The 57,036-nt window shown below is 28.8% G+C and carries 48 protein-coding genes, 1 CRISPR repeat array and 1 other annotated feature (1 of these 50 cut by a window edge); of the genes, 33 read left to right on the top strand and 15 right to left on the bottom strand.

The features are described 5' to 3' along the window. Window positions 1-97: 97 nt before the first annotated feature. Complete coding sequence (locus BHW04_RS04440; RefSeq protein WP_022212884.1) at window positions 98-430, bottom strand: HesB-like protein; 333 nt, start codon at window positions 428-430, stop codon at window positions 98-100. A gap of 204 nt (window positions 431-634) precedes the next feature. On the opposite strand from BHW04_RS04440, the gene BHW04_RS04435 reads away from it, so the two are divergent. Then, on the top strand, window positions 635-1,384 hold the full coding sequence (locus BHW04_RS04435; protein ID WP_302699028.1) for a hypothetical protein: 750 nt from the start codon (window positions 635-637) through the stop codon (window positions 1,382-1,384). A gap of 95 nt (window positions 1,385-1,479) precedes the next feature. Here BHW04_RS04435 and leuS read toward each other — a convergent pair whose 3' ends face one another. Then, window positions 1,480-3,930, bottom strand: coding sequence for a leucine--tRNA ligase (gene leuS, locus BHW04_RS04430; RefSeq protein WP_302699027.1), 2,451 nt, complete (start codon window positions 3,928-3,930; stop codon window positions 1,480-1,482). Between the two features lie 141 nt (window positions 3,931-4,071). Continuing rightward, window positions 4,072-4,283 (bottom strand) — a binding site (T-box leader). A 343-nt stretch (window positions 4,284-4,626) separates the two neighbouring features. On the opposite strand from leuS, the gene BHW04_RS04425 reads away from it, so the two are divergent. The 11 genes from BHW04_RS04425 to BHW04_RS04375 all read left to right on the top strand — a co-directional run bounded on the left by BHW04_RS04425 (window position 4,627) and on the right by BHW04_RS04375 (window position 17,600). Continuing rightward, window positions 4,627-5,835: a NupC/NupG family nucleoside CNT transporter gene (locus tag BHW04_RS04425; protein WP_022212887.1), complete on the top strand. Its 1,209-nt coding sequence runs from the start codon at window positions 4,627-4,629 to the stop codon at window positions 5,833-5,835. Between the two features lie 173 nt (window positions 5,836-6,008). Beyond that, the gene (locus BHW04_RS04420) at window positions 6,009-6,713 is read left to right on the top strand and encodes a response regulator transcription factor (protein WP_022212888.1); all 705 of its coding nucleotides are present in this window, start codon (window positions 6,009-6,011) and stop codon (window positions 6,711-6,713) included. A gap of 73 nt (window positions 6,714-6,786) precedes the next feature. After that, window positions 6,787-8,961, top strand: a complete 2,175-nt coding sequence (locus BHW04_RS04415; RefSeq protein WP_302632151.1) for a HAMP domain-containing sensor histidine kinase — start codon at window positions 6,787-6,789, stop codon at window positions 8,959-8,961. A gap of 334 nt (window positions 8,962-9,295) precedes the next feature. Next, the gene (locus BHW04_RS04410; protein WP_022212890.1) at window positions 9,296-9,838 is read left to right on the top strand and encodes an NADH peroxidase; all 543 of its coding nucleotides are present in this window, start codon (window positions 9,296-9,298) and stop codon (window positions 9,836-9,838) included. A gap of 188 nt (window positions 9,839-10,026) precedes the next feature. Then, window positions 10,027-11,457 carry a cardiolipin synthase gene (cls, locus tag BHW04_RS04405; RefSeq protein WP_022212891.1) on the top strand — a complete coding sequence of 477 codons (1,431 nt, stop codon included), beginning with the start codon at window positions 10,027-10,029 and terminating at the stop codon, window positions 11,455-11,457. Between the two features lie 201 nt (window positions 11,458-11,658). Beyond that, a complete protein-coding gene (gene aroB / locus BHW04_RS04400) occupies window positions 11,659-12,708 on the top strand; it encodes a 3-dehydroquinate synthase (RefSeq protein ID WP_022212892.1) in 1,050 nt (349 codons plus the stop codon). A 25-nt stretch (window positions 12,709-12,733) separates the two neighbouring features. Beyond that, window positions 12,734-14,032 carry a 3-phosphoshikimate 1-carboxyvinyltransferase gene (gene aroA, locus BHW04_RS04395; RefSeq protein ID WP_441294415.1) on the top strand — a complete coding sequence of 433 codons (1,299 nt, stop codon included), beginning with the start codon at window positions 12,734-12,736 and terminating at the stop codon, window positions 14,030-14,032. Further along, window positions 14,010-15,086, top strand: coding sequence for a chorismate synthase (aroC, locus tag BHW04_RS04390; protein ID WP_186834462.1), 1,077 nt, complete (start codon window positions 14,010-14,012; stop codon window positions 15,084-15,086). Before aroA ends, aroC begins: the two co-directional genes overlap by 23 nt. A gap of 63 nt (window positions 15,087-15,149) precedes the next feature. Further along, window positions 15,150-16,235, top strand: a complete 1,086-nt coding sequence (locus tag BHW04_RS04385) for a chorismate mutase (RefSeq protein ID WP_302652735.1) — start codon at window positions 15,150-15,152, stop codon at window positions 16,233-16,235. A 33-nt stretch (window positions 16,236-16,268) separates the two neighbouring features. Beyond that, complete coding sequence (locus tag BHW04_RS04380) at window positions 16,269-17,081, top strand: shikimate dehydrogenase family protein (protein ID WP_302699024.1); 813 nt, start codon at window positions 16,269-16,271, stop codon at window positions 17,079-17,081. A 12-nt stretch (window positions 17,082-17,093) separates the two neighbouring features. Further along, window positions 17,094-17,600, top strand: a complete 507-nt coding sequence (locus BHW04_RS04375) for a shikimate kinase (protein WP_022212897.1) — start codon at window positions 17,094-17,096, stop codon at window positions 17,598-17,600. A gap of 40 nt (window positions 17,601-17,640) precedes the next feature. Here BHW04_RS04375 and BHW04_RS04370 read toward each other — a convergent pair whose 3' ends face one another. After that, window positions 17,641-18,654, bottom strand: a complete 1,014-nt coding sequence (locus tag BHW04_RS04370; RefSeq protein ID WP_302699022.1) for an AraC family transcriptional regulator — start codon at window positions 18,652-18,654, stop codon at window positions 17,641-17,643. Between the two features lie 285 nt (window positions 18,655-18,939). Here BHW04_RS04370 and BHW04_RS04365 point away from each other — a divergent pair, with 285 nt between their 5' ends. From BHW04_RS04365 to BHW04_RS04320, 10 genes are all read left to right on the top strand, one after another. Further along, complete coding sequence (locus BHW04_RS04365) at window positions 18,940-20,133, top strand: MFS transporter (protein WP_302632250.1); 1,194 nt, start codon at window positions 18,940-18,942, stop codon at window positions 20,131-20,133. 97 nt (window positions 20,134-20,230) lie between these two features. Next, a complete protein-coding gene (aroQ, locus tag BHW04_RS04360) occupies window positions 20,231-20,680 on the top strand; it encodes a type II 3-dehydroquinate dehydratase (RefSeq protein ID WP_022168655.1) in 450 nt (149 codons plus the stop codon). Window positions 20,681-20,721: 41 nt separating this feature from the next. Continuing rightward, window positions 20,722-21,591 (top strand): shikimate dehydrogenase, encoded by an 870-nt coding sequence (locus tag BHW04_RS04355; protein WP_022168656.1) that lies wholly within the window; start codon window positions 20,722-20,724, stop codon window positions 21,589-21,591. Window positions 21,592-21,713: 122 nt separating this feature from the next. After that, a complete protein-coding gene (locus BHW04_RS04350) occupies window positions 21,714-22,193 on the top strand; it encodes a TRAP transporter small permease (protein WP_302699020.1) in 480 nt (159 codons plus the stop codon). 3 nt (window positions 22,194-22,196) lie between these two features. Continuing rightward, complete coding sequence (locus tag BHW04_RS04345; RefSeq protein ID WP_302632246.1) at window positions 22,197-23,486, top strand: TRAP transporter large permease; 1,290 nt, start codon at window positions 22,197-22,199, stop codon at window positions 23,484-23,486. Between the two features lie 15 nt (window positions 23,487-23,501). Next, on the top strand, window positions 23,502-24,515 hold the full coding sequence (locus tag BHW04_RS04340) for a TRAP transporter substrate-binding protein (protein ID WP_302632245.1): 1,014 nt from the start codon (window positions 23,502-23,504) through the stop codon (window positions 24,513-24,515). Window positions 24,516-24,996: 481 nt separating this feature from the next. Beyond that, the gene (locus BHW04_RS04335) at window positions 24,997-27,000 is read left to right on the top strand and encodes an oxidoreductase (RefSeq protein ID WP_302699019.1); all 2,004 of its coding nucleotides are present in this window, start codon (window positions 24,997-24,999) and stop codon (window positions 26,998-27,000) included. Between the two features lie 131 nt (window positions 27,001-27,131). After that, window positions 27,132-28,028 carry a LysR family transcriptional regulator gene (locus BHW04_RS04330; RefSeq protein ID WP_022212905.1) on the top strand — a complete coding sequence of 299 codons (897 nt, stop codon included), beginning with the start codon at window positions 27,132-27,134 and terminating at the stop codon, window positions 28,026-28,028. A gap of 191 nt (window positions 28,029-28,219) precedes the next feature. Beyond that, a complete protein-coding gene (gene aroF / locus BHW04_RS04325; RefSeq protein WP_022212906.1) occupies window positions 28,220-29,242 on the top strand; it encodes a 3-deoxy-7-phosphoheptulonate synthase in 1,023 nt (340 codons plus the stop codon). Window positions 29,243-29,253: 11 nt separating this feature from the next. Continuing rightward, window positions 29,254-30,087: a prephenate dehydrogenase gene (locus tag BHW04_RS04320; RefSeq protein ID WP_302699016.1), complete on the top strand. Its 834-nt coding sequence runs from the start codon at window positions 29,254-29,256 to the stop codon at window positions 30,085-30,087. A 104-nt stretch (window positions 30,088-30,191) separates the two neighbouring features. Here the strand turns inward: BHW04_RS04320 and BHW04_RS04315 are convergent, their stop codons facing one another. Together BHW04_RS04315 and BHW04_RS04310 are read right to left on the bottom strand one after the other, a co-directional pair. After that, the gene (locus BHW04_RS04315) at window positions 30,192-30,749 is read right to left on the bottom strand and encodes a class IV adenylate cyclase (protein WP_302623442.1); all 558 of its coding nucleotides are present in this window, start codon (window positions 30,747-30,749) and stop codon (window positions 30,192-30,194) included. A 14-nt stretch (window positions 30,750-30,763) separates the two neighbouring features. After that, window positions 30,764-31,978: a 5'-3' exonuclease gene (locus BHW04_RS04310; protein WP_302699014.1), complete on the bottom strand. Its 1,215-nt coding sequence runs from the start codon at window positions 31,976-31,978 to the stop codon at window positions 30,764-30,766. 306 nt (window positions 31,979-32,284) lie between these two features. Between BHW04_RS04310 and cas6 the strand changes: the two genes are divergently transcribed. The 11 genes from cas6 to BHW04_RS04255 all read left to right on the top strand — a co-directional run bounded on the left by cas6 (window position 32,285) and on the right by BHW04_RS04255 (window position 47,311). Further along, entirely contained in the window at window positions 32,285-33,013 is a 729-nt protein-coding gene (gene cas6, locus BHW04_RS04305) for a CRISPR-associated endoribonuclease Cas6 (RefSeq protein WP_302699013.1), read from the top strand. A 12-nt stretch (window positions 33,014-33,025) separates the two neighbouring features. Further along, window positions 33,026-34,378, top strand: coding sequence for a type I CRISPR-associated protein Cas8a1/Csx8 (gene cas8a1 / locus BHW04_RS04300; protein ID WP_302699011.1), 1,353 nt, complete (start codon window positions 33,026-33,028; stop codon window positions 34,376-34,378). After that, complete coding sequence (gene cas7i, locus BHW04_RS04295) at window positions 34,378-35,256, top strand: type I-B CRISPR-associated protein Cas7/Cst2/DevR (RefSeq protein ID WP_368072953.1); 879 nt, start codon at window positions 34,378-34,380, stop codon at window positions 35,254-35,256. Before cas8a1 ends, cas7i begins: the two co-directional genes overlap by 1 nt. Before the next feature lie 24 nt (window positions 35,257-35,280). Then, entirely contained in the window at window positions 35,281-36,369 is a 1,089-nt protein-coding gene (gene cas5 / locus BHW04_RS04290; protein ID WP_302699009.1) for a CRISPR-associated protein Cas5, read from the top strand. Window positions 36,370-36,417: 48 nt separating this feature from the next. After that, entirely contained in the window at window positions 36,418-38,688 is a 2,271-nt protein-coding gene (gene cas3, locus BHW04_RS04285; RefSeq protein WP_302652678.1) for a CRISPR-associated helicase Cas3', read from the top strand. Window positions 38,689-38,696: 8 nt separating this feature from the next. Further along, the gene (locus tag BHW04_RS04280; protein WP_302699008.1) at window positions 38,697-39,191 is read left to right on the top strand and encodes a CRISPR-associated protein Cas4; all 495 of its coding nucleotides are present in this window, start codon (window positions 38,697-38,699) and stop codon (window positions 39,189-39,191) included. An 11-nt stretch (window positions 39,192-39,202) separates the two neighbouring features. Then, entirely contained in the window at window positions 39,203-40,195 is a 993-nt protein-coding gene (gene cas1b / locus BHW04_RS04275) for a type I-B CRISPR-associated endonuclease Cas1b (RefSeq protein ID WP_302659900.1), read from the top strand. Window positions 40,196-40,205: 10 nt separating this feature from the next. Then, a complete protein-coding gene (gene cas2 / locus BHW04_RS04270) occupies window positions 40,206-40,484 on the top strand; it encodes a CRISPR-associated endonuclease Cas2 (protein WP_302652681.1) in 279 nt (92 codons plus the stop codon). A 177-nt stretch (window positions 40,485-40,661) separates the two neighbouring features. Further along, window positions 40,662-43,266: direct repeats of the CRISPR family, unit length 30 nt; unit sequence ATTTTAATAGAACCATAGTGGAATGTAGAT. Between the two features lie 698 nt (window positions 43,267-43,964). Further along, window positions 43,965-45,005, top strand: coding sequence for a nucleoid-associated protein (locus BHW04_RS04265; protein WP_022168902.1), 1,041 nt, complete (start codon window positions 43,965-43,967; stop codon window positions 45,003-45,005). 65 nt (window positions 45,006-45,070) lie between these two features. Then, entirely contained in the window at window positions 45,071-46,027 is a 957-nt protein-coding gene (locus BHW04_RS04260; RefSeq protein ID WP_302632240.1) for an Rpn family recombination-promoting nuclease/putative transposase, read from the top strand. 120 nt (window positions 46,028-46,147) lie between these two features. Continuing rightward, a complete protein-coding gene (locus BHW04_RS04255) occupies window positions 46,148-47,311 on the top strand; it encodes a DUF1002 domain-containing protein (RefSeq protein ID WP_302699006.1) in 1,164 nt (387 codons plus the stop codon). A gap of 56 nt (window positions 47,312-47,367) precedes the next feature. On the opposite strand, the gene argF is transcribed toward BHW04_RS04255, so the two are convergent. The 10 genes from argF to BHW04_RS04205 form a co-directional block, all read right to left on the bottom strand. After that, window positions 47,368-48,288 carry an ornithine carbamoyltransferase gene (argF, locus tag BHW04_RS04250; RefSeq protein ID WP_186834476.1) on the bottom strand — a complete coding sequence of 307 codons (921 nt, stop codon included), beginning with the start codon at window positions 48,286-48,288 and terminating at the stop codon, window positions 47,368-47,370. A gap of 19 nt (window positions 48,289-48,307) precedes the next feature. Beyond that, window positions 48,308-49,477 carry an aspartate aminotransferase family protein gene (locus BHW04_RS04245; RefSeq protein ID WP_302699004.1) on the bottom strand — a complete coding sequence of 390 codons (1,170 nt, stop codon included), beginning with the start codon at window positions 49,475-49,477 and terminating at the stop codon, window positions 48,308-48,310. 28 nt (window positions 49,478-49,505) lie between these two features. Continuing rightward, the gene (argB, locus tag BHW04_RS04240; protein WP_302699003.1) at window positions 49,506-50,360 is read right to left on the bottom strand and encodes an acetylglutamate kinase; all 855 of its coding nucleotides are present in this window, start codon (window positions 50,358-50,360) and stop codon (window positions 49,506-49,508) included. Between the two features lie 13 nt (window positions 50,361-50,373). Next, complete coding sequence (gene argJ, locus BHW04_RS04235; protein WP_302699029.1) at window positions 50,374-51,594, bottom strand: bifunctional ornithine acetyltransferase/N-acetylglutamate synthase; 1,221 nt, start codon at window positions 51,592-51,594, stop codon at window positions 50,374-50,376. Between the two features lie 20 nt (window positions 51,595-51,614). Next, window positions 51,615-52,649 (bottom strand): N-acetyl-gamma-glutamyl-phosphate reductase, encoded by a 1,035-nt coding sequence (argC, locus tag BHW04_RS04230; RefSeq protein WP_302699002.1) that lies wholly within the window; start codon window positions 52,647-52,649, stop codon window positions 51,615-51,617. Next, window positions 52,637-54,037, bottom strand: coding sequence for an argininosuccinate lyase (argH, locus tag BHW04_RS04225; protein ID WP_302699001.1), 1,401 nt, complete (start codon window positions 54,035-54,037; stop codon window positions 52,637-52,639). Before argH ends, argC begins: the two co-directional genes overlap by 13 nt. 2 nt (window positions 54,038-54,039) lie before the next feature. Next, on the bottom strand, window positions 54,040-55,263 hold the full coding sequence (locus BHW04_RS04220) for an argininosuccinate synthase (RefSeq protein WP_302699000.1): 1,224 nt from the start codon (window positions 55,261-55,263) through the stop codon (window positions 54,040-54,042). A gap of 253 nt (window positions 55,264-55,516) precedes the next feature. Next, entirely contained in the window at window positions 55,517-56,341 is an 825-nt protein-coding gene (locus BHW04_RS04215; protein ID WP_302698999.1) for a hypothetical protein, read from the bottom strand. 92 nt (window positions 56,342-56,433) lie between these two features. Beyond that, window positions 56,434-56,814, bottom strand: a complete 381-nt coding sequence (locus BHW04_RS04210) for a DUF4363 family protein (protein WP_302698997.1) — start codon at window positions 56,812-56,814, stop codon at window positions 56,434-56,436. Further along, on the bottom strand, window positions 56,811-57,036 hold the 3' end of the coding sequence (locus tag BHW04_RS04205) for a YetF domain-containing protein (protein WP_302698995.1). The gene runs 578 nt beyond the window's last position; 226 of the gene's 804 nt are visible here — the last part of the coding sequence; its start codon lies beyond the right edge, outside the window; its stop codon occupies window positions 56,811-56,813. The genes BHW04_RS04210 and BHW04_RS04205 overlap by 4 nt, the downstream gene beginning before the upstream one ends.

Genomic DNA, 57,036 nt, shown 5'->3' with positions numbered 1-57,036 from the left:
ACCACTAATTACATAATATAAACTGAATAATTTTTCTAAAAAACAAAAAAGAGGTCGTCTACATAAATGATTTAAAAATCATTTATGAGACGTCCCCTTAATGACCGCAGCCACCTCCGCAAGAACCGCATCCACCTGCAACTTCGATAACTGGTTTAAGAGATAATCCTCTTCCATCATTTTCTTCAGAAGAAAGTAATTTAAATCCACCAAATTCATCAACTAATTTGCTTTCAGCTATGAAAGTTATATCATTCATTGTTTCAACAACATCATTTTCATTTGCTTCGTCAACAGTTATATTAAAAGCTGGACCACTGCATCCAAAACCTGCTAAGTTTATTCTAATACTATATTTTTCCACTTCATTTTCATCTAAGAAAGCTTTAAATTCTTTATATGCTTCTTCGCTTACTAAAAACTTATTCATATTATCACCTCAAAAATATTTTTCCAAATTATATTCATAGTATACCATATTACTCGGAAATAGCAAGGAATTTTTAAAAGGAGTATATGAGAGTAAAGGACATTTTTACAAAATTATAAATTATATTGAAAATTAAACAAATTAACAATATAATAAACCTATGTATATTGGCTAAAAATGTTGCTAAGAAAGGAATTGTTTGATTTGAAGCCCTTTAATGATAGTTATGTTTTAGAAAAAATAGATGAATATAGCAAAATAATTTCACCAGCTAAGGTTGGTAGCTATGAAATAAAAGCAATTGATGGATTAAAAGGAATAATACAAGGCTATTTATATGCTAAAGAAGGAGAAGTTAATAAGCCTATATTAGAACTTCATGGACCAGAGCATATATGGATGAGACTTACTCCTTTAGAAGTAGAAGGTGCGTATTTTTCAATAAAGAGAGCTCATGGAAAAGTGGGTGTAGTTGGCTTAGGGTTAGGCTATACTGTTTGGGAAATGGCTAAGAAAGAAAATGTTAGTGAAGTAACTGTTTATGAAATAAGCCAGGAAGTAATTGATTTGTATAATAAGAATTTTGCTGACAATCCTAAAATAAAAATAATTCAAGGCGATGCCTATACTGCAGAAAAAGATAAATTTGATTTCTTTTATGCAGATATATATGAATACAAATTAACTTCACAAGTAGTAGATGATTATGAGAAGTTTAATAGGCTTCATGAAATAGAGGAATATGCTTTCTTTGGTATGGAACATTTCTTATTAAGCTGTAAATATGAAGAAATCGTATGGGTTTACATACCTGAAAGTTGGATGGAAATGAGTAAGGATGCTTACAGAGCATTAGGTGAAGCAGGATACCTTTCTTATTATACTGCATTAGATGAAGAATTAGTAAGTCAAGTACTTGCTAAATTTAAACCAGTGCTAGAAGAGCTTAGTTAATGATGGATTATGAATTAAGGAAAAAACTCAGTTTAGGCTGAGTTTTTTTTATTTCTTAATAATCAAATAAAAAAAGAGTGATTAGGCACTCTTTTTTATTTTACTACTATATTAACAAGTCTTCCTTTGATTACTATGACTTTAACAATATTTTTACCTTCTGTAGCAGCAAGTATATTTTCATCAGTTAAAGCAGCTGCTTTAATTCCTTCTTCATCTAAATCAGTAGATACATTAATCTTAGATTTAATTTTTCCGTTTACTTGGATAGCTATTTCTACTTCATCTTTAACAAGAGCATTTGGGTCAAATATTGGCCAAGCTTCGTTAAATACTGAGTATTCACCAGTTAATAGATTCCATTGTTCTTCAGCAAAGTGAGGAGCAAATGGTGCTAAAGTCTTGATGAAGTCTTTGCATACAGTCTTTAAGAAGTCTAAGTTCTTAGTTTCTTCTTGAAGATATTTAGAAAATGCATTAACAAATTCCATCATTCTTGCTATAGCAGTATTGAATTGCATCTTATCAGCATCTTCAGTAACACCTTTAATTGCGTTGTTTAACCAGAAGTTTAATTCTTTTTCAGTTTTATCAATAGTGATTTTATTGTTTTCTCCATTAGCAATAGCTTCTCTAGCTAAATCTAAGTATCTTTCAATTCTATCTACGAATCTAGCAACAGATTTAATTCCATCATCACTCCAAGCTCCACCTTCTGTGTAAGCAAAACCAAACATTAAGTACATTCTAAATACGTCAGCACCGTATTCTTTAATGTAGTCATCTGGAGAAATAGTATTTCCTTTAGATTTTGACATCTTTAATCCATCTGGTCCTAAAATTAAACCTTGGTGAGTTAAGCTCTTAAATGGTTCGTCAAAGCTTAAGTATCCCATATCTCTTAAAGCTTTAGTGATAAATCTAGCATATAGTAAGTGCATGCAAGCATGTTCAGGTCCACCAACATATTTGTCAACTGGTAGCATTTTGTCTACTAAGTCCTTATCGAAAGCTTTTTCTGAGTTTTTGTTATCTACATATCTCATTTGGTACCATGAAGAACATACGAAAGTATCTAATGTATCGCATTCTCTTTTAGCTGGTTTACCACAGCATGGGCAAGTAGTATTGATGAATGATTCACATTTAGCCAGTGGAGATTTTCCATCAGGTGCAAATTGAACATCATATGGTAATTGTACTGGAAGATCTTTTTCTGGAACTGGTACAGTACCACAGTCTTCACAGTAAATCATAGGGATTGGGGCTCCCCAGTATCTTTGTCTAGAAACTAGCCAGTCTCTTAATCTATAATTAACTTTTGATTCACCTAATTTATTTTCTGCTAATTTAGCAACGATTTTTTCTTTAGCTTCTTCAGTAGTTAAACCATCAAATTGTCCAGAGTTAACAAGTACTCCGTATTCACAGTATGGAAGTTCAACTTCTTCACCTTTTTTGTTAGTGATAACTCTTTCTATTGGTAAGTTAAATTTAGTTGCAAAAGCAAAGTCTCTTTCATCGTGAGCTGGAACAGCCATAACAGCACCAGTACCATAAGTAGCAAGTACGTAATCACCAACCCATACAGGTACTTCTTTACCGTTTATAGGGTTTATTGCATATGAACCAGTGAATACACCAGTTTTTTCTCTTGAAAGAGATTGTCTTTCTATATCAGATTGCTTTTTAGCAGCTTCTTTGTATTCTTCAACGGCAGTTTTGTTTTCTGCAGTAGTTAGTTCATCTACTAATGGATTTTCAGGTGCTAAAACAACATAAGTTACACCATTTAATGTATCAACTCTTGTTGTAAATACATCAAAGCTAGTTGCTGAATTTTTAACTTTGAAAGTAACTTGTGCACCAGTAGATTTTCCTATCCAGTGTTTTTGCATAGCAACAGTTTTTTCTGGCCAATCTAAAGTATCTAATTTTTCTAATAACTCATCAGCATATTCAGTTATTTTAAAGAACCATTGAGTTAAGTCTTTTTTAGTTACTTCAGTAGAACATCTTTCACAATATCCTTCATGAACTTGTTCATTAGCTAAAACTGTATTACATGATGGACACCAATTTACAGGGGCTTTCTTTCTGTAGGCTAATCCCTTTTCGTAAAGCTTTAAGAATATCCATTGAGTCCATTTGTAGTATTCAGGAGTACATGTGATAACTTCATTTTCCCAGTTAAACATAGCTCCCATAGCTTTTAATTGATCTTCCATAGTCTTGATATTTTTTTCGGTAGAATCCCATGGATGAATTCCTGTTTTAATAGCAAAGTTTTCAGCTGGTAGACCAAAGGCATCAAATCCCATTGGTTGGAATACATTGTATCCTTGCATCTTCTTTAATCTTGCCCATGAATCAACTGGACCATAATTGAACCAGTGACCAGCATGTAATTGACTTCCAGATGGGTAAGAGAACATTTCTAAAACATATAATTTTTCTCCTTCTTTATTAGGATTAAATTTATAAAGTTCAGTTTCTTCCCATTTCTTTTGCCATTTTTTATCAATAGCAGTTCCATAGTTACTCATTTTAAAATCCTCCCTAGGTTAATTGATAATTGAAAATTGATTATGGATAATTGAGGTAAAAATTCCTCAGGAGTTTCATACATAATTCTAACTTTTCAATTATCTGCTTTTAATTAAATAAAAAAGCTTCCATCTCTATATTTAAGAGACGAAAGCTATTATTTCGCGGTACCACTCTTATTAGAAAATCAAAAAAAGATTTTCTCACTCGAAATCGTTAACGGGAATCCCGTACTTGCTTTTGACAAGTAAGTTCCAAGACAAGTTCCTATAATGTAAACACTGTTTTACACCTTCCAACAGTTCTCTTAAGATTACAAGGTTATAGTACTACTTCTTTTCAACACTTTATACTATATTATTTGTTTTTTATTATATAGTAATTAAGAAAGTTAGTCAATAATAGTGATAAAGCCTTTTTATAGGAATTTCAATATATGATATAATATGTTTATTACATACCAATATAGTATATAATTTAAGAAAAATTTAAAAAAAGAATATACTATATTATATATTTTTTAATATATGGTAAATATTGTTTTGTAGAAGGGGTTAAATAAGGGTATAATCGTAAATAGTTTATGAACATTAATATTTTGTAAAAATAATGCTCTTGTATAAGTGAAAAATTCTTGTAAATACTAAATTAGAGAGATAAGAATAAACTAACTGATGAAAGAAAAGGAGATTTTTATGGCAATTTTAAATAGCATTATAGGTATTTTATTTATATTTGCAGTGGCATACTTATTATCAAATAATAAGAAGCGTATAAAATGGAGAACCATAATAATTGGATTTTTAATTCAATTTGGATTTGCATTAGCCGTTTTAAAGTGGAGTGTAGGTAAGTATGTTTTAAGCAAGGTTGCTCTTGGAGTACAATCAGTTATCGATTATGCTCAAGAAGGTATTAGTTTTGTATTTGGTTCACTAGCTAATGATGGAAGTATATTTTTTGTTAATGTATTATGTGTAATAATATTTATATCCGCAGTTGTTTCTATACTTTACTATTTAGGAATAATGCAGTTTGTTATTAGAGTTATAGGGGGAGCTTTATCTAGGCTTTTAGGAACTTCCCAATTAGAAACAATATCTTCATCAGCAAATATTTTCTTAGGTCAAACAGAGGCGCCACTTTTAATTAAACCTTATGTTTCAAAGCTTACAGAATCTGAATTGTTTGCAGTAATGGTTGGTGGATTAGCATCAGTTTCAGGTTCAATATTAGTAGGATATTCAATGCTTGGAATTCCAATAGAATACTTAATTTCAGCAGCATTTATGGCAGCACCAGCTGGTCTTATAATAGCAAAAATTCTTTGTCCAGAAACAGAGCATGATAAGGTTCAAAATGAAGTTGAAATGATTAAAGATAATTCAGCAAATGTTGTTGATGCAGCATCAAAGGGTGCAATTGATGGGTTAGGTCTAGTTCTTAACATAGCAGCTATCATTTTAGCATTCGTTGCAGTTATAGCATTAATTAACGGTTTAATTGGTTGGATTGGAGGCTGGTTCGGTGTATCTGACTTAAGCTTACAAGGAATATTAGGATGGATATTCTCACCAGTAGCAGCGATAATAGGTGTTCCGTGGGGAGAAGCTGTAACAGCAGGATCATTAATAGGTCAAAAATTAATATTAAATGAATTTGTTGCATTTAGTAATATGGCACCTTTATTACCAGAATTATCAGCAAAGACTACAGCAATAGTAACATTTGCTTTATGTGGATTTGCTAATATTTCTTCTATTGCTATTTTAATAGGTGGTATAGGTGGAATGGCTCCAAATAGAAAAGCTGACATAGCAAGATTGGGATGGAAAGCTGTTTTAGGTGGAACATTAGCAAACCTTCTAAGTGCTACAATTGCAGGACTTCTTTTAACTATATAGTATAAAAAATCACATGGCAAAAGATCAATGTCATTAAGTTAATAAAATTACGTTAGTAATTGCTAAAGAGTATGATATAAAAAAAGTATCATGCTCTTTTTTTCTAAAAGTTTTGATTTTTGTATTTTTAATTTTATAGGCTATAATATTATGGAGAGGAGTTGAAAAGTTATATGAATACTGTTTTAGTAGTAGATGATGATAAGGAAATAGTTGATGCAATTGAAATATATTTAAAAAATGAGGGAATTGGTGTTATTAAAGCATATGATGGTATACAAGCTATTCAGGCATTGATGGAAAATGAAATACATTTAATATTGATGGATATTATGATGCCTAAGATGGATGGATTACGAACTACTATGAGGATTAGGGAGGAAAAAAATATTCCAATAATATTAATATCAGCAAAATCAGAAGATACTGATAAGGTATTAGGTTTAAATATGGGAGCTGATGATTATATTACTAAACCTTTTAATCCTTTAGAATTAATTGCTAGAGTAAAATCACAATTAAGAAGATATATGACTTTAGGAAATTACGTTAATGTTTCTAAAGAAGATGAAAAGGTAATAAAGTCCAGTGGATTAGAAATCAATTTGGAAAGTAAAGAAGTATTCGTTGAAGGTGAGTCTATAAGGGTTACAGCAACAGAGTTTGGTATATTAGAGCTATTATTAAAAAATAAGGGAAGAGTATTTTCTATTGATGAAATATATGAAAATGTATGGAAAGAACCAAGCTATAATGCTGAAAATACAGTTGCAGTACATATACGAAGGATTAGAGAAAAGATAGAAATCAATCCTAAAGAACCCAAATATTTAAAGGTGGTGTGGGGAATTGGTTACAAAATTGAAAAGTATGAATAAGAAATTTTTTAACTATTTCTTATATATTCTTATATTCATCTTTTTATCAATGTCGATTTTGTCAGGAGTTGAAGTGATTAACAACTATGATTTAACACTGCCAGAGAGGATTTATGTTGATTCATATCTAGCACAGGAAATAGATGATTATATAGGAATGGCGCTAGATTATGCTATTTATTATAAAAATGATGAATATGTTAATGATATAAACAATATAAACCAATATGAAATTGATAGTTATAAACAAAAAATAGAAAAAAAGATTGAAAGCCAATATCAAAATATCAAAAGTATAAGAGAAAGTTCGCAAGGTTTTCATGATTATAGTTATGATGAGCAACAGGCTATATTAAATGAAGAAAGAAAGAAGATAGAAGAGAAATATGCATATGATGAAGCCAGTTTACTTGAAGAAATTTTAGAAAGTAAAAAGACGGCATATGAAAATCTAAAAGTTCAGCTAAGTGCTTATAATAATATTGATTTTGCAGCTTTTGATATACTTAGTAATAGCTGGATTACTAAAAAAAAAGCAGATGAAGATTTGATAAAAGATACAAAATACTATTCTATAAGAAAGATTACCACTAATGATGGTGTTACTGAAAATGTATATATATCAGGAAAAAAATCTACTAATTCTCATATAGTAAATAGAATTAAAAGAAATTCTTCAGGATATTATACCAGTGGAAATTACGTATCATCATATATACAAAATCAATCATCCAAATATTATTATTTAAATAATTATAGTATAGAACTATATGTATGGATACCAAAAGTTTTGCAGAAGGGAGATTCTATATATAGTGCTTATAAATCTATTGAAGAGATAGGACATGTTATAGGTATTAAGATAATAGTATGTTTGGTATCAGTAGCTATATTAGCATTACTATTATATTTAAAAAAGAAAGAAAATAGCAGGATGCATGAAGTTGATATATTAATAGATAAATTAAAGAAATATCCACTTGAATATAAGTTGGGAGGCTTATTGTTAGCATACATAGCATATAAGCTAATATTTAATAGTTATTATAATAAAATACTTGGTGAAGGAAGATATTTAATTAGCTTTACTTATAGGAATATACTTATATTATCTATTATTTTAATTTTATTATATGTAACAGTAGAGACGTTAATAGTAAGCTATTCTGAGGGAGCAATTTTTGAAAATACTATTAGTAAAACCATATATTATACAACAAAAGATATAATTAAAAGAGGATCGTTCATAAAGAATATCTTTATAATTGGAATTATGTATATATCTACAGTAGTTATATTATTGTTGGTAGGTATATTTAATAATGGAAGGTTATTATGGCCATGTTTTATAGTAGGCTTTTTAATAAGTTTTGCTCTGCTTATCAAATTAATAAAAAGCATGGTATATTTAGATAAAATAATGCTTGGGGCAAAGGATGCAGCCAGCGGAGAATTAACCTATAAGATTGAGGAAAGAGGAAAAGGATACTTATCTAACTTGGCACATGATATCAATAATATTAAAGAGGGCTTAAGAAAGTCTTTAAAGAATGAAATGAAGAGTGAAAAGATGAAAAGTGAGCTTATAACTAATGTCTCTCATGATTTAAAGACTCCGTTGACCTCAATTATAAATTACATTGATTTATTAAAGCGAGAACCTATAGAACCAGAAAGTGCAAGAGATTATATTGCTGTTCTAGACAGTAAATCTCAAAGGCTAAAAGCGCTAATAGAAGATTTGTTTGAAGCTTCTAAAGCTGCAAGTGGTGAAATGGAGCTTCATTTGGCTAAAATAGATATAGTGCAGCTTCTAAGACAGACTTTAGGTGAGTTCGATGAAAAACTCATTGAGAGTTTATTAGAGATTAGAACTAATTTCCCAGAAGAAAAAGTTTATGTTAATGGAGATGGAAGAAGATTATTTAGAGTCTTTGAAAATTTAATTTCCAACATAACCAAATATTCTTTAAGAGGGACAAGGGTATATATTGATATTATTAAGGATGAAAAAAATGCCATTATTGTAATGAAGAATATCTCATCTTATGAACTAAACTTTGATGCTGGGGAAATAACAAATAGATTTAAACGTGGAGATGAAGCAAGGACTACAGAAGGATCTGGTCTTGGGCTTGCTATTGCTAAAAGTATAGTAGAGCTTCATGGCGGAGAACTGAATATAGAAATTGATGGAGACTTGTTTAAATCAATTATAAAAATGGAATTATATCAAGAGAATAATTAATAGAAAGAATCAAATAGCATTGTTATTTGGTGCTTTTAATTTATTTAAAGGAGTTAATAGAAGAAAGAAGTAACTAATGATTAAAAATATAACTATTCTTATCTAATTGATAATTAATATCATATAGAGAGGCTATAAAGCTTTTAGTAGTGCTAGTTGAAAGGTATTCTCAATTAGAAAAAAATTTAAAAAATTTTTAAAAAAGGGCTTGTAATTAATAATAATTATTATATAATAATAAGTGTAAGGTTACTTACAAGAAACAGAAGAGTAATTATTCAAAGTAGATATATAAATTTAAAAATATATAAAAGATTTTAGGAGGAATAAAATTATGAAGAAATTTGTATGTATAGTATGTGGATATATTCATGAAGGAGAAGCTGCACCAGCAGAATGTCCAGTTTGTCACGTAGGAGCTGATAAGTTCAAAGAACAAACAGGAGAAATGACTTGGGCTGCAGAACACGAAGTAGGAGCTGCACAAGGAGCTTCAGAAGACATAATGGCTGATTTAAGAGCAAACTTTGAAGGAGAATGCTGTGAAGTTGGTATGTACTTAGCTATGGCAAGAGTTGCTCATAGAGAAGGATATCCAGAAATAGGATTATACTGGGAAAAAGCTGCTTACGAAGAAGCAGAACATGCTGCTAAGTTTGCTGAATTATTAGGAGAAGTTGTTACTAATTCAACTAAGAAAAACTTAGAAATGAGAATTGAAGCTGAAAATGGAGCAACTGAAGGTAAGTTCGATTTAGCTAAGAGAGCTAAAGCTGCTAACTTAGATGCAATTCATGATACAGTTCACGAAATGGCTAGAGACGAAGCTAGACACGGAAAAGCATTCCAAGGATTATTAAACAGATACTTTAAATAAAAAAATAAATGAATATAGAGTTATATCAAATTAATTTGATATAAGATGATGAAAAAGGAATTCTAATTTGAATTCCTTTTTTAATATTAATAAATTTGAGGTTTTATATTCCTTATTAGTATAATATAAATTAATTAAAGTATATAATAAAAATATTATATAAAACCAAATGCTAAGGGGGAATAAAAGTGCAATTTTATATTGCTGTAGCTATATTACTAATGTTAGTTAATATGATATCTGTATTTTCTTTGATTTTTATTGAAAGAAAAGATCCAACTACTACATGGGCTTGGTTATTAATTTTGCTGCTTATTCCTGGAGTAGGATTTATTGTTTATTTACTTTTAGGACAGAATTTAAGTAGACAGAAAATATTTAGAGAAAAGAAAATAATTGATAAGACTAGAGCTGCTGGATTAGAAGAAATGCAGGAGATTCATGGAATAAAGATGGAACTTCAAGATGAATACAGTGATTTAATCTTAATGAATTATAATCAATGTGGATCAATTTACACTACAGGTAATGAAGTGAAAACATATATAAGTGGTGAAAAGAAATTTCAGGATTTAATTAAGGATATTAGGTCAGCTAAAAGCTTTATACATATTGAATACTATATTTTTAGATTTGATGACTTAGGAAAAGCTATTATAGATGAGTTAAAATCAAAGGTGGATGAGGATGTTGAAGTAAGGCTTTTAGTAGATGGAATGGGCTCTAAAAATTTAAAGCAAAAAGAAATAAGATATATTAAGAGTTTAGGAATAAAATTTAGTATCTTTTTTCCAGGGGCATTTCCAAGAATAAATACAAGAATCAACTATAGGAATCATAGAAAAATTGTAATTATTGATGGTGAAATAGGATATGTAGGTGGATTTAATGTAGGAAATGAATATGTTAATAGAGGACATCAATTTAAATTCTGGCGAGATACTCATTTAAAAGTGAAAGGGCAAGCTGTAAATGAGTTAAATAAAAGATTTATTTTAGATTGGGATTATGCTTCTAATGAAAATTTTGATAATATAATAAAATATTTTCCTAAGCCTAAGGAGTATGGACGTGTAGGTATGCAGATAGTATCTTCTGGACCAGATCATATGGATGAATATATAAAAATTGCTTATATGAAAATAATAAATAATGCTAGAAAGTATGTATATATTCAGACACCATATTTAGTTCCTGATGAACCGATTTTGGAAGCTCTAAGAATATCGGCATTATCAGGTGTTGATGTGAGAATTATTGTTCCTGATAAGCCAGATCATTTCTTTATGGAGTGGGTATTAAGTGCTAATATAGCTAACTTAATAGATTATGGGGTGAAAATATATAGATATAATAATGGTTTTATTCATTCCAAAACAATAGTGTCAGATGATATTGTTAGTAGTATAGGAACAGCCAATATGGATAATAGAAGCTTTAGATTGAATTTTGAAGTTAATGCTTTTATATATGATGGAGTAGTGGCTAAGGAACAATCGAAAATATTTTTAAATGATCAAAAATTCTCAACATTTGTAACAAAAGAAGCATATGAAAAAAGAAGTAGGGTATTAAGAATAAAAGAATCTTTAATTAAGCTAGTATCACCTATTCTATAATTTGAAAAGTATTTATAAGAGGTGCCTATAGGTGGTGAAATATAGGAGTAATCTCAGAACATTAGATTATTTTATGTATTTTACTATTTATGATAATATAAAATTATATTTATGTGTATAGATAAATGAATAATTAAGAATGGATAGTTAAAAATTCATTTTTAATTCTTCATTTTAATTTTTATTGAGGTGGCGTTTTTATTGGAATTAAAAATTGATTTAATTAAAAGAAGTTATCCTATCATTATTGAAAAGGGATTAATTAATAATATTCAATATAAAATAAAAGAACTATATAAAGGAAAGAAAATTTTTATCTTAACAGATGATAATGTAAATAATTATTACGGAAATAAAATAGTAAATAGCTTGAAAGCAGAAGGATATGATGTAAGATTAATGGCTCTTGAAGCGGGAGAACATAGTAAGTCCTTTAGTACATTACCTAAAATATACAATGAAATGTTAGATTTTAAATTAACAAGAAGTGATATAGTTATTACTCTAGGTGGTGGAGTAATAGGTGATATTGGAGGATTTGCAGCCTCAACTTACTTGAGAGGAATTAAATTTATTCAAGTGCCTACTTCTCTTTTAGCACAAGTAGATAGTAGTGTTGGTGGAAAGGTAGCTGTTGATTTAGCAAGAGGTAAAAATCTTGTAGGAAGCTTTTATCATCCAATAGCAGTTTTTATTGATCCAGAAGTATTAAATACTCTAAGTGATGAATTCTTTACTGATGGAATGGCTGAAGTAATTAAATATGGATGCATTAAAGATAAGAAGTTTTTTGATTTTTTAAATAGCTTAGATAGTAAAGGAAAGCTTATGGATAATATTGAAGAGATAATTTATACTTGTTGCAACATTAAAAAGCTTACAGTAGAAAGAGATGAAAAAGATAAGGGTGAAAGAATGTTATTAAACTTTGGTCATACACTAGGTCATGCCATAGAACAGTATTATAACTATTCAAAATATACCCATGGAGTAGCTGTAGCTATTGGTATGTATGAAATAACAAAAATAAGCGAAGAAAAGGGTTTTACGAAAAAAGGTTCGGCAGAGAAGATTAAAGAAATACTTAAAAAGAATAAGCTTCCTTATGAAATGGATATCAATATGGGAGAGGTTATTCACAGCATTGAACTAGATAAGAAGAACTTAGGCAATGACCTTAATTTAATTTTACTTAAAGAAATAGGAAATGCAGAAATAGTAAAAAGTAACAAAGGCTATTTTGAAAATTGATAATTTAAATAATGGAGGAATTTTTGTGGCTGATTTAAAAGTAGGAAATATGAGGCTTATGGGGAATGTAAAAGTACCTCCTTCAAAAAGTATGGCTCATAGGGCAATCATTTGTGCAAGTCTTTCTGAGGGAGTCTCTAAAATAGAAAATATTGATTTTTCAGATGATATTATTGCCACTATGGAAGCAATGAAAGCATTGGGAGCTAAGATTTATCAGAATAAAAATTATATAGAGATTCAGGGAATAAATCATAATGAAGATAATAAAGAGTTAAAGATTATTGATTGCAATGAATCAGGTTCAACTTTAAGATTTTTAGTACCAATTTCTTTATTGATTCCAGGAAAAAAGAAGTTTATAGGCCGAGGTAATTTAGGAAAAAGACCATTAAATACATTTTACGAAATATTTGAGCAGGATAATATAGAGTATTCTTTTGAGGAAGGTATTTTAAATCTGCAATTAGAAGGTACCTTAAAAGGAGGAGAATATTATTTAGCTGGAAATATCAGTTCTCAATTTATAACTGGATTATTATTTACCTTACCTTTAATTAATAGGGATTCAAAAATAATAATAACAACAGAAATGGAATCAAAAGGTTATATAGATTTAACATTATCTGCATTAAGGGATTTTGGTATAGAAATAATAAATAATGATTATAAAGAATTTATTATTAAAGGTAATCAGCAATATAAAGCAAGAAATTATAGGATAGAAGGTGATTATTCTCAAGCTACATTTTTCTTAGCGGCAAATTCCATAGGTAATAAAGTGGAAATAGATGATGTGTTGGCAAACTCAGCACAAGGTGATAAGGAAGCTCTTGATATTTTAGCAAGGATGGGAATGTCAATAGAATGGAATAAAAGTAAAAATAGAATTGTTCCAGTAAAAAATATAGGTTTAAAAGCCACTGTAATAGATGGTTCTCAGTGCCCAGATATTATTCCTGTATTATCGGTGGTAGCGGCTTTAGCACAAGGGACTACTAAGATTATAAAGGCTGGTAGGCTTAGAATTAAGGAATGTGATAGATTAAAGGCTGTAGCATCGGAACTTACTAAGCTAGGTGCTAAAATAGAAGAAAAAGAAGATGGGCTTATTATTGAAGGTGTAGAAAGTTTAAAAGGTGGAGTAGAGGTGTGGAGTTGGAAAGATCACAGAATAGCAATGACTTTAGCAATTGCAGCTACAAGATGTGAGGAGCCTATTATATTAAAGGATTATGAATGTATAAGTAAATCATATCCATCATTTTTTGATGATTACAGAAGATTAGGAGGTATAGCAAGTGAGTGGAATGTGGGGAAATAAAATCAAGATATCTATTTTTGGAGAATCTCATGGTAATGCCATAGGAATTAATATAGATGGACTTGAACCAGGTTTTGAAATAAATTTAGATAAAGTATCATCTGAGATGAAAAGAAGAGCTCCTGGTAGGAATAATTTATCAACGCCAAGAAAAGAAGCTGATGAACCAGAGATATTAAGTGGATTTTTTCAGGGAAAGACTACAGGAACTCCTCTTTGTGCCATCATAAGAAATAATAATACTAAGTCTAAGGATTATGGAAAGCTTAAAGATATAATGAGGCCTGGTCATGCTGATTATACAGGGAAGATTAGATATAATGGTTTTAATGATTATCGAGGTGGTGGTCATTTTTCAGGAAGAATAACAGCATCTATTGTTTTTGCAGGAGCAATATGTAAGCAGATATTAGAAGCAAAGGGAATTAAGATAGTGTCTCATATAAAATCTATTGGTACAATTGAAGATAAAAGCTTTTTAGATGAAAAAATTACGGAAGGTTTTATTAATTCATATATGTCAAAAGAGTTACCATTAATAGATGAATTGAAAGAAGAAGCTATGAGAAAAGAGATACTGCTAGCTAAGGAAGAGTTAGATTCAATTGGTGGTACTGTTGAGTGTGCAGTTCTTGGGATAGAGCCTGGAATAGGTAATCCATTTTTTGATTCAGTGGAATCTACTTTAGCACACTTAATGTTTTCTATACCAGCAGTAAAAGGCATTGAATTTGGTAGAGGGTTTGAGCTTACTCAAATGAGAGGAAGTCAGGCTAATGATTCTATGTATTTTTCAGGAGAAAAGGTTTTGACTAAGACCAATAATAATGGTGGTATATTAGGCGGAATAACTAATGGCATGCCAGTTATATTTAAGGTTGCAATAAAGCCTACATCGTCCATATTAAAATCACAAAATACTGTAAATATCAATACAGGGGAAGAAACAGTTTTAGAGGTAAATGGTAGACATGATCCATGTATAGTTCAAAGAGCACTTCCTGTAATAGAAGCAGCAACAGCAATAGGAATTTTAGATTTAATTGAAAATTAAATCTAAGTTAATCATTTCATGGATGTTAGCGGTGGCGTTTAATTGATAGGAAGGGGTATTTCAGTGTTAGATATAGATAAGTTAAGAGATGAAATAGATGATATAGATAAACAGATTATTGAGCTTTTTGAAAAAAGAATGGATGTTGTGTTAAATGTGGCAAAATACAAGATGGAAAGAAATCTTCCAATTTTTAATGGAGCTAGAGAAAATGCTGTTATTGAGAAGAATTTAAAAAGACTTAAAAATAAAGATTATAGTGACTATGCTGAAAAATTTTTAAATGATATGATGACAACCAGTAGAGAACTTCAGCAAAGTATAATGGGGCAATTAAAGATAGGAGTACAAGGTGTAGAAGGATCTTTCAGTGAAGAGGCAAAAATAAGCTATTTTGGTGAAGAAAAAGGTATGGTATTTTATGATGAATTTGAAGATGTATTTGATGCTTTAAAAAATGGTGAGATAGATTATGGTGTATTACCAGTGGAAAACTCATCAACAGGTGCCATTACAGTGGTATATGATTTAATGAAGGATTATGGCTTTTATATTGTAGGAGAACAATGTGTAAAAGTAAGACAAAATTTAATTGGATTAAAGGGTACAAAGATATCAGATATAAAGGAAGTATATTCTCATCCGCAAGGGTTTGCTCAAAGTAGTGAGTTTTTAAAGGAGCATAAAGAATGGATTCAAATACCATATCATAACACAGCTTTAAGTGTAAAGTATGTCTGGGAAACAGGGGAAAAATCAAAAGTAGCTATTGCCAGTGAAAGAGCAGCTAAGAGATATGGACTTGAAGTTGTTAAAGGTAATATCAATGATGAATCAGAAAATACCACTAAGTTTATTGTTATTGGCAAAAATTTAGAATATGATAAATTTTCTAATAGGGTAAGTATAGTATTCTCACTAGAGGATGAAGCTGGAACATTATATAAACTTTTAAGGCATTTTTCAGAAAATAATATAAATCTTAAAAAGATAGAATCAAGACCAATAAGCAACTTGCCATGGAAATATGTATTATATATAGACTTTGAAGGAAATCTTAATAATGCAGAAGTAAAAAATGCAATATCATTAATTCAAGAAAAAAGCAGATACTTTAAATTATTAGGAAATTATAAAAGCAAAGAATAGAAAAAATAAAAAATTAAAAAAGGGGGCATTGTAATGGAATTTTTAGGTGTGTTAGGAGAAAAGCTCCCACATACTTATTCTCCTATAATAAATAAAAGAATAATGGAGCTAATTAATGTGGAAGGAGCTTATAAAAAGTTTGAACTGCCAAGAGGAAATATGCAGAAATTCATTGATGGAGTGAAAACTTTAGATATAAGAGGATTTAATGTAACCATTCCATATAAGGAAGAAGTTATGTCTTTCTTAGATTATATTTCTGATGAAGCAAAGAATATTGGGGCAGTAAATACTGTAGTTAATAAAGATGGAAAGCTTTGGGGTTATAATACTGATTATTTTGGCTTTCATAGTACTTTAAAAATAGCAAATATAGATGTAAAAGGCAAAAGAACGGTTATTTTAGGTAGTGGTGGTGCTAGTAAAGCTATTAGGGAGGTACTTTTAGATGATGGGGCTGAAGAAGTATATATAGTAAGTAGATATCCACAATATAGTTCAGAGAATAGCAAGGATAAAAGAGTTAAGCTTATTAATTATGATGAGTTGGTAAAGCTTAATGGATATTTATTGGTAAATTCTACGCCGGTAGGTATGTATCCAAAAGTAGGTGTATCTGCTGTGGGAGATGAAATTATAGAAAAATTTCAAGCGGTAGTTGATATAGTATATAATCCTACAGAAACAGAAATATTAAGAAGAGCAAGAAGTTTAGGAAAGATTTCAATTGGTGGATTATATATGTTAGTAGGGCAGGCTGTAAAAGCAGAAGAAATCTTTAACCAAATTGAAATAGATAAAGAAATCATAAATATTATTTATAATGAATTGAAGAAAGACTTTTAGTGGGGTAAGTAAATGAATAATAAAGAAAAGAATATAGTCTTAATAGGATTAACAGGCTGTGGAAAGACCACTGTAGGAAAGATGCTTGCACAGAAGATTAATTATGATTTTATAGATATGGATGATTTTATAATTGAGTCCACAGGTAAGACAGTACCTGAACTTTTTGCTGTAAGTGAAGAATATTTTAGAAGTTGTGAAACAAAGGCTTGCAAAGCTTTAAGTAATAAAAGAAAAACAGTAATAGCTTCTGGTGGTGGTGCTGTTAAAAAGCAAGAAAATATGAAAGCATTTCATGATAATTCTATAATAATATTTTTAGATAGACCTGTAGATAATATTGTAGGTGATGTTGAGATAAAAAATAGACCACTTTTGGTAAATGGCCCAAATATTCTTTATAGATTACATGATGAAAGATATGATTTATATAAAAATCAATGTCATTATAGAGTTGAAAATGATAAAACATTAGATGAATTGGTTAATACTATAATTACTATAATTAATAATGAATAAAATAAAAAAAATGAAATGGAAGCTAATTTGTGAGCTTCCATTAATTTTTTCTTGCTAATATGGACATTGCTTTTTGCAAAATTTCATTTTCTTCTTTGATTTTTTCAAAATCTTTCTTTAATTCATGAACTTCTTTTAAGGAATTATCAATATTTATATTAATACAACTAGTACTAGAATCATCAACAAAATTATAATTATTCTTTTTATTATGAAATTCTCTATATTCAGTAGGGGAACAGTTTACTCTGTTAGTAAAAATATTGGTGAAGTGCGTTGGATTATCATATCCAACTTTTCTTGCAATAGATACTAAAGATTCAGTGCTATTTATAAGCATAAGCTTGGCATCGCAAATTCTTAAATCAATGGCATAGTTTATTGGAGAAACACCATATTCTTTAGTAAAAGAATGACTTATATGACCAGTGCTTATATGAAAAACCTCAGAAAGTTTCTTTAAGGTTATTTTTTCAGTATAATGCTCACTTATATATACAAGTACATCTCTTATAAATGAAGAGTGATTATTTTCAGATGATTCTTCTTCATGAGGAATTAAATGATAAAGAGTTGAAGTTAATGAAGTGGCTAAAATATCACAAACACCATGAGAAATAGAATTATTATTTAAGCAAAGATTATATATTTCCTTAAATGTATTTTTTATAAAATCCTCATGAATTCCAGCATTCATTATATGAAATGTTTTATTAGGTAAAAGCATAACATCTTCAGTATTATAAGTAATTTTGTAATTACCTATAATACATGTCCAAGCATCAGCAGGATAATCTTTATCAGAAGTTATGGAATGAAGAACACCTTTTTCCATAATAAGAATTTGACCTTTTTCCAATGTGAATGTATTCATATCTACGGTATACTCAGCTTTTCCATTGGCAATATACACTATTTCAGTAGCATTTTTATGTAAGTGATAATTATATACCCAACCAGGATTATTAAAATTATGACAAAGTCTTAAAAGTTTTGGTTGTTTATTGTCTTCAAATATATTGTTATCTTTTGGTGTAAAGTCATAAGAAAACATAAAAAATACTCTCCTAAATTATTAATTTTCAAGACAATTATATAATTAAACTTCTATATATTACAATAAAATTATAGAAAAAAGCAAGATAATATAGCTTAAAATCATAAAAACCCCTTGAAATCGTAGTTAAATCATTAACAAATAGCAAGATAATTTTTTAACAATATAATATAATTAGTGTTCAAAATTTTAAATTAATAATATAATAACTACATAAGATGACAGAAGAATTATAAAGTAAATTGTTAAAAAATATACATTCAATTGAGAAGGGGAATAAAAATGAAAGAGCAAAATAAATCAATGAAAAGTTTGTATCCAACAGCTTTTGTACTATATTTAAGTTTCTTTGTACATGGTTTTGGTGCAGCAATATTATCACAAAATACTAAATCATTTCAAGCTTTATGGAATACTGATGCAGCAGGAGTACTTTATGTAATATCTGCATTAGGTATAGGAAGATTAATTACATATCCTTTTTCAGGAGCAATTTCAGATAAGTTTGGTAGAAGACTTACTGTTATTATAGGGTGTTTAGTGTATATAGGATTCTTTGGGGGAATATTATTGGCACCAAATACAACAGTAGCTTTCTTTGTGGCAATTCTAGCTGGTGTAGCTAATGGATTCTTAGATTCAGGAGTACTTCCTGCAGTTATGGAAATATTGGTGCAATCATCAGGGCTTGCAAGTATTTTATCAAAGTTATGTATAGCAATAGCACAATATATTTTACCAGTAATGGTTACTTTCTGGGCATCTAATGGATTATGGTTTGGATGGACATTTGTAATTTGTATAGTATTATTAGCAATTATATCATTATTATTAACTAAGCTTCCTTTTGCAACTGTAGGAGAAGCTAAAGCAGAAACAGCAGCAGATGTTGTACAAGTTAAATCTAATTTTTGGATTGAAGGAGTAGCTTTAATTATAATGGGATATACAGCTACAGCAACTTTCCAAGTATTTTTAAATATAAATAAAGATTATGGAATGACATTCTTAAATATGACAGAAGCAGCAGCAGGTAAGATTGGATCAAACTATGCATTAGGTTCAATATTTGCAGTATTACTAAATGTTGTTTTAGTTAAATGGATTAAACCAGTTAGAATGATAGTAGTATATCCAGCATTATCATTAGCAACATTATTATGGATGTATTTTGTACCAAGTCCAATAGTAGCACAAATAGGAGGTTTCCTAATTGGTGCAACATGTGCTGGTGGAGTGTTACAATTTTTAGTTTCTGTAATGTCTGACCTTTTCCCAGCTTCAAAAGCTAAAGCTGTAAGTATGATTATGATAGCAGGTGCATTATGTGCATTCAGTATAACTGCTATAGCAGGAACAGTAACTAGCAAATTTGGTGTTCAATACACATTATTAGTATCAGCAGTATTAGCTGTAGTTAGTATAATAGCATCAATAGTAGTTAATATAAGGTATAATATGTTAATGAATAAATAAAAAAGATTGAAATTTCACTTCCTTATGATAATCTTAAGGAAGTTGAATTTTTAGATAAAACACAAAGTATATATAGACAAAGAGAGGATGAATTATAATGAAAAAAGTAATGTTATTACATGGTGTTAATCATAATATGTTTGGTAAAAGAGATCCAAAGCAATATGGAACAATAACTTTAGATGGAATTAATAAAAAAGTTGATGATTTAGCAAAGGAATTAGATATAGAAGTTACAAACTTCCAAACTAATAATGAAGGTGAATTTGTTGATAAAATTCATGAAGCATATTTAGAAGGATATGATGGAGTTATGTTAAATGCTGGTGCATGGACTCATTACAGCCATGCTATAGGAGATGCACTTAGAATGTTAGAGTGCCCAGTTATTGAATTACACATGTCAAATGTACATGCTAGAGAAGAATTCAGACATCACTCAGTTATATCACCAATAGCTTCAGGAATAATAGTTGGTCTTGGTTCATCAGTTTACACTTTAGGACTAAGAGCTTTTGATGATATATTTAGAGGAAATAATGACTAATTAAATTTATTTAATACTTTTATATTAAGGAGATTAAAGTAATGGAAAAGAGAATTACAGGACATACTGAGTTAATAGGGCTTATGGCTTATCCAATACGTCATTCAAGTTCACCAGCAATGCATAATGCAGCATTTGCTAAATTAGGATTAGATTATGCATACTTAGCATTTGAAGTAGATAATGATTCTTTAGAAGGGGCTGTTCAAGGAATAAGATCTTTAAAATTAGTTGGATCTAATGTTTCTATGCCAAATAAGACAGTTGTACACAAATATTTAGATAAATTATCTCCAGCAGCTGAAATGTGTGGTGCTGTTAATACAATAGTAAATGAAGATGGTGTATTAACTGGTCATATAACAGATGGTACAGGATATATGATGTCTTTAAAAGATAATGGTGTAGATGTTATTGGTAAGAAAATGACAATAGTAGGAGCAGGGGGAGCTGCTACTGCAATAGAAATACAAGCAGCTTTAGATGGAGTTGCAGAAATTTCTATATTTAATAGAAAAGATGAATTTTGGGCAAACGCAGAAGAAACTGTAAGAAAAATCAATGAAAAAACTAATTGTAAAGCACAATTATTTGATTTAGCAGATTTAGATAAGTTAAAAGAAGAAATAGCAAGCAGCTATCTTTTCACTAATGCTACAGGGATGGGAATGAAGCCGTTAGAAGGACAAACTTATATTCCAGATAAATCATTCTTAAGACCAGATCTTATTGTTTCAGATGTTGTTTACTATCCAAGAGAAACTGAATTGTTAAGAATGGCTAAAGAAGTTGGATGTAAAACTATGAATGGTCTTGGTATGATGTTATTCCAAGGAGCTGCAGCATTTAAGATGTGGACAGGAGAAGACATGCCAATAGAATATATGAAAGAAAAACTAGATATTAAATAATAATGTTTAGAAGGGTTGTTATTAAACTGACTTTTTTAGGAAGTTTTTTTTAACAACTCTTTTGTCAATGAATGAAATAATATGGTAATATTACAAAAGAAAAGTAAAGGAGAATAACAGTTATGAAGATAATTAAATGGTTAGATGATAACTTTGAAGAGTTTATTCTAGTTATTCTTTTATTAGCCATGACTTTAATAATGGGTATACAGGTATTTACTAGATATTTATTAGGTAATTCATTAGCTTGGTCGGAAGAAATAACTAGATATTTATTTATATGGTCAGGGTTCATTAGTGTAAGTTATTGCACAAAAAAATGTATATCTATAAAAATAGAACAATTTATATCTATCTTTCCTAAGAGAGGAAAAGCAATGATTAAGTTAGTAAATCATACAATAGAAATAATATTTTTCTTATTTTTAATTCCATATGCTTATATTTATTTAAAATCAGCCGTAGTTAGTGGACAAACAAGTCCTGCTTGTGGTATTCCAATGTATTATATACAGGCTGCACCATTATTTAGTTTTATACTAGTCTCTATAAGGATTATACAAAGATGGATAGAAGAATTAAAATTTATTAGGGAGGTTTAGTATATGATGACAGGGGTTATATTTTTAATATTCTTTATATGTTTGATGATAGCAATACCAATATCAATATCTTTAGGAATTGTATCAATATTACCAGGTATACTAGATTCTTCATTTACAGTAAGTGCTAAGTATATAGTTAGATCTATGTTTGGAGGTTTGGATAGCTTTCCTCTTTTAGCAGTGCCAATGTTTATATTCTCTGGAATATTGATGGCTAGAGGAGGAATATCAAAAAGGCTTTTTAATGTTTTTTCTTATTTTTTAGGAAAATTTACGGCAGGTATTCCATGTGCAGTAATTGTAACCTGCTTATTTTATGGTGCCATATCAGGCTCAGCACCTGCAACAGTAGCAGCTGTTGGAAGTATGACTATTCCGTTTTTGTGTGAACTTGGGTATGATAAAAAATTTGCTACAGCTATTGTTGCAGTGGCAGGAGGGTTAGGGGTTATTATTCCACCTAGTATACCATTTATAATGTATGGGACAACAACAGGAGAATCTGTAAGTGATTTATTTATGGCAGGAATAATTCCAGGAGTAATTATTGCAGCTTTATTAATGATATATTCAATTGTATATTGTAAGAAGTATGGAGAAGATAGAGAAAAAATTAATAAAGTAACAGGTGAATTAAGAAAAAATGGTTTGTTTAAGTTATTAAAGGAAAGCTTTTTTGCTTTATTATCACCTATAATTATTTTAGGATGTATTTATTCAGGAGTGGCTTCACCAACAGAAGCAGCTGTTATATCTGTATTTTATGCATTAATTCTTAGTGTTTTTATATATAAAAGTATTGAGATTAAAGAGATATTTGATGTTTGTGTTGAAACCATAAGGACTTTTGCGCCAATATTATTTATTTTAGCAACATCAGTTGCTTTTTCAAGAGTTTTAACATTAATGCAGGTGCCACAGATTGTAAGTGAATGGATATTAACTAATTTTAGTAATAAAATAATTATATTATTAGTTATAAATTTAGTGTTATTGGCAGTTGGAATGGTTATGGACACCACTCCAGCAATTCTTATATTAACACCTATATTATTACCAATAGTTACCGCTATAGGTGTAAATACAATTCAATTTGGAGTAATTATGATTGTAAATTTAGCTATAGGTTTTATTACACCACCAATAGGAATTAATCTTTTTGTGGCAAGCTCCTTAACTGATGTGCCAGTTATGGATATAGCTAAAAAATCTATTCCTATGATTATTTGTTTCTTAATTGCATTATTATTATTTACATTTATACCATCAATAAGTTTAATGCTGTTATAAAAATGGAGGTATGTCATGAGGAAAAGAAGCAAAAGAAAAATATTATGTTTTTTACTTGGAATGATACTAACTGTATGTTTAACAGGATGCAGTACAGCATCAAAAAATGAACAGGTACAAACATATGCATGGCCAATTGCTACAGCAAGCCCAGAAGACACTGTAACGCAGATATTAGCAGAAAAATTTGCAGAAGAAGTAGATAGGCTTAGTGAAGGAAAAATGCGTATAGAAGTATATTCTAATAGTATATTAGGTGGAGATAGAGAACTTTTAGAAAGTTGCAAGGATGGAGATATCCCCTTTGTAGTTCAAAATACAGCACCACAGGTTTCTTTTATTAAAGAAGCAGCAATATTTGATTTACCTTGTGCATTTTCAGATATCAGTGAAGTTAGAAGCGTAGTTGATAATAAGGAGTTTTTATCAATTATGAAGAAGGCTTATAGAAATTCAGGATATGAACTTATGGGATATGCTGATCAAGGTTTTAGAGTTATGTCTACTAATAAGCTCATAGAAGATATAAGTGATTTTAAGGGCCAAAAGATTAGAACAATGGAAAATACTAATCATATAGAGTTTTGGAAGGCTATAAGAGCAAGTGCTACACCAATGACTTTCAGTGAAGTTTATATAGGACTTCAACAAAATACTATAGATGCACAAGAAAATCCTTATGAAGTAATTGTATCTAATAAATTGTATGAGCAACAGAAATATATTGTTGAAACCAATCATTTAGCACATTTAATATCATTAATAGTTAGTGAAGAGTTTTATAAAGAATTAACTAAAGAGCAAAGGGAAATAATAGATGCTGCATCGGAAGCAGCTATTAAATATGCAAGAGAATCTTCTGATGTAAGAGTATCTGAAAAAATAGATGTTATTAAAGAGAGTGGAACAGAGATAATAAAAGTTTCTGATGAGCTAAGAAATAAAATGCTAAATGCCAGTGAAGAAATTTATAATAGTATTAGAAATATAGTTGGTGGTGAATTAGTGGATTTATATATTGAGAAATAGTTTTTATAAATATTAAAAATATTTATAAAAAGAGAAGATTGAAAAAAGAAAAATTAAATTTTTAACATATAAATTAATAATAAATGCATTAAATTCTAAATGATTAAAAAAATGTAAGAAGAATAATGATAGTAATATCATATAGAAAATATTTATTAAAATATATAAAAAAAATATATTTTAACTTGAAAAAGGGGAGTGGTAAGTTTTAGCTACTCCTATTTTTATTGTTATTATAAGAATAAAATGAAATTGGTAATTTATAGATAAAAATTAGGTGTTAATAAATAATCTATAGAATATATCTATAAATAATGTGCTTAATATCAATTGGAATAGTGATGAAAGGTACAATATAATAAATATAACGTTAAATAATTAACGTGATTAAAATAACAATTATTTCAATGAAGAAATTAATGATTTAGCAATATTTATAAGCAAAGATAATGATAAATAAATTTATAGTTAGGAGATATATATGAATAATTACAAAAACCTTTTAAGTCCTATAACAATTAAACATATGACAGTAAGAAATAGAGTAGCAATGCCTCCTATGGGAACAAATTATGGTGGAGCTATGGGAGATTTTACTGATGAGCATATAACATATTATGAAAAAAGAGCAGAAGGTGGAACAGGTCTTATTATAGTTGAAAATGCTTGTGTAGACTTTCCTTTAGGATCAAACGGTACAACTCAAATAAGATTAGATCATGATAGATATATTCCAAATTTATTTAAATTAACAGAAAGGTTACATAGACAGGGTGCGTCTGTAGCTATTCAAATTAATCATTCAGGTGCTTCAGCAGTTCCAGGTAGAATAGAGGGAAATACTCCAGTATCATCTTCTAATATACCATCAAAAACTGGAGGGGCAGTGCCAAGACCTTTAGAAATAGAAGAAATACATGCAATAGTACATAAATATGCAGAAGCTGCTAAGAGAGCTCAAATTGCAGGTTTTGATGCTGTTGAAATTCATGGTGGACATTCATATTTACTATGTCAATTCTTATCACTTGTGTATAATAAAAGAACTGATGAATTTGGTGGAAGTGTTGAAAATAGAACTAGATTTGCAAGATTAGTTTTAAAAGCTGTAAGAGAAGCTGTAGGACCAATGTTTCCAATAAGTTTTAGATTTAGTGCGGAAGAGTTAGTTGAAGGTGGAAATACATTAGAAGATTCTTTAGAAATGCTAGAATATTTACAAGAAGATGCAGATATTTTAAATGTATCAGCAGCTTTAAATGATTCACTTCAATATCAAATAGATGCTAACTATTTAGAAGATGGATGGCGTTCATACATGGCTAAGGCTGTAAAAGAAAAGTATCCAGAAAAAGTAGTTATAACATCAGGAAATATAAGAAATCCTAAGATTGCTGAAAGAATAATTGAAGAAGGACATGCAGATATGGTGGCTATAGGACGTGGACTTATAGCAGAACCACAATGGGTTAATAAGGTTAAAAGTGGAAGAGAAGATGAATTAAGAAAATGTATATCTTGTAATATTGCTTGTTCAGGACATAGAATTGGATTAAATAGACCTGTAAGATGTACAGTTAATCCAAGTGTAATATTTGGAGATACTCATAAAGAATTAAAAGTAAACAAGGCTACTAATGTGGTAGTTATAGGTGGAGGAACAGCTGGACTTGAAGCAGCTTGTACTGCTGCAGAAGTAGGATGTACTACATTCTTATTTGAAGCTAAGCCATACTTAGGAGGATTAGCAAGAGAAATAGCAAAACTTCCAGCTAAAGATAGAATAAATGATTTCCCAGATTATTTAATAAACAGAGCTAAAAAATTAAAGAATTTATATATATTCACTAATACTACTGCAACGATAGAAGCAATAGAAAATTTAAAACCAGATGTAGTGGTAAATGCTACAGGTTCAAACCCTCTATTACCTCCAATTACTGGATTACACAACGTAGTTGATAAAGAAAATGAAAAAGTAATGTCTATCTTTGGATTTATAAAAAATATTAAAGAATTCGAAGCAATGAAATTAGAAGGTAAGAAGATTGGTGTAATTGGTGGAGGAGCTGTTGGGCTTGATGTTGTTGAATATTTTGCTAATAAAGGTGCTCGTGTAACAATTGTTGAAAGAATGCCAGCAGTAGGAAATGGATTAGATTTTATAAGTAAGATAGATTTCTTATCTATGTTAAAGAAAAAAGAAGTTGACGTAAGAGTTGACACTTCATTATTAGAAGTTAAGCCAAATAGTTTTATTATTAATAAAGATGGTGTAGATGAGGAATTAGAATTTGATTTTGGATTTGTATGTTTAGGAATGAGAGCTTATTCACCATTAATGAATGAATTAGAAGAAAAATTTGCTTCTAATGGAGTAGAAGTTGTTAATATTGGTGATAGTGTAAGAGCTAGAAGAATTATTGAAGGTGTTGATGAAGGTAGAAATATAACAGATACACTAAAGAGAATAGGAAGATTATAAGATATAGTTATAAGCTGATGTAAAATTAATATTTTACATTGGCTTATTTTTATTAATATATAATGGATTAAAAAGTGCTATAATTTCAGATATAATAAATATTTATTTATATTTTATAGGTGGAGAAAAAGATGAATTTAAATTATTTAAGATATTTTAGAGTATTAGCCAAAATGGAGCATTATACTAAAGCTGCAGAAGAGCTAGCAATAACTCAACCCAGTTTAAGTCATGCAATGTCAACTTTAGAAAAAGAACTTGGCACATATCTTTTTGAAAAAGATGGAAGGAATATTAAACTTACTAAATATGGAAAAATATATTATGAATATGTAGAGAGAGCATTAGGAGAATTAGAAGAAGGCGAAAAAAGAATTAAAGAGCTAATAGGTATAGGAACTGGTAGCGTAGAATTGGGATATATATTTACTTTAGGACCTGAATTTGTACCTAAGTTGGTAAATGGCTTTATAAATGAAGAAGGAAATTCAAAAGTTAAATTTACTTTTGGACAAGGAACTACATCCTGTTTATTAAAGGATTTAAAAAGTGAAAAATATGATATAGTATTTTCATCTATAGCTAAAGATGAAGAAGAAATAGAGTTTGCACCTATAATGGAAGAGGAGTTAGTAGTGATAGTAGATAAAGACCATGTTTTGGCCAGTAAGAGTTCGGTAGATTTAGCAGAGATAAGTGAATATCCATTTATTGCTTTTGGTAATAAAAGTGGAATAAGACAGATAATCGATGGATTATTTAAAGCTGTTGATAATAAGCCTAATATCATTTGTGAAGTGGAAGAAAATAATGCCATTGCTGGATTGGTGGAAGTTAAATATGGTATATCAATAGTTCCTAAAATTACAGCACTAAAATACTTTAATGTGAAGATATTGCCAATATCTAATCCACAGCATAAAAGGTATATTTATATGGCTACTTTAAAAAATAAATATCAAAGTCCAACAATGAAGATGTTTAAAAAGTATGTTGAAGAGTTTTGTAGAAAAAATAGTCTTGGATAAAAATATAACTTAAAAAAATTCCTATGCTAAAAAATACATTATATTATGGAAAAATAGGTATTTACTAATGTGAAAATATATAATTAGCATATTTTTTATGCTAAAATATATACAATAATGGTAGAAGAATTTTAGTATGAGACGAAAAATTTAGCTGAAATTATAAAATAGATGTAGTTGGAGGTAAGTATATGATCGTAGTAATGAGGCCCACAGTAAGAGAAGATACTATTAATTTTGTAAAAAGTAATTTAGAGAAATATGGCGTAGAAGTCAATGTATCTAAGGGAGGTACATATTGTATTTTAGGATTAGTAGGAGATTCTTCTAAAATAGATTCAGATAAGATTTTAACTTTTGAAGGCGTAGAAAAAGTATTAAAAGTACAAGATCCATTTAAAAAGGCTAATAGATTATTTAAGCCTGATGACAGTATAATAAATGTAAATGGCACTTTAATTGGTGGAGGAAATCTTGGCGTAATGGCAGGTCCTTGTTCAGTGGAAAGTGAAGAACAAATTTTAGAGATAGCTAGAGCAGTTAAGAACTCAGGGGCTAATTTCTTAAGAGGAGGGGCTTTTAAGCCAAGAACATCACCTTATAGTTTCCAAGGCCTTGAACTTGAAGGGTTAAAACTTTTAGAAATTGCTAAAAAAGAAACAGGGTTAAATATAGTAACAGAAATAATGTCTACAGATTATATTGATGAATTTGTTGATAGAGTTGATGTGATTCAAGTTGGAGCAAGAAATATGCAAAACTTCGATTTATTAAAGCAATTAGGTAAGACTAATAAGCCAATACTTCTTAAGAGAGGAATTGCTGCAACTATTGAAGAATGGTTAATGTCTGCTGAGTATATCATGGCTGGTGGAAATGAGAATGTAATTCTTTGTGAAAGAGGAATAAGAACTTATGAAAATTACACAAGAAATACTTTAGATTTAAGTGCAATTCCTGTAGTGAAAAGATTATCACATTTACCAATAATAGTTGACCCAAGTCATGCTGCTGGATACTGGTATTTAGTTGAGCCTCTTGCTAAGGCTGCCATAGCTGTTGGAGCAGATGGACTTATGATAGAAGTTCATAATAATCCACAATGTGCATTAAGTGACGGACAACAATCAATTAAGCCAGCTGCTTTTGATGAACTTATGAAGAAGGTAAAAGTAATAGCAGAAATGGAAGGGAAAAAACTTGTTTTTTTATGAAGAGAGAGTTTATGAAAATAGTAATAGTAGGGTTAGGGGTTATTGGTGGTAGCTATGCCATGGCATTGAAAAATGCTGGGTATGAAGAGGTTTATGGTATAGATACTAATATTGAAACATTAAAAAAAGCTAAAGAAATAGGCATAATTAAAGAAGGATATGTTGAAGGAAAAGAAGTAATTAAGGAAGCAGATATTATTATTTTAGGCATATATCCTAATTTAATCAAAAGATTTATAGAAGATAATAAGCATAATTTTAAAGATGGAGCTATAATAAATGATGTTACAGGTATTAAGGAATTGTTTATTGATGAAGTATTAAGTATATTGCCAGAAAATATTGATTTTGTCTTTGGTCATCCCATGGCTGGAAGAGAAAAAAAGGGTATAGAATATGCTAGTGATGAGGTTTTTAAAGGAGCTAATTATTTAATTACCATAACTGAAAAGAATAAAGAATCTAACATTGAGATAATAGAAAAGATTGTTTATGATTTAGGATTTAGTCATATTAAGGTGATAACGCCTAAATACCATGATGAAATGATAAGTTTTACCAGTCAGCTTCCTCATGCATTGGCTGTTGCTCTTATTAATAGCGATGAAGAAGGAAGAGATACAGGAAGTTTTATTGGTGATAGCTATAGAGACTTAACGAGAATTGCCAATATTAATGAAGGATTATGGAGTCAATTATTTTTAGGAAATAAGAATAATTTATTAAAATCTATGAAAGCTTTTGAGGTAGAATTCAATAAGATACTTAAATGTATAGAAGATGAAGATAAGGAAGCGTTGGAGAAATTATTTATTAAGTCATCTAAAAGAAGAGAAAAATTATAAAATAAAAAAACTATGGTCTTTCCATAGTTTTTTATATTTTTAGGAGGATATTTGCTTACACTATAGAATATTCAAAGAATCATATAAATATGAAAAAATTTATTTTATCTGCCTGGTGTTGAACTGGTGATTCCTCTTTCTGCTAGAATATCATAAATTGTTTGTGAAGTAGTATCAGCTAGTGTATATCCAAGAGCAGTAACTACTTTTTCTAAGTTTTCAATAGAATCAGTTTCTATTTCAATATAGGGGAAAGGACAAAAGTTCTTATCATTAATATCTATTTCTACAAGAGAATTTTCTAATTTATAACTTTCTCTATATTTTTTTATAGATTCTTTAAGTTCTAAACCTAGGGATAAGAAGATTCTTCTAGACATTTCAGCATCCATAACTATGGTTTCATTTTCCTCCATAACTTTAAATGTATCTTGGCTTAGCATTTTTTTTGTTGTCATAAAGATTGTTTCTTTATTAGTAAGTCTATCAGTTATAGTTCTTATTCTTGCATATCCTTTAGCTTGCAGTAATCTTCCATCAGAAAAATCATAAATCTCATTTACTTGATCTTCTGACTTTACTTTTACACCACCTAGAGCTAATAATTTTGATCTTATATCTTCTACATCAATATCAACAATTCTTGTTTCTAATTCTTTCATAAATTTCTCCTATACTATATAAGTGTTTTAATTTCTAAATCTAATAATCTATTTTTAAGCTCAGTATAATCTATATTTAGCTTAATATCATCAAGATTAACTTGGGCTATTGATTCAATATCAGTTTTTATAGTAGCTAGCTCTTTACTCATGAAAGCAGATTCTTTAGCACATAATTGTATACCAAATACTTCTTCATTTTTTAGCTTTTCTATATCTTCAGCATTAGAAAGTCTTATAGGGAATTTTAATTTTCCTAGCTTTTCTTCAAATAAAGGTTGTAAAGTAGTATCTTCTTCAGTAACTTCATCAAAAATAGCATTATAATTAATTTTATCACCATTTCCTAAGGCAATTACACCATCAGCTAGCATATAAGAAATTGGAGAACGACCAATACCTAAGCTTTCCTTGAAGAATTTCTTAAGTTCTTTTTCTTCTTTAGCACTTAAATTTTCAATTGTTTCATAGATAGCTTCAATAGTTCCATATTCTTGTAGTAGTGGAATAACAGCTTTCTCACCAACGCCTTTTACACCAGGGATATTATCAGAAGTATCTCCACAAAGAGCTTTATATTCAACTATTTGATATGGCTCTAATCCTTTTATATCTTTTAAGGTTGAAAGAGTAAATTCAAAGAAGCCATCAGGTACGTTAAATTCTTGTCTGTTTAAATTTAAATCTTCAAACATCTTATCAGCTTTGCTGCTACCTAGCCATACTCTAGTGTTGCTGTCGACTAATTGAAGATAATCTTCGTCTTTTGTGTGAAGAAAGACAGGAATTTCAGTTTGAAATCTTTTTGCCAGTGAGCCAGCAAAGTCATCAGCTTCATAAACTTCTTCATCATCTCTTCCACTTAAGAATTGAGGTATTATTCCTTGAAGAAGGTTTTGTGTACTAATAAACTGTTCTTTTAATGGATGAGGAGTTGCTTTTCTTGTACCTTTATATGTACCACCAGCAATTTCTTGTCTGAAAGTTTGTCTTGAAACATCCCATACTACAGCTAAGTGAGTAGGTTGGTTTTTCTTAATTAAAGATAAAAGCGTTCTCATGAAAGGAAATACACCGTTAGTATATCTTCCATCAGAAGTTTTCATAAGCCTTTCTAAGGCCTTTTCTTTATCTTCATCAGTCTTGGCCATTAAGTAAGCAGTAGCAGTGGCATAAAAGCTAGTGCTTAGCAAACTGCTACCATCTATAATAAGTAATTTTTCAGTCATAATATACTCCTTATACAATAGTTTTTTTATTATAAGTATAACCTCTATTATAACAAAAAACTATAGTTTAAAAATACTATAGTTTTGTTCCATGTTCCAATATGGACTATTAATTTTAATAATGTTTTAAAAGAATAATATAGATTCTTAATTAATCTACATTCCAATATGGTTCTATATAACTATAATATCAAAAAGCTCTTAAAAATCAAAAAATATAATAAAGAAAATTTATATATATAAATTCTAAATTATGGATTGACAATATAAAATTTTAAATATATCCTTAAAAGAGGAGGTTTAAATATGAAAAGTTGTATGATTTTTGAAATAAAGTTTAATAAATTAAATATTGATTTTCGGAGATACTTTATAAGTTGGATAAAAATGATGCTAACAATATGTAATGAAGGAAAATATTTTGAAGAATATTACAAAAATACTAAATCAAAACCGTTTACATTCGCTATAGCATTTGAGAATCCAAAGTTTAGTAGGGACTATGTTACATTTGATAATAATATAGTGAAAATGTATTTTTCTGTATCTGATGAAAATAGAGCAGGTCTAATATTACAAAATGGATTTTTAAAGATGAAGGGAATTAATTTTAAATTATCAGAAAATAATGAAATGAAACTTGTAAGTGTAAGGAGATTAAATGAAAAATTAATAATGTCAGATAGAGCTTTGTTTAAAACATTATCTGGAAGTTCTGTTGTTGTGCGTGATCATAATAGAAAAACTAATAAAGATAAGTATTTTACTGTGGAAGATGAAAATTATATAAATGAACTAGAAAAAAATATAAAAGTTCAATGTGAAAAAGCGGGCTATACCTTAGAAGATATAAAAAAAATAAAAGTAAATGAAGTTAATGGTCGTAAAATAGTAAGCAAAAATTATGATGTATATATTGATAGTGTATCAGGTGTATTTGATATATCAGCCACGTCGGAAATTTTACAGTATTTATATACTGTAGGTTTAGGTTCCAAACGTTCTGCTGGATATGGAACCATTGATTTAGTATAGAGGGGGAAGAATGTGAAGATAAAGTTAGAGAATCAAAAATTTAATACTTGCTTAGAAACTTCTGACTGGAGATATTCGGCAGCTATTAATGGTTTGGTTGAATACTTTCAGTATTATGAAAAAGATAATGTAGAATATGAAATAAAAAACGATTGTCTTTTTTATAATGAAGAAGATATAAATGAAGAAAGATATTTAGAATTTGCTGAAGATTTTTATAAAGATGATATGCATCATAAAATAATTGAAAATATGCTTCAAAAGGAGGAGTTTTCAGATGCAGATATTAAGGACATAAATGACAAACTTAAAGCAAATACAATATTAAAAAAAGTATTTGGGAAAGTAAAATTTGATGGTAAAAATTCAGATGAAATATTAAATATTATATTAAAAAATAAGAGTGTACTGATTAAAGAAACATTTAAAAATAAAAATAATCTCTATGCAAATTATTGCAATACAAATAGCTTATTTTCTAATGAAGGACAATGTTGTAGGCTTGTAGGATATTATATAGATACAGGGAAAAAAGGAAAATCTATTTCTTATAATTTTAATAAAAATAACTATGTTTATGAAGATGATATAGTCTTTGATTTTATTTTATTTGGTTTTAATGGTAAAAGAGAAAAGTTTTTCATTAATGACAATATTACCATTGATAATTTAATAAAAAGCAATAATACTTACAAAAGTTTAGTGGAAAAATCAGATATAAAAGATGGGATGTCAGATTCAAAAAAAATATTATTTAATAATATTATAGAGTTAGATGATTTTATTAATTCAGATATAGAAGTAATTTCAAAAAAACAAGAAAATGATTTCTTCGAGACTTTATATATTAGAGAAGCGAGCATAGAATGTCTTAAAAAAATAAAAAGCTTTTATAAAGTGTTTAATACGGTAAAGAAGATTACTGATGATTATTGGATAAATGTATATGATGAAGTAATTGATTGTATATTAAATGAAGTAAGGGTAGATAAGCTTATTGAAATGTTTTTAAAAGAAAATGAAAGAAGTTATGTTGTTTCAAAATTAATTGATGTAAATATAATTATTGAAAATGGAGGAGAGGTTATGGAAAAAAGAACTAAGGCAGCTTATGCATCAGCTAAGGCTGTGGTAGAAAAAATACCAGAAAATAAGTTAACAAGTTATAGACAAAAATTAACTAGTGCTATTGTGTTTAGAGATTATGATAGATTTTGTGATATATTATTACAATTATCTAATTATTCAGATGTATCATTTGATTTTGCATATGATTTATTTGAGGATTTTGAATCAAATAAAGATGTAGCATATAGTTTTGTTAATTCATTAATTAAGAAGGAAAATGATGGAGGTAAAGAATAATGGGAAAAAGTATTACATTAACTGTGGTAGCAAATATGACATCAAATTATGGGGAAGGTTTAGGAAATATAGCAAGTGTACAAAAGGTATATAAAAATAGAAAGGTATACTCCATAAGAAGCCGTGAAAGTATGAAAAATGCAATTATGGTTCAAAGCGGAATGTATGATGATTTACAAACAGATGTAAGTGGTGCAACTCAAAAGAAAGTGAATGAAGAATTAAATGTTGCTAACTGTAGAGCTTTAGAAGGTGGATATATGAATACTACAGGATCTACTTTTATAAGAAAAAGCTCATTTTATTTAACTGATGCAATTAGCTGTGAAAGCTTTGTAAATGAAACAAGATTCCATAATAATTTATATTTAGCACAAAATCAAGCAGCATCTAAGGGAATAAATCTACAAGATTCATCAAAAGAATCAGGGTTAATGCCATATCAATATGAATATGATAAAGCATTAAAAGTATATAGCATTACCATTGATTTGGATATGATAGGTAAAGATGAAAACTTTAAAGTAGAAGCAGATAATAATGAAAAAGCTCATAGAGTTAATGCAATATTAGATGCTATTGAAAACTTAACTTTGACAGTAAAGGGTAATTTAGACAATGCTGAACCTGTTTTCGTAGTTGGAGGATTATCAAATAGAAAGACACATTATTTTGAAAATGTTGTTAAAGTGGAAAATGAAAAATTAATTTTATCTGATGATTTAAAAGAAAAAATATCATCAGAATATAGTGTAGCATTATTAAAAAGTAATGTATTTAACAATCAAGCTGAAATTATTAAAGAATTACAACCAAAAAGTATAGTTACTTTCTTTAATGAACTTAAATCTGAAGTTAAAAACTATTATGGAGTTTAATGCAGAGGCAAGGTTGGTGATTAAATGAAAGCTCTAAGAATAGTATTAACTCAGACCAGTGCTAATTATAGGAAAGAAGAAAGTGATAAAAATAAAATGACATATCCTCTACCTCCTTTTTCTACAATTATTGGTGCAATTCATAGTGCATGTGGATTTACAGAATATAAGCCTATGGATATAAGTGTTCAGGGAAATTATAAATCAATGCATAGAGAGCCATATACTGATTACTGTTTTTTAAATTCAGTTTTTAATGATAGAGGTATATTAGTTAAAATGGCTAATGATTCAACGCTATCAGGTGCTTATACAAAAGTAGCATCAGCAAAAAAATCTATGGGAAATGATTTTAGAAAAGGAGTTACCATAGAGGTATTTAATGAAGAGTTATTAAAAGAATATCGTGATTTATTAGATTTAAGAGATTATGCTGATAAATTTAATAAAGAAAGATTAAAGTCAGTTTTAGATTTAATTAAGATAAGAAAAAAGAAATTAGCTAATAAAAAGAAAACTTTAGATAAAAAAGACAAGAAGTATGAAGCTGTAGTTTTAAGAGAAAAAGAAATAAAAGCTTTAGAAAAAGAGATTAATAGTAAGTTTAAGAAATATAAAGAAGAAAATTTTGAAGCTCCATACTCAAAATTCAAAAGCCTTGTAACTTCTTTAAAATATTATGAAATATTAAATGATATTGAGCTTATAATTCATGTTAGGACTGATGAGGAAATATTAGAAATTATACATAAAAATATATACAATATTAAGTCAATTGGTCGCAGTGAAGATTTTGTAAATATAAAAGAAGCTGAAATAGTAGAACTTAAAGAATTTAATGAAAGAGTAAAAAGCAAAAACTCTGCATATTTATGCTATGAAGATGTATTAGAAAAAAATATATCAGTAAAGAAAAAGAGTGGTGGAAGAATATGCGGAACAAAGTATCATATAAATAAAGATTTTACTTATGAAGATATAAATAATAAATTAATTAGACGATTTAATAAGTGTAAAGTAATATATACTTCAAATTATTCTATTAAAAATACAAAAGAAAATTTATGGATAGATGAAGCTATCAATGAAAAATATATAGTTAATTTTATTTAAATTTATGCAGCAGTACTTTTGTGCTGCTGTATTATTAAGGAGAATTATATGAAATATGGTGAGAAACTTGCTAAACCTGATAAAACAATTAAACAGCATACAGATGAGTTATTAGTTCAGTTGGATTTATTAAAAGATTATGGATATATAAAAGATAATCATATTTATATGTTAGCTAAAGAAGCTTGTATAAATCATGATATAGGAAAAGTAAATGATTATTTTCAAAAAAGAGTTAATAGTGAAAATGGGAAAAAATTAAAGTTTAATTTAGATAAAGAAGTTCCTCATAATATTTTATCTGGATTTATGATGAGTCAGGAAGATTTTGATAATGAAAAAGATTATGCTATTGTATTACATGCTATAATAAATCATCATAATTATGTAGATGTTTGTGATTATGTTTATGATGATAAGTATGAGGAACTTATAGAAGATACATTAGATGAATTAGGGTTTGATGTTGATATAATAGATGTAAGAGATAAATTTATTGAAAATATAGAGGATAATGATGCTGTATTGGTTAAGGGTTATCTTCATAAATGTGATTATAGTGCCAGTGCAGGTTATGATTGTGAATATAAAAATGATTTTTTAGAAGAAAATTTGAGTAAATTTCTTCAACGTATGAAAGATAAAAACATCACAAATAATTGGAATCCAATGCAGAAATATTGTTTAGAAAATAAAGATAATAATATTATTGTGGTAGCTCAAACTGGTATGGGAAAAACTGAAGGAGCATTAAATTGGATTGGAGATAATAAGGGATATTTTATTCTACCATTAAGAACAGCCATTAATGCTATGTATAAAAGAATTTCAAATGATATTATTGAAAGTAAAAATATAAATGATATAAATAAAAAAGTCTCAATATTACACTCAGCATCATTAGAATACTATATTCAACAATTTGAAAATATAAGTGATAATGAATTTTATGAAATTGAAGAATATGAAAAAGAGGGAAAGCAGTGGTCTATTCCGCTTAATATAACAACTATGGATCAATTATTTGATTTTGTATTCAAATATCAGGGATATGAATTAAAACTAACAACGCTATCTTACTCAAAGATAGTAGTAGATGAAATACAAATGTATGATCCTGCACTTCTAGCTTACTTAATATATGGCTTACAAAGAATAAGCAAATTAGGTGGAAGAATAGCAATAGTTACAGCAACATTACCTCCTTTTATAAATGATTTATTAATAGAAAATATTAATTTTAAAGAAAAAGTAGAGTTTGTTAATGATGAAATTAAAAGGCACAATGTTGAAGTTATTGAAAATAAAATATCAGCCATAGATATTTTAAATAAATATACTCTTAATGAAGAAGGAAATAGTAATAAAATATTAGTTATATGTAATACAGTAAAAAAAGCACAGCAGCTATATTTAGAGTTAAAAGATATGCTTGAAGAAGAGGGATTAGAAGAAAGTTTGCATATTCTTCATAGTAGATTTATTAGAAGTGAAAGAAAAAATTTAGAAGATGAAATTAAAGACTTTGGTAAAACTTATTCAGATGATAAGAATAAAATAATTGATAAAGCTTCAGGAATATGGATTTCAACTTCATTAGTGGAAGCAAGTCTTGATATAGATTTTGATTATTTATTTACAGAATTACAGGACTTAAATTCACTATTCCAAAGATTTGGGAGATGTAATAGAAAAGGTGTAAAAGATAATTCTAAGACTAATTGCTTTGTTTATACAGAAATAGATAAAGAAATAATTAAAAGAGGAAATAAAGGTTTTATTGATAAAACAATGTATGAATTATCTAAAAAAGCATTAAGCAATGTTAATGGATTAATAAATGAAAGTGAAAAACTTAGATTAATTAATGAATTATTTACTACAGAGCAATTAAAGGATAGTGATTATTTAAAGAGTTATAGAAAAGCTTATAATAAAATAAGAGATATAATACCATATAAATTTGATAAAAGTGATATACAATTAAGAGAAATTTATTCTGAAGATATAATACCAAAACCTATATATGATAAGTATTTTGATGAAATAGATAAACTAGAAAGTTTATTAAGTGATAGAAATTTAGATAGGGCAGAAAAAATTAAAAATAAAGAAAAGTTAATGTCATATACAGTTTCTATTCCTGGATATGAGGTAGAAAAGTATAAAAAAGCTGTAATTAAAAATAAAGCGGAATTATGTAGTGATATTAGAATCAATAATAGAGAAAAAATAAAAGTTATTGATTGTAACTATGATGAAAAAGGTTTTTTTAGTAAGGAATATACTATACAAAGTGGAGAAGGGGAATTTTTATAGGTAAATATATGGAAAAAGAGATAACAGGTGTTATGTTTTATTACTATTATGTGTGTAAAAGAAAGCTTTGGTATTTTTATCATGAAATTACAATGGAACAAAATAGTGAAAATGTATTAATTGGAAAGCTTTTAGATGAAGAATCTTATAGTAGAAATGATAAGCATATTAATATAGATAATGTTATTAATATTGATTATATAAAAAGTGATAAAGTATTGCATGAAATTAAGAAAAGCAGAAAGATAGAAGAAGCCAGTATAATGCAGGTTAAGTATTATTTATATTACTTAAAGAAAAAAGGTGTAGATGGTGTTACTGGAAAAATTGATTATCCTCTTCTAAAGCAGACTTTAGATGTGTTTTTAGAGGATGAAGATATTGAAGAAATTGAAATTGTCTTAAAGGATATAAAGGGAATTGTCAATGAAAAAGTACCTGGAAATATTGTAAGTTGTAGTGTATGTAAAAAATGTTCTTATTATGATCTTTGTTTTATATAGGAGGTGACATAATGAAGAGAAGTTTTTATATTTATAATGATGGAATGATGCAGAGAAAGGATAATACAATAAGATTTGTTAATGAACTAGGAAGTAAAAAGGATATTCCTATTGAAAATGTTGGTGACTTATATGTAATGTCTGAAATGAATTTTAATACAAGTTTAATTAACTTGTTAGCTAAATATGGAGTAACAGTACACTTTTTTAATTATTATAGTTTTTATACAGGAAGTTTTTATCCAAGAGAGCAGTTATTGTCAGGAAGTCTTTTAGTTAAACAAGTAGAGCATTATAGTGATTATGAAAAAAGATTAGAGATTGCAAAGAAGTTTATTGAAGCTGCAGCTGATAATATCTATAGAAATTTAAGATATTATAATTCAAGAGGTAAAAATGTAAAAGAGTATATGGAAATTATAGATGACTTAAGAAAAAGGCTTCCATTAAGTACAAACATTCAAGAACTTATGGGATATGAAGGAAATATACGTAAAATATATTATGAAGCTTGGAATATAATAATTGATCAGGAAATTAATTTTGAAAAAAGAATTATGCATCCACCAGATAATATGATTAATACATTAATATCATTTGTTAATTCAGTAATTTATACAAAGGTCTTAAGTGAGGTATATATGACACAATTAAATCCTACTATAAGTTATCTTCATGAACCAAGTGAAAGAAGATTTTCTTTATGTTTAGATATAGCTGAAATATTTAAACCAATCATAGGTGATAGATTAATTTTTTCTCTTTTAAATAAAAAACAGATAACAGAAAAGAGTTTTACTAAAGGGTTAAATAGAATGCATCTTACAAAAGAAGCATCAGCACTTATACTTAGAGAAATTGACAATAAGTTGCTTACAACCATTAAGCATAAAGAATTAAATAAAGTAGTTACTTATCAATATTTAATGAGATTGGAATGTTATAAGCTAGTTAAGCATTTACTTGGTGAAAAGGAATATGATGGATTTAGGATTTGGTGGTAGGTGATTAGATATGTATGTTATTTTAATATATGATATAGCAGGAGAAGATAATGGTGGAAGAAGGTTAAATAGAGTTTTTAAAACTTGTAAAAAGTATTTAACTCATATTCAGAAATCAGTATTTGAAGGTGAACTTACAGAAGTACAAATTATGAAATTAAAAATGGAGCTAGATAAAATAGTTAAGAAGGATATTGATTCTATTATAATTTTTAAGGCAAGAAACAATAGATGGATGGAAAAAGAAATGTGGGCATTAGTTGAAGATAAATTAGATAACTTTATTTGATTGTCGACCTATAATAATGCTAAAATATATGGGGTATGACAGAAAGCTAAAATCAGCATGGTTATAGGATTTTAAAAATTATATATTTATTATACTTACAAATTAAGTATAAATTATTTTAGGTCGACAAAATAACTAGCTATAAATAGCATTATATATAGTGTTTTATAGGCACGGATTTTAATAGAACCATAGTGGAATGTAGATACAGTTTCTTTTAAGATTTCAAGTGCATTTTTCATTATTTTAATAGAACCATAGTGGAATGTAGATAAATATAATTCAGAGCCTTTCAGCGAAGATGAAGTTATTTTAATAGAACCATAGTGGAATGTAGATTTTCTGGCTTTAATGTTGTAGATGTATTTAATATAAATTTTAATAGAACCATAGTGGAATGTAGATAATATTAAAAATAAAATTAATTTTAAGTGTTACTCAATTTTAATAGAACCATAGTGGAATGTAGATCAAGCAGTTAAAGACTTTATTAGAGTTTATGGTAAGATTTTAATAGAACCATAGTGGAATGTAGATAATGTAGAATGACTTTAAAGGGCATATGCCCTTTTCATTTTAATAGAACCATAGTGGAATGTAGATGGATAAACTTTAAGTCCTTTTTAACTAACTTCTTGATTTTAATAGAACCATAGTGGAATGTAGATGGCTTATACGATTTAAGTTTTAGCATGAAAATGGGAATTTTAATAGAACCATAGTGGAATGTAGATACGATTTTATTATCATAATCTAATAATGTTACAACGAATTTTAATAGAACCATAGTGGAATGTAGATTGCACAAGATTTTAAAAATAGTACGTGTAAAGAGTCGATTTTAATAGAACCATAGTGGAATGTAGATATTAGAAGCACTCAATCGGGTACACGCTTATAGTAAATTTTAATAGAACCATAGTGGAATGTAGATATATGATATAACAATTAAAGATGGTGTGTTTTACAATTTTAATAGAACCATAGTGGAATGTAGATTTGAGTAAGTATAGGGAGAAAGACACTATATTTAATATTTTAATAGAACCATAGTGGAATGTAGATTGGTTTAGATAGCATTAGATATGGAATACAAACAGAATTTTAATAGAACCATAGTGGAATGTAGATATGTAAAAAGATTAGTTAATACTGAAATAAGTAGGATTTTAATAGAACCATAGTGGAATGTAGATCTAGAAACACTCCTTAACATACAGAGAGTAGTTACCATTTTAATAGAACCATAGTGGAATGTAGATCCAACACCACTGATTTTTAATTTAAATTTGTCGTCTATTTTAATAGAACCATAGTGGAATGTAGATGCATATGAAGCTATGAAAAATATGTTTAATATAGATGATTTTAATAGAACCATAGTGGAATGTAGATCTTATTGAATTAAAAGGTGATGAAGTAACATCTGTAAATTTTAATAGAACCATAGTGGAATGTAGATTATTAATTATTAAAAATCTTTATTCGTTATCTGTTTAATTTTAATAGAACCATAGTGGAATGTAGATATATTTACTCCAGTTACTGTAGCACCTAACTCTAAAATTTTAATAGAACCATAGTGGAATGTAGATTATTAATTAAAAAAATTTTTTGAATTATTATATTAATTTTAATAGAACCATAGTGGAATGTAGATTTGGACACGGTTGGACAAGTATTATCCTTGTTAATTATTTTAATAGAACCATAGTGGAATGTAGATTATATCATAAGGCACATCATCAGTTTTTATATGTTCATTTTAATAGAACCATAGTGGAATGTAGATTATACCCAATCGTATGCTTTTTTACATCTTGTGTGAATTTTAATAGAACCATAGTGGAATGTAGATTGATACTTCTAATAATAAATCAGCAACGTCTTTTTCATTTTAATAGAACCATAGTGGAATGTAGATAAGGGAGGCTAAACGTAAATTGGGCATTTTCATTAGAATTTTAATAGAACCATAGTGGAATGTAGATCAATTATATGTAAAGCTCGTTAAACTGTCGAATTCTGATTTTAATAGAACCATAGTGGAATGTAGATGGAGTTGATTATAAATTCCAACTTGGTTTATGTTTAATTTTAATAGAACCATAGTGGAATGTAGATCATTTTAAACATTTATATTTAGCCTCTTTGCTAAAATTTTAATAGAACCATAGTGGAATGTAGATCAATATGAAGTATTTAGTGGATTCAGATATGACTTAATTTTAATAGAACCATAGTGGAATGTAGATTTAACATTAATACAAAATAATTTATCTGATATCGAAGATTTTAATAGAACCATAGTGGAATGTAGATTTATATGATGTTCTAGTAACTAATGGAAGTATCATTATTTTAATAGAACCATAGTGGAATGTAGATACGCTCACCCCCAGCAAAAAAGTTAATAAAATGATAATTTTAATAGAACCATAGTGGAATGTAGATGTAGCAGCTTGTGTTTCTCCTTTATATAAAGTTATAATTTTAATAGAACCATAGTGGAATGTAGATGTAGACAAGAATAATCATGGATTGGATGCTCTTAGAATTTTAATAGAACCATAGTGGAATGTAGATTACATCAACTTAGGTGAAGATGATGAAGCTATGACAATTTTAATAGAACCATAGTGGAATGTAGATTTTAATTAACATACCTGCTAACCCATCAAGTCTAAGATTTTAATAGAACCATAGTGGAATGTAGATGTAGTATTATTAACTTTTTCAAATGCTGTATCTGATTTTAATAGAACCATAGTGGAATGTAGATATAAATTGAGGCTGATTTTTATGAATCTAACAAGTTATTAAGAAGTGGTATAGATAAGTATAATATAGCAGACATTATGCTGCTTGCACTAACCGTGAACGGCAGAAAGAAAGCTAATAATGAGGTTATTATTAGATATAATACTTTGATTGAATAGGTTGCAAAGGTATGATATCCTATTATTAGGAGGTATTAAATTTGCATAATGAAACAAGCGTATTCTATCTAGTAAAAAATAAGTTGAAGAATATCTTAATAGATATAAATTAATAAATAAAATTATATTTACATTAACCTATCAAATAAGAAAGATATTAAGCATTGATTAATTGTCAATGTTTTTTTGTTTGCTCAAAAATATAAACGCTACACTTTATTAAGGAGTACGTCATGGAGATTGTACAAATAAGGGAGTATACTAATAATTGATCTTTTTTAAACATCTTATTTTCAATATTATTATTTAAGTAGTCAATAATAAAAAGAATATAGTGAAAATATAGAGCCAATCTTAAATGAAAGTTGTAAATACTACAATATTTATTTATAATTAATTGAAAATTAAAAATGAATTTAATTATTATGCTTACAAATCTTAAGATTAAATACAATGAAAATGTTAATACAAGAATAGTATATTTGAGCAACTTAATTTTTCATTTTTAATTATTAATTTTTAGCATTAAGGGGTGTTTTCTTTGGAATACGTTAATGACATAAATATTCAAGAAGCAGTAATACATATATTAGATAGTAATAGTCCTGATCCAATTTTAAATGAATTTACTTTAGAGCTTACAGAAGATATATATAAGTTTTTATATAGACATATTGAAAAGTGTTTTAAAGATGAAGAATTAAAAACAGCTGTCTTTAAGGAAGAAAGAAATATAGTTAAAGAAATTGTACAGGATTATTTAAATGGTGTAGACCATGATATAGTGAATCTTTCTAAGGAACTAGCAAGACAATTATTTGCCATAATGAATGGTAATACTAATATTCCATCATGTGATTTAATTGTTGTTTCTTTAATAACAGATCAAGGACCAATGATAGGTATACTTAAAATGGATTATGTTAAAAACTATACTCATCAAGTAGATTTTGTTGAAGATAAAATAGGAATAGGAATAGTTCCACAAATGGCAGGGCTTCCAGGCAGTGGTCAAAGAATTCAAAAAGCTGCATTTATAAAGCCAATAAGAGAAGATAATAAGTTCGATTTATATGTTATAGATAAACAAAGAAAATCTAAAGACGATGAAGAATATGGTGCTAATTATTTTATGAACCATTTTTTAGGATGTTCAGTGGTGGCTAATAACAGAGATATGACAAAGACATTTTTAAAAGCTACAGAAGCATGGACAAGAAGTAATGTAACAGAAGATGCAGTAAAAGCTGAAAAAATAAGAACAGCTGTAAAAAGTAGATTAAAAGAAGATGAATCTATTAATATAGAAGATTTAGCAACTCAATTATTCCATAATGAGCCAAATGCAAAACAAGATTTTTCTACCTTTATCAAGGGTCAAGGAATTGAAGAGGAAGTATCTGTTGATAAAGCTTGGGTTGAAAAGAAATTAAAGCGTGTAAGATTAAAAATAGATAAAGATATTGACTTATATATTAATGAAGAAACTTACCATGATAATAGTAAATTTGAAATTCAAAGAAATGGTGATGGAAGTATTAATATGATAATAAAACATGTTATAAATTATATAGAAAAATAATATTAAGAATTAAAATAAAAAATGATATAATAAATTAAATAAATTATGTAATGGAGTGTTAGTATATGCCTAGAGTTTTATTAAGTCCTAAAATAGACTTTGTATTTAAGAAAATATTTGGAAATGAAAAACATCCTGAAATACTAATATCTTTTTTAAATGCAGTTATGGAGCCTATTGATCCTATAAAATCAGTACAAATTAAAAATTCAGATATAGAAAAAGAACATATAGAAGATAAGTATAGTAGGTTAGACATAAAAGCTATAACAAATAGTGGAGAATATATTAATGTAGAAATACAGGTAAAGAATGAATATAATATGATAAAACGAAGTCTTTACTATTGGAGTAAATTATATGAAGAACAAATTATTCAAGGTGATAACTATGAAAAATTAGCTAAAACAGTTTGTATAAATATATTAGATTTTAAGTATTTGAAAAATAATAGGTATCATAATGCATATAGATTAAAAGAAATTAAAACAAATGAACAGTTAACAGATGTAATGGAAATTCATTTTATTGAAATACCAAAGCTTAAAAAAGTTAAAAATTCACAAGAAATAACAGATATGCTAACAGCTTGGATAGAGTTTATAAATAATCCAGAAGGTGAAGTTATTTCTAATTTGGAGATGTCAAAAAAAGAAATAAGAGAAGCAAAAGAAGAACTAATTAGATTAAGTGCAAACTCTAGAGAGAGAAGTATTTATGAAAAAAGAAAAGAATCATTGCTAAATAAAACTAGTGCTATTATAAAAGCTACAGAAGAGGGAAGAGCTGAAGGAAGGGCTGAAGGAAGAGCTGAAGGCAGAGCTGAAGGCAGAGCTGAAGGAAGAGCTGAAGGAAGGGCTGAAGGAAGGGCTGAAGGAATAGAAGAAGGTAAGAAGAATGAAAAAATTAAAAATATAAAGAGCTTTTTACTTCTTGGTATTGATGTAGAAACTATAGCTAAAGGTACAGGAATATCTGTTGAAGAAGTAAAAAGGATAAAAGAAGAAACAAAAAATTACTAGATAAATTCAAATTAATTTTTTGTATTTTTATTAAAAAAATCTTAAAACTATTATTTAATAGTGGATAAATTTAAAAATTTATAGTAGCATAGTAATAAATTTTTAATAGGAGTGTTTTTTATGGTAAGAAATAAACTTAAGAATATGGCATTAAGTATTGCAGTACTTATGGGGCTTGGAATGGCTTCACCAGTATTTGCAAAATCAGACTATAATCCAGGTGACATATTAGCTCTAGGTTCTGACTTAACTGATGCACAAGAAGCAGCTTTAAGAAAGTATTTTAATGCGCCAGATGGCACAAATACTATATATGTAACAGATGAAGTAATCATAAAACAATTAGGTTTAGATCCAAATGATCCAGCTAATTATGCTGGTGGATGTTATTCAAGTGCATATGTAAAATTATTAGATGATAATAGTGGAATTAATGTAAAAGCTACTAATTTAACAGAAGTAACTGAAAGTATGTTGATGAATGCTTTAATTACTTCAGGAATAACAGCAGCAGATGTTAAGGTTTCTTCACCATTTAAAGTTACAGGAACTTCAGCTTTATCAGGAATACTTGCAGGTGTTGAAGAAGTTGGTGGCTTTGAAATTTCATTAAAGCAAAAGGAAGCAGCGCAAAAGGAAATTGAAACGACTGTTAAAGTAGGAGATGAAATTGGTTCAGAAGAAGCTTCTACAATAATTAATGATATTAAAACCGAAGTAATTAAAGAGCAGCCAAAAACAGAAGAAGAAATTAAGAAGATAGTTGAAAATATTACAAATCAATATAATGTGAATATTAGTATTAATGCAAAAGATTCCATTGTAAACTTAATGAGTGATGTTAATGACTTAGGTTTAGATTACTCAGAATTAAAGAGTTCTTTAAAAGAAGCAAGTAATAAATTAAGCAATAATCTTAAGGAGTTAGGAATTAAGCTAAAGGAAGAAGGTTTCTTTGAAAAGATTAAAAACTGGTTTGTAGATTTGTGGGACAAGTTTATAAATTTATTTAGAAGCAATGATAATAATGAAGAAGAAAGTAAAGAAAATGCTCCTTTAGACTTTAATCAAGAACCAATAAAAGAGCAATCTGACGATGAAAATCAAAATTTAGAAGAAGAAATTAGACCAGTGGATGATACACAAATAGGAGACACAATAACAGAAGATTCAGTAAATGATGAAAATGTAAATGAGGATACAACAACTTCAGAAGAAAAACAAGTATCTGATGATACAAATACTAACTCATCAACAATGGATTCAGAAACAATTACAAATTAATTAAAAGCTGAAAGCTGGGAATTCTTAGCTTTCAGCTTTTTCTTTATAGTGTAAAATTACTTTAGTAATTTTACAAGGACTGCTTTTTGAGCATGTAGCCTATTTTCTGCTTCTTCAAAGATAGTATCAGCATGAGCTTCCAGTATTTCATTAGTGATTTCTTCACCTCTATGAGCAGGAAGGCAGTGAAGTACTATGGTATCTTCTTTAGCTAATGTCAAAAGCTTTTTATTTACTTGATAGCCATCAAAATCTATCCTTCTTTTATCACACTCTTCTTCTTGTCCCATGCTAGCCCAGACATCAGTTACAATGACATCAACATCTTTGACAGCTTCTTCTGGAGAAGTTGTCATAAAGAAAGAAACACCATTTTTATTTGCTAATTCATGGCCTTTATTTATATAGTAAGCAGGTGGCTTATAGTCAGAAGGATTAGCAATAAAAACATCCATTCCTAAAGTAAGACATGCTACTAAAAGAGAATTACACATGTTATTACCATCACCAATATATGCTACTTTTAAGCCATCAAGAATTAATTTTTTTTCTCTAATTGTCATTAAGTCAGCTAATACTTGGCATGGATGCTCATCATCAGTTAAGCCATTTATAATAGGAATTGAAGCTACTTTTGCAAGAGTTTCTACATCTTTTTGTGAAAATGTTCTTATCATAATACCATCTAAATATCTAGATAATACTCTTGCTGTATCTTGAATAGGCTCTCCACGACCAATTTGTAAATCTTTTGAGCTTAGAAATAGAGGATGACCTCCTAATTCATACATACCAACTTCAAAAGATACTCTTGTACGAGTAGAAGCTTTTTCAAAAATCATCCCTAAAGATTTCCCCTTAAGCAAATGATGTTCAATTCCATGTTTATTTTCATATTTTAATTGATCTGCCAGGTTTAAAATATCTAAGATTTCTTCTTTAGATAAATTATCCATACGTAATAAATCCTTTTTCATAAAAACCCCCTTAAATCAATTAACTTAGACATTTTAATAAAATGGCTAAGCCTTTTTTTATTTCGATTTCACTTATAGTAAGTGGTGGCAGAAGTCTCACTACATTTTTGCCAGCAGTTAGTATTAAAAGACCTTTTTCAAGAGCTTTCTTTTGTATTTCATCTGGAGGACAAGAGACTTCAATGCCAATCATAAGACCTAAGCCACGTATATTTTTAACTAAAGGCAGCTTTGATTTTGTAAGTGTTTGTCTTATAAATTTCCCCTTGGCTTGTACAGATGATAGTAATTCATCATTACAAATTTGATCTAAGACAGCCAATGCACCAGCGCATACCACTGGATTACCACCAAAAGTTGAACCATGATCGCCAGGTGTAAAAGTATTAGATAATTTTTCATTACAGAGTATAGCACCAATAGGTAGACCTCCGCCTAAGCCTTTAGCAAGTGTAATAATATCAGCTTCTACACCAAACTCCTGAAAGCAAAAGATATGACCTGTTCTACCTAGTCCACATTGAACTTCATCAAAAATGATTAAAACATCTTTTTCTTTACATACATTACATACTTCTTGTACAAAGTTATTATTTAATAAATTAACTCCGCCTTCTCCTTGAATTGCTTCCATTATAATAGCACATACATCATCAGTAAGCTTTTCTTTGAAATCTTCTATAGAATTAGGTGTTACGTAGTCATAGCCATCTGGAAATGGATCAAAGTATTTATGGAACTTATCTTGTCCAGTAGCTGTAAGGGTAGCTAAGGTTCTTCCATGGAAAGAATCTTTTAAAGAAAGAATTTTATTTCTTTTTCCACCATATTTCATATAGCTATATTTTTTTGCTAGTTTAAGGGCACCTTCATTTGCTTCTGCACCAGAGTTGGAAAAAAACACTTTACTCATTTTAGAGATTGTAGTTAATTTATTAGCTAATTCAACAGTAGGAGTGCTTAAAAAGATGTTTGAAAGATGAGCAAAAGAATTAAGCTGATTTAAAATAGCTTCATTTAATTTTTTATTGTTATAACCAACAGAGCTAACGCCAATTCCACTGGTAAAATCTATATATTTTTTATTATTTTCATCAAATAGGCAAGAACCTTCTCCATGAGTAATTATTATAGGCAGAGGAACATAAGTATGCATTAAACATTCATTAGCTTTTTCAAATAAATTCATTGAAAAACCCCCTTAATTAATTGATAATTTAAAAGATTTCTGTTCCAATTCCTTTTTCAGATAGTAGCTCAAGTAGTATAGCATGAGGAATTCTACCATCTATAATAACTGATTTTTTTACACCAAGGCGTACAGCTTCAACGCAGCAACTTATCTTAGGTAACATTCCGCCTTGAATTACTTTGTCTAAAGTAAGCTTAGGTATTTCATGAAGCCTTAAGGTGGAAATTAATGAAGAAGAGTCCTGAGGATTCATCAGTACTCCTGGAACATCTGTCAGTAAAAGAAGTTTTTCTGCCTTAAGAGCGGCAGCAACTTTAGAAGCACAAGTATCAGCATTGATGTTATAGCTATCTTTATGGTCATTATCAGTACCTATGGAAGCAACCACAGGAATGTAGCCTGCTTCAATGGCTAACTTTAAAGGGGCCGTATTCACATTAGTTATTTCACCAACATATCCTAAGTCCACATCGGAATTTATCTTTTTACAAGTAATAAGATCACCATCTATACCTGAAAATCCCAATGCTTTACCACCACAATGACCAAGAAGTTTCACAAGATCTTTGTTGACTTTTCCAGCAAGAACCATTTGAGCAACATCCATGGTATCTTTATCAGTATATCTTAGACCATTAATAAACTTACTTTTATGATTTATTTTCTTTAAAGTACCACTAATATCAGGACCACCACCATGAACAATGATGGGATTTATTCCTATACATTTCATTAAAACAATATCGTTGATGATAGTTTTGGTTAATTTATCATTAACCATTGCATTGCCACCATATTTTATCACCATGGTTTTACCATAGTAGGCTTGTATAAATGGTAAGGCTTGAATTAATATATTTGCATGTTCACTATGATTCAATCTAATTCACTTCCTAACTTCTATAATCGCCGTTAATTTTTACATAGTCATAAGTTAAATCACAGCCCCAGGCAGTAGCAGAGGCATTGCCAGAATGTAAATTAATATTTATCTTCACATAATCCTTTAATAATATTTCTTTGGCTTTACCTTCATCAAATTCTACATAACAGCCATTTGCACATACTAGTATTGAATCTGTTTCACAAGCAAATTCAACAGTTACTAAATTAGGATTAAACTCAGTATTAGCATATCCTAAGGCACAAAGTACTCGGCCCCAGTTGGCATCGCTACCAAAAATAGCAGTCTTAACTAAGCTAGAGTTAATTACACTTTTAGCAAGAATTTCTGCCGATTTCTCATTCTTACAGCCAGAGACATTACATTCAATTAATTTGGTGGCACCTTCACCATCTTTGGCAATTTCCTTAGCTAAATGGATATTAAGGGTATTTAATGCTTCAAGAAAAGTATAGTAGTTATGGTCTTTTTCATTTATGTTATCATTATTAGCTAAGCCATTAGCTAGTATCACAACCATATCATTAGTACTGGAATCGCCATCAACACTTACTCTGTTATAGGATATATCAACAGAAGATTTTAAGGCTTCTTTTAAAAGTTTTGCATCAATATTTAAGTCTGTAGTTATAAAAGAAAGCATGGTAGCCATATTAGGATGAATCATACCAGAACCTTTGGCCATGGCACCTATAACTACAGGAGTACCGTTAATTTGGAATTCAATGGATATTTCCTTCGTAGCTGTATCAGTAGTAATTATTGCTTCAGCAGCAGAGTGTCCCCCATAACTATTAAGCTGAGCTATAGCTATAGGGATACCATCTTTAATAGCATCAATGTTTAAGGGAACTCCTATTACCCCAGTAGAAGCAACTAAAACATTATCAGCTTTTATATTTAAGGCTTTTCCACAAAGAGAAGCCATTTTTTTAGCTTTTTCTAAACCATCATCACCTGTGCAAGTATTGGCATTACCACTATTAATTATGATAGCTTGCGCACATTTATTGCTTAAATGCTCCTTGGTGATAAGCAGTGGAGCACCTTTAACTTTATTTTTTGTATAAACGCCACATGCAGTAGCTGGAACGTCCGAATAAATAATAGCTAAATCTTTTTTTAAGGAACTTTTTTTTATGCCGCAATGAACTCCTGCAGCCTTAAACCCCTTTGGTGCAGTAACACCATTATTTATATTAATTTTAATTTCAATAACCTCCTTAAAAATTAAAATGGAGGGCTTATCATATTTAGCCCGCAATTTTCATTTAGTCCGAGAATTAAGTTTAGGTTTTGTATAGCTTGTCCTGCTGCACCTTTAATCATATTATCTATGGTGCTGACAATTATTAATTTATCTTTTCTATAGTTTTCATGTAATGAGATTTGACAATTATTAGAGTACTTGACGTTTTTAATTTCTGCTGTAGTATTTAAAGGTAATACTTGAAGGAATTTTTCATTTTTATAAAACTCATCATATATTTGATGTATTGATTTAAGTGATAGATTATTTTTTGTTTCGCAATAAATTGTTGAAAGAATACCTCTATTTATTGGTAGAAGATGAGGAGTAAAGGTTACTTCTATAGATTCGCCAGCAATAGATGAGAGTGTTTGTTCAATTTCAGGAGTATGCCTATGACAGCCTATGTTGTAAGGGACAAAGTTTTCATTTAATTCAGGGTAGTGACTTTTAAGAGAAAGTCCACGCCCAGCACCAGTAGCACCAGATTTGGAATCAATAATTATATTGTTTGTTTTAATTAATGAATTTTTTAGTAAAGGCATTAATGCTAAAGCAATGCTTGTTGGATAACAGCCAGGGTTAGCAATAATACTACAATTTTTAATTTTTTTACGGTTTAATTCAGGAAGTCCATAAACGCTAAGCTTATGTAAATCACTATTTATAAAATTTTTACCATACCATTGTTGATAATCTTTTTCAGAATCAAGTCTAAAATCTGCACCTAAATCGATGATTTTCTTTTTTCTTTCTAAGGCTTTTAGAGCAAATTTTTCGCTAAGTCCATGAGGAAGAGCAGTGAATATTACATCACATTTCTCAATAACATTCTCAGGATTTTCGCAAATTAAATTGATTTTATTAATAAGAATTTTATAGATGGAAGCTATTTCTTCACCTTTAAAAGATGAAGACGAAATAGCTTCAACAGTAACCAAAGGATGGGTTAAAAGTAGCCTTAAAAGCTCTATGCCCACATAGCCTGTAGCACCAATAATTCCTACTTTAGACATTTTAGCACCTCCAATTTTTCACCTATGAAGTTTTCTAAAAGGGAAATTTGATTTTGCACTGATGAGGAGCTAGGGCCTCCCATAACGCTTCTTCCTTCTACACAAGTTATTAAATCTATGGCTTTATATACATCTTCTTCAAAGAAAGGAGAAAATGATTTAAATTCACCTAAAGTTAAATCGTAAATAGTCTTATTTTCGTCTATGCAATATAAAACGATTTTACCAACTATTTCATGAGCATTTCTAAAGGCTTCACCTTTTTTTACTAGGTAATCAGCAACATCAGTGGCATTGGTAAATCCACCAGAAGCAGCTTTATTCATTACATCCTTTTTTATTTTCATGGTATCAAGCATTCCAGTAAAGGTTTGGATTGATAGTAGTACAGTATCAAGTCCATCAAATAAAGATTCTTTATCTTCCTGCATATCTTTGTTATAAGCTAAAGGAATTCCTTTCATTACAGTTAAAAGCGTCATTAAGTCACCATAAACACGGCCTGTCTTACCACGAACTAATTCTGCTACATCAGGATTTTTCTTTTGAGGCATTATGCTACTACCAGTACTATAAGCATCATCTAATTCAACAAAGTTAAATTCATCTGTACACCAAAGGATCACTTCTTCTGAAAAACGTGAAAGATGCATCATTATAAGTGAAAGGGCAGATAATGCTTCAATGGCGTAATCTCTATCTGAAACGGAATCAATACTATTTATTGTAGGATTATTAAAGCCAAGTTCATTACTGACAAAATTTCTATCTATAGGATAAGTAGAAGTGGCCAATGCACCGCTACCTAAAGGCATTTCATTCATTCTATCATAGCAGTCTACAAGTCTGCCGTAGTCTCTTTTAAGCATTTCAGCATAAGCCATTATGTGATGAGCAAAAGTAATTGGCTGTGCTTTTTGCATATGAGTATAGCCAGGCATTATGGTATTTATATTTTCCTTTGCTTTATTTAAAATTACAGTTTGTAAATTTAATACCTGGTTGGCTACCACTATTAAATATTTTTTTACATATAATTTAGTGTCTAAAGCCACCTGATCATTACGACTTCTGCCAGTATGAAGTTTTTTTCCTTCATCACCAATATAATATGTTAGAGTACTTTCAATAAAACTATGGATATCTTCTGAAGCATTATCTATATCAATAACTCCGTTTTCTATTCTTTTTAATATTTCATTTAATCCATTCACTATTTTTTCACTGTCCTTTGATGATATTATTCCTTGTCTGCCAAGCATTTTTACGTGAGCAAGGCTTCCTATAATATCTTCCTTATACATACGAGAATCAATAGAGATTGAGGCATTAAAGGTATTTACTAATTCATTAACGCCAGATTTAAATCTTCCTCCCCAAAGCTTCATGGTTATTGATCCTGTTTCTTAATTGCTGAATGCACTTTTGAATTTACTATTGTAGGAAGACCAAAAAGATTTATAAATCCTTCAGCATCTTTTTGATTATAGACACCATCTTTACCAAAAGTAGCATATTCTTCGCTATATAAGGAATAAGGAGAAGTCATACCAGCATTTACGATATTACCTTTATATAATTTTAATTTAATTTCACCAGTGACAGTTTCCTGTGTTTTATTGACAAAGGCAGATAAGGCTTCTCTAAGAGGAGAGAACCATTGGCCATTATATACTAAGTCAGCAAATTTTAAGGCAATGATTTCTTTATAGTGGGCAGTTTCTTTATCTAAGCATAATTCTTCTAAGTCTTTATGAGCTTTATAAAGTATAGTTCCACCAGGAGTTTCATAGATACCACGAGATTTCATCCCTACAAGTCTATTTTCTACCATATCAATGATACCAATAGCATTCTTTCCACCAATCTCATTTAATTTTTCCATTAATGCAACACCAGAAAGTTTTTCACCGTTTAAGGCAATAGCAATACCTTTTTCAAAAGTTAAGCTTATATAAGTAGCTTCATCAGGTGCATTTTCTAAAGTGTTAGAAAGTTCAAGAATCTTATGATATTTTGGCTCATTTTCAGGATATTCAAGATCAAGACCTTCATGGCTTAAGTGCCAAAGGTTTTTATCCTTACTGTAGTTTGTTTCATAAGTAATTTTTAGCGGAATCTTATGCTCTTCAGCATATTTAATTTCTTCCTCTCTAGATTTTATGTCCCAAATTCTCCAGGGAGCAATAATGTCCATATCAGGAGCAAAGTGCTTTATAGCAATTTCAAAACGTACTTGGTCGTTACCTTTTCCAGTACAACCATGACAAATAGCATCAGCACCTTCATTAAGAGCAATTTCTACTAATCTTTTTCCAATGATAGGTCTTGCAAAAGAAGTTCCAAGTAAATATTTTCCTTCATAAATAGCACCAGATTGAATAGTGGGGAATATATAATCTTCCACAAATTCTTTAGTTAAATCTTCAATATAAATTTTAGATGCCCCAGAAGATAAGGCTTTTTCTTTTAAGCCTTCAAGTTCATCTTTTTGCCCCACATTTCCAACAACAGCAATAACTTCACAGCCATAATTTTCTTTTAACCAAGAGATAATTATAGATGTATCTAATCCTCCAGAATAAGCTAGTACAACTTTATTGTATTTTTTCATAGATATAGCCCCCTTTATATACCAAACCAGATATTTCTTATTTTAAAATTAATTTCCAAATACTTATATATATGATTATATTCCGAGGTGAATAAATATGCAACGATCATTTTTAAAAATGCATAAAAACTTTATATTTAGCTTTAAAATGCATAAAAACTTAATATGAATGTATAAAATATGTAGTGATAAAATAAAAATAGCATGAAGTAGTATATTTAAAAGTTTTAAAAAAATATACTACTTTATGCTATTAATAAATGACAACAGTACGACAAATATTTTTAAAAGAAAGAGTAGAGCCATTTTTACAAGTTACATAAAGGGTTAATGGAAGGCTTCCTCTAAAATCACTTGGAATATCCTTAGGGGATATTGAAACTGTATAGTGTGATTCATTAGAAGAAGTTGAGTTTTTATTTAAAGCTATATCTGCCAAGAACTCTTTATCATAGCCATCTATTTCTACCCATACCCTAACAGGTTGGAAATCAGAAAGTTCATAAGTATTGAAAATATTTATACCAATGGATGCACTATCATCAGAAGAATCAATCTTTTGATCAAATACTTCTGCTTTTAAAGGATAGTAGTCAGTACTTATTATATGTTCAATTTCATTTGCTCTAGAATTAGTACCTTCTGTAATAATTCTATATTGATAATTTTTGCTATAATTGAATGATAAATCAGCACTATAACATAAGGTTGAATTTTCATTTAAAGATATCTTAGTCCAATTAGATGGATTTTCCTCATCAGCATAAATTATGTATGGAATTTCTCCATTTTGTAATTCTTTAAAATATACATTAAAAGAAAGTGTATATGTATCATCAGTAAAAACAGATGATAAAAGACTTATATCCAATGAAGAAACAAAAGAAGCTTTCTTGGATATTTCAGATGGTAAAGAATCAATTTTATTTTCTAAAGAATTTAATTCATTCTTTATTTCTGATATTAAGCTTGAATTTGAATTTATATAATTACTTAATTCCATGGTTTTATTAATGAGAAATAAGTTTAAAATAATATTTGTACCTAATAAAAGGTAAGATATTTTGATTTTTTTCATTGCCATTCCCCTTTTTTTATTTAATTCCATAACGACTTTCATTATACACTAAACAAGAAAAAGATGGTAATATATAATATAATTAACAAAAATTAAAATATATTTTTTAAATCAGGTACTTGAAGGTCTTTTATATGTTGTGCTGCAAATTTCAATAGATGTAGTGAAGTAGAAGCCTCAGACATATCATCTTTTTCAATATAGACTGTAAGCTTTAGAGCTTCGTTTAATAACACGTCATAATCAAGATGATTAATATAAATTGAAGGAATAACAGCTTCTTCATCAAGACGGCTAAAAATAATCATAGCAGCTTCAAAGCTTTCTTCTTTATTTTCACTGGATAGTCCATATTCTAAAAACTCACAATCGTTGATTGTATCTGTACATAAATTTTTAAATTTCATATCTGAATAAAATAAAAAAGATATTAAAATCAAAAAAATAAAAATTGAAATTAATGAATTTTTCATTTGTCCTCCTCAATATATTCATCATATCTTTGAAAAAAGAATTTTCCTTCGGTATCAGTCATAGCTAGAATTATTTCTTCAATTTTTCCTGCTTTATGTTTATCTAATTCATGTTGTATCCAAGCTTTATTTTTTCTACTGCTAGTTAATGAATTATTATTAATACGGCCATCAAGAATGTATATAATAGGTAATCTTGGTGGAGAGGTACTGGAACTTTTA

Source organism: Clostridium sp. 29_15 (genome assembly GCF_001916075.1).
In the GTDB taxonomy this organism is placed as follows: domain Bacteria; phylum Bacillota; class Clostridia; order Clostridiales; family Clostridiaceae; genus Clostridium; species Clostridium lentum.
This window is presented reverse-complemented; position numbering and strand designations above follow the sequence as displayed.

Bases quoted from the DNA above. Each gene is read 5' to 3' on its own strand.
- cas3 (WP_302652678.1), top strand. From the start codon at position 36,418: ATGAAATATGGTGAGAAACTTGCTAAACCTGATAAAACAATTAAACAG.
- BHW04_RS04425 (WP_022212887.1), top strand. From the start codon at position 4,627: ATGGCAATTTTAAATAGCATTATAGGTATTTTATTTATATTTGCAGTG.
- BHW04_RS04330 (WP_022212905.1), top strand. From the start codon at position 27,132: ATGAATTTAAATTATTTAAGATATTTTAGAGTATTAGCCAAAATGGAG.
- leuS (WP_302699027.1), bottom strand. From the start codon at position 3,930: ATGAGTAACTATGGAACTGCTATTGATAAAAAATGGCAAAAGAAATGG.
- BHW04_RS04370 (WP_302699022.1), bottom strand. From the start codon at position 18,654: ATGTTTTCTTATGACTTTACACCAAAAGATAACAATATATTTGAAGAC.
- cas1b (WP_302659900.1), top strand. From the start codon at position 39,203: ATGAAGAGAAGTTTTTATATTTATAATGATGGAATGATGCAGAGAAAG.
- BHW04_RS04280 (WP_302699008.1), top strand. From the start codon at position 38,697: ATGGAAAAAGAGATAACAGGTGTTATGTTTTATTACTATTATGTGTGT.
- BHW04_RS04340 (WP_302632245.1), top strand. From the start codon at position 23,502: ATGAGGAAAAGAAGCAAAAGAAAAATATTATGTTTTTTACTTGGAATG.
- BHW04_RS04350 (WP_302699020.1), top strand. From the start codon at position 21,714: ATGAAGATAATTAAATGGTTAGATGATAACTTTGAAGAGTTTATTCTA.
- BHW04_RS04220 (WP_302699000.1), bottom strand. From the start codon at position 55,263: ATGAAAAAATACAATAAAGTTGTACTAGCTTATTCTGGAGGATTAGAT.
- BHW04_RS04440 (WP_022212884.1), bottom strand. From the start codon at position 430: ATGAATAAGTTTTTAGTAAGCGAAGAAGCATATAAAGAATTTAAAGCT.
- aroQ (WP_022168655.1), top strand. From the start codon at position 20,231: ATGAAAAAAGTAATGTTATTACATGGTGTTAATCATAATATGTTTGGT.
- argF (WP_186834476.1), bottom strand. From the start codon at position 48,288: ATGAAAAAGGATTTATTACGTATGGATAATTTATCTAAAGAAGAAATC.
- BHW04_RS04215 (WP_302698999.1), bottom strand. From the start codon at position 56,341: ATGAAAAAAATCAAAATATCTTACCTTTTATTAGGTACAAATATTATT.
- BHW04_RS04320 (WP_302699016.1), top strand. From the start codon at position 29,254: ATGAAAATAGTAATAGTAGGGTTAGGGGTTATTGGTGGTAGCTATGCC.
- BHW04_RS04260 (WP_302632240.1), top strand. From the start codon at position 45,071: ATGCCTAGAGTTTTATTAAGTCCTAAAATAGACTTTGTATTTAAGAAA.
- cas2 (WP_302652681.1), top strand. From the start codon at position 40,206: ATGTATGTTATTTTAATATATGATATAGCAGGAGAAGATAATGGTGGA.
- BHW04_RS04375 (WP_022212897.1), top strand. From the start codon at position 17,094: ATGAATAATAAAGAAAAGAATATAGTCTTAATAGGATTAACAGGCTGT.
- BHW04_RS04345 (WP_302632246.1), top strand. From the start codon at position 22,197: ATGATGACAGGGGTTATATTTTTAATATTCTTTATATGTTTGATGATA.
- BHW04_RS04315 (WP_302623442.1), bottom strand. From the start codon at position 30,749: ATGAAAGAATTAGAAACAAGAATTGTTGATATTGATGTAGAAGATATA.
- aroF (WP_022212906.1), top strand. From the start codon at position 28,220: ATGATCGTAGTAATGAGGCCCACAGTAAGAGAAGATACTATTAATTTT.
- cas6 (WP_302699013.1), top strand. From the start codon at position 32,285: ATGAAAAGTTGTATGATTTTTGAAATAAAGTTTAATAAATTAAATATT.
- cas7i (WP_368072953.1), top strand. From the start codon at position 34,378: ATGGGAAAAAGTATTACATTAACTGTGGTAGCAAATATGACATCAAAT.
- BHW04_RS04210 (WP_302698997.1), bottom strand. From the start codon at position 56,814: ATGAAAAATTCATTAATTTCAATTTTTATTTTTTTGATTTTAATATCT.
- BHW04_RS04255 (WP_302699006.1), top strand. From the start codon at position 46,148: ATGGTAAGAAATAAACTTAAGAATATGGCATTAAGTATTGCAGTACTT.
- BHW04_RS04420 (WP_022212888.1), top strand. From the start codon at position 6,009: ATGAATACTGTTTTAGTAGTAGATGATGATAAGGAAATAGTTGATGCA.
- BHW04_RS04310 (WP_302699014.1), bottom strand. From the start codon at position 31,978: ATGACTGAAAAATTACTTATTATAGATGGTAGCAGTTTGCTAAGCACT.
- BHW04_RS04335 (WP_302699019.1), top strand. From the start codon at position 24,997: ATGAATAATTACAAAAACCTTTTAAGTCCTATAACAATTAAACATATG.
- BHW04_RS04365 (WP_302632250.1), top strand. From the start codon at position 18,940: ATGAAAGAGCAAAATAAATCAATGAAAAGTTTGTATCCAACAGCTTTT.
- argH (WP_302699001.1), bottom strand. From the start codon at position 54,037: ATGAAGCTTTGGGGAGGAAGATTTAAATCTGGCGTTAATGAATTAGTA.
- BHW04_RS04410 (WP_022212890.1), top strand. From the start codon at position 9,296: ATGAAGAAATTTGTATGTATAGTATGTGGATATATTCATGAAGGAGAA.
- argC (WP_302699002.1), bottom strand. From the start codon at position 52,649: ATGTCTAAAGTAGGAATTATTGGTGCTACAGGCTATGTGGGCATAGAG.
- BHW04_RS04355 (WP_022168656.1), top strand. From the start codon at position 20,722: ATGGAAAAGAGAATTACAGGACATACTGAGTTAATAGGGCTTATGGCT.
- cas5 (WP_302699009.1), top strand. From the start codon at position 35,281: ATGAAAGCTCTAAGAATAGTATTAACTCAGACCAGTGCTAATTATAGG.
- BHW04_RS04245 (WP_302699004.1), bottom strand. From the start codon at position 49,477: ATGAATTTATTTGAAAAAGCTAATGAATGTTTAATGCATACTTATGTT.
- BHW04_RS04380 (WP_302699024.1), top strand. From the start codon at position 16,269: ATGGAATTTTTAGGTGTGTTAGGAGAAAAGCTCCCACATACTTATTCT.